The 57,671-nt window shown below is 62.1% G+C and carries 41 protein-coding genes and 1 pseudogene (1 of these 42 running past the window's edge); 24 read left to right on the top strand and 18 right to left on the bottom strand.

Annotated elements, in window-relative coordinates; translation table 11 throughout:
* The 6 genes and pseudogenes from LBK75_10855 to LBK75_10830 form a co-directional block, all read right to left on the bottom strand.
* Positions 1–755 (bottom strand): annotated as a pseudogene (locus LBK75_10855) (S8 family serine peptidase) (it extends 1,875 nt beyond the left edge of the window).
* 964 nt (positions 756–1,719) lie between these two features.
* Positions 1,720–4,224 carry an ATP-dependent Clp protease ATP-binding subunit gene (locus LBK75_10850; GenBank protein ID MDR1158779.1) on the bottom strand — a complete coding sequence of 835 codons (2,505 nt, stop codon included), beginning with the start codon at positions 4,222–4,224 and terminating at the stop codon, positions 1,720–1,722.
* A complete protein-coding gene (locus tag LBK75_10845) occupies positions 4,217–5,284 on the bottom strand; it encodes a protein arginine kinase (GenBank protein ID MDR1158778.1) in 1,068 nt (355 codons plus the stop codon). Before LBK75_10845 ends, LBK75_10850 begins: the two co-directional genes overlap by 8 nt.
* A 3-nt stretch (positions 5,285–5,287) precedes the next feature.
* Positions 5,288–5,794: a UvrB/UvrC motif-containing protein gene (locus LBK75_10840; protein MDR1158777.1), complete on the bottom strand. Its 507-nt coding sequence runs from the start codon at positions 5,792–5,794 to the stop codon at positions 5,288–5,290.
* Between the two features lie 136 nt (positions 5,795–5,930).
* Positions 5,931–6,389 carry a CtsR family transcriptional regulator gene (locus tag LBK75_10835; protein MDR1158776.1) on the bottom strand — a complete coding sequence of 153 codons (459 nt, stop codon included), beginning with the start codon at positions 6,387–6,389 and terminating at the stop codon, positions 5,931–5,933.
* Between the two features lie 123 nt (positions 6,390–6,512).
* Positions 6,513–6,689, bottom strand: a complete 177-nt coding sequence (locus tag LBK75_10830) for a hypothetical protein (protein MDR1158775.1) — start codon at positions 6,687–6,689, stop codon at positions 6,513–6,515.
* Positions 6,690–6,891: 202 nt separating this feature from the next.
* On the opposite strand from LBK75_10830, the gene lepA reads away from it, so the two are divergent.
* The 6 genes from lepA (at position 6,892) to LBK75_10800 (ending at position 13,073) form a co-directional block, all read left to right on the top strand.
* The gene (lepA, locus tag LBK75_10825) at positions 6,892–8,685 is read left to right on the top strand and encodes a translation elongation factor 4 (GenBank protein MDR1158774.1); all 1,794 of its coding nucleotides are present in this window, start codon (positions 6,892–6,894) and stop codon (positions 8,683–8,685) included.
* A 38-nt stretch (positions 8,686–8,723) separates the two neighbouring features.
* A complete protein-coding gene (hemW, locus tag LBK75_10820) occupies positions 8,724–9,875 on the top strand; it encodes a radical SAM family heme chaperone HemW (protein ID MDR1158773.1) in 1,152 nt (383 codons plus the stop codon).
* Between the two features lie 166 nt (positions 9,876–10,041).
* Positions 10,042–10,356: a hypothetical protein gene (locus LBK75_10815; protein ID MDR1158772.1), complete on the top strand. Its 315-nt coding sequence runs from the start codon at positions 10,042–10,044 to the stop codon at positions 10,354–10,356.
* A 120-nt stretch (positions 10,357–10,476) separates the two neighbouring features.
* Complete coding sequence (locus tag LBK75_10810) at positions 10,477–11,478, top strand: metal ABC transporter substrate-binding protein (protein ID MDR1158771.1); 1,002 nt, start codon at positions 10,477–10,479, stop codon at positions 11,476–11,478.
* Position 11,479: 1 nt separating this feature from the next.
* Positions 11,480–12,253: a metal ABC transporter ATP-binding protein gene (locus LBK75_10805; GenBank protein MDR1158770.1), complete on the top strand. Its 774-nt coding sequence runs from the start codon at positions 11,480–11,482 to the stop codon at positions 12,251–12,253.
* Complete coding sequence (locus tag LBK75_10800; protein MDR1158769.1) at positions 12,246–13,073, top strand: metal ABC transporter permease; 828 nt, start codon at positions 12,246–12,248, stop codon at positions 13,071–13,073. The genes LBK75_10805 and LBK75_10800 overlap by 8 nt, the downstream gene beginning before the upstream one ends.
* 88 nt (positions 13,074–13,161) lie before the next feature.
* On the opposite strand, the gene LBK75_10795 is transcribed toward LBK75_10800, so the two are convergent.
* From LBK75_10795 to LBK75_10745, 11 genes are all read right to left on the bottom strand, one after another.
* The gene (locus LBK75_10795; GenBank protein ID MDR1158768.1) at positions 13,162–21,945 is read right to left on the bottom strand and encodes a bacterial Ig-like domain-containing protein; all 8,784 of its coding nucleotides are present in this window, start codon (positions 21,943–21,945) and stop codon (positions 13,162–13,164) included.
* 331 nt (positions 21,946–22,276) lie between these two features.
* The gene (locus tag LBK75_10790; protein MDR1158767.1) at positions 22,277–23,791 is read right to left on the bottom strand and encodes a catalase; all 1,515 of its coding nucleotides are present in this window, start codon (positions 23,789–23,791) and stop codon (positions 22,277–22,279) included.
* Positions 23,792–23,882: 91 nt separating this feature from the next.
* Positions 23,883–26,942 carry a S8 family serine peptidase gene (locus LBK75_10785; protein ID MDR1158766.1) on the bottom strand — a complete coding sequence of 1,020 codons (3,060 nt, stop codon included), beginning with the start codon at positions 26,940–26,942 and terminating at the stop codon, positions 23,883–23,885.
* Between the two features lie 481 nt (positions 26,943–27,423).
* Positions 27,424–29,262 (bottom strand): ATP-dependent zinc metalloprotease FtsH, encoded by a 1,839-nt coding sequence (gene ftsH / locus LBK75_10780; protein MDR1158765.1) that lies wholly within the window; start codon positions 29,260–29,262, stop codon positions 27,424–27,426.
* 63 nt (positions 29,263–29,325) lie between these two features.
* Positions 29,326–29,862 carry a hypoxanthine phosphoribosyltransferase gene (gene hpt / locus LBK75_10775; GenBank protein ID MDR1158764.1) on the bottom strand — a complete coding sequence of 179 codons (537 nt, stop codon included), beginning with the start codon at positions 29,860–29,862 and terminating at the stop codon, positions 29,326–29,328.
* A gap of 118 nt (positions 29,863–29,980) precedes the next feature.
* Complete coding sequence (gene tilS, locus LBK75_10770; protein ID MDR1158763.1) at positions 29,981–31,612, bottom strand: tRNA lysidine(34) synthetase TilS; 1,632 nt, start codon at positions 31,610–31,612, stop codon at positions 29,981–29,983.
* Positions 31,602–32,945 (bottom strand): replicative DNA helicase, encoded by a 1,344-nt coding sequence (dnaB, locus tag LBK75_10765; GenBank protein ID MDR1158762.1) that lies wholly within the window; start codon positions 32,943–32,945, stop codon positions 31,602–31,604. The genes tilS and dnaB overlap by 11 nt, the downstream gene beginning before the upstream one ends.
* Positions 32,946–32,979: 34 nt before the next feature.
* Positions 32,980–33,423, bottom strand: coding sequence for a 50S ribosomal protein L9 (rplI, locus tag LBK75_10760; GenBank protein ID MDR1158761.1), 444 nt, complete (start codon positions 33,421–33,423; stop codon positions 32,980–32,982).
* A gap of 43 nt (positions 33,424–33,466) precedes the next feature.
* Positions 33,467–35,485, bottom strand: a complete 2,019-nt coding sequence (locus LBK75_10755) for a DHH family phosphoesterase (GenBank protein ID MDR1158760.1) — start codon at positions 35,483–35,485, stop codon at positions 33,467–33,469.
* Between the two features lie 519 nt (positions 35,486–36,004).
* Complete coding sequence (locus tag LBK75_10750; GenBank protein MDR1158759.1) at positions 36,005–37,726, bottom strand: M56 family metallopeptidase; 1,722 nt, start codon at positions 37,724–37,726, stop codon at positions 36,005–36,007.
* The gene (locus LBK75_10745; GenBank protein MDR1158758.1) at positions 37,723–38,124 is read right to left on the bottom strand and encodes a BlaI/MecI/CopY family transcriptional regulator; all 402 of its coding nucleotides are present in this window, start codon (positions 38,122–38,124) and stop codon (positions 37,723–37,725) included. The genes LBK75_10750 and LBK75_10745 overlap by 4 nt, the downstream gene beginning before the upstream one ends.
* 191 nt (positions 38,125–38,315) lie before the next feature.
* On the opposite strand from LBK75_10745, the gene LBK75_10740 reads away from it, so the two are divergent.
* Complete coding sequence (locus tag LBK75_10740; protein ID MDR1158757.1) at positions 38,316–39,512, top strand: ATP-binding protein; 1,197 nt, start codon at positions 38,316–38,318, stop codon at positions 39,510–39,512.
* Between the two features lie 92 nt (positions 39,513–39,604).
* Here LBK75_10740 and LBK75_10735 read toward each other — a convergent pair whose 3' ends face one another.
* Positions 39,605–41,731: a methyl-accepting chemotaxis protein gene (locus LBK75_10735; protein MDR1158756.1), complete on the bottom strand. Its 2,127-nt coding sequence runs from the start codon at positions 41,729–41,731 to the stop codon at positions 39,605–39,607.
* Between the two features lie 446 nt (positions 41,732–42,177).
* Here LBK75_10735 and LBK75_10730 point away from each other — a divergent pair, with 446 nt between their 5' ends.
* The 17 genes from LBK75_10730 to LBK75_10650 form a co-directional block, all read left to right on the top strand.
* A complete protein-coding gene (locus LBK75_10730) occupies positions 42,178–42,447 on the top strand; it encodes a hypothetical protein (GenBank protein ID MDR1158755.1) in 270 nt (89 codons plus the stop codon).
* Between the two features lie 21 nt (positions 42,448–42,468).
* Entirely contained in the window at positions 42,469–43,014 is a 546-nt protein-coding gene (locus tag LBK75_10725; protein ID MDR1158754.1) for a hypothetical protein, read from the top strand.
* Positions 43,015–43,331: 317 nt separating this feature from the next.
* A complete protein-coding gene (locus LBK75_10720; GenBank protein MDR1158753.1) occupies positions 43,332–44,534 on the top strand; it encodes an aminotransferase class V-fold PLP-dependent enzyme in 1,203 nt (400 codons plus the stop codon).
* A gap of 61 nt (positions 44,535–44,595) precedes the next feature.
* The gene (nifU, locus tag LBK75_10715) at positions 44,596–45,015 is read left to right on the top strand and encodes a Fe-S cluster assembly scaffold protein NifU (GenBank protein MDR1158752.1); all 420 of its coding nucleotides are present in this window, start codon (positions 44,596–44,598) and stop codon (positions 45,013–45,015) included.
* A gap of 19 nt (positions 45,016–45,034) precedes the next feature.
* Positions 45,035–46,558, top strand: coding sequence for a M20/M25/M40 family metallo-hydrolase (locus tag LBK75_10710; protein MDR1158751.1), 1,524 nt, complete (start codon positions 45,035–45,037; stop codon positions 46,556–46,558).
* An 80-nt stretch (positions 46,559–46,638) separates the two neighbouring features.
* Entirely contained in the window at positions 46,639–48,105 is a 1,467-nt protein-coding gene (locus LBK75_10705; GenBank protein ID MDR1158750.1) for a hypothetical protein, read from the top strand.
* A 156-nt stretch (positions 48,106–48,261) separates the two neighbouring features.
* Positions 48,262–48,942 carry a TIGR00266 family protein gene (locus LBK75_10700; GenBank protein ID MDR1158749.1) on the top strand — a complete coding sequence of 227 codons (681 nt, stop codon included), beginning with the start codon at positions 48,262–48,264 and terminating at the stop codon, positions 48,940–48,942.
* Positions 48,943–49,462: 520 nt separating this feature from the next.
* A complete protein-coding gene (locus LBK75_10695) occupies positions 49,463–50,641 on the top strand; it encodes a DnaJ domain-containing protein (protein MDR1158748.1) in 1,179 nt (392 codons plus the stop codon).
* 166 nt (positions 50,642–50,807) lie between these two features.
* The gene (locus LBK75_10690; protein ID MDR1158747.1) at positions 50,808–51,578 is read left to right on the top strand and encodes a ParA family protein; all 771 of its coding nucleotides are present in this window, start codon (positions 50,808–50,810) and stop codon (positions 51,576–51,578) included.
* Between the two features lie 76 nt (positions 51,579–51,654).
* The gene (gene serS / locus LBK75_10685) at positions 51,655–52,938 is read left to right on the top strand and encodes a serine--tRNA ligase (GenBank protein MDR1158746.1); all 1,284 of its coding nucleotides are present in this window, start codon (positions 51,655–51,657) and stop codon (positions 52,936–52,938) included.
* A complete protein-coding gene (gene mscL / locus LBK75_10680) occupies positions 52,935–53,369 on the top strand; it encodes a large-conductance mechanosensitive channel protein MscL (protein ID MDR1158745.1) in 435 nt (144 codons plus the stop codon). Before serS ends, mscL begins: the two co-directional genes overlap by 4 nt.
* Before the next feature lie 50 nt (positions 53,370–53,419).
* Positions 53,420–54,370, top strand: coding sequence for a hypothetical protein (locus LBK75_10675; GenBank protein ID MDR1158744.1), 951 nt, complete (start codon positions 53,420–53,422; stop codon positions 54,368–54,370).
* 151 nt (positions 54,371–54,521) lie between these two features.
* Complete coding sequence (locus LBK75_10670) at positions 54,522–54,950, top strand: hypothetical protein (GenBank protein MDR1158743.1); 429 nt, start codon at positions 54,522–54,524, stop codon at positions 54,948–54,950.
* A gap of 371 nt (positions 54,951–55,321) precedes the next feature.
* Positions 55,322–55,699, top strand: coding sequence for a desulfoferrodoxin (locus LBK75_10665; protein ID MDR1158742.1), 378 nt, complete (start codon positions 55,322–55,324; stop codon positions 55,697–55,699).
* Positions 55,700–55,749: 50 nt separating this feature from the next.
* Positions 55,750–56,295, top strand: a complete 546-nt coding sequence (locus tag LBK75_10660; GenBank protein MDR1158741.1) for a rubrerythrin family protein — start codon at positions 55,750–55,752, stop codon at positions 56,293–56,295.
* A gap of 553 nt (positions 56,296–56,848) precedes the next feature.
* The gene (locus LBK75_10655) at positions 56,849–57,085 is read left to right on the top strand and encodes a hypothetical protein (protein MDR1158740.1); all 237 of its coding nucleotides are present in this window, start codon (positions 56,849–56,851) and stop codon (positions 57,083–57,085) included.
* Positions 57,086–57,265: 180 nt separating this feature from the next.
* The coding region (locus LBK75_10650; protein ID MDR1158739.1) for a hypothetical protein at positions 57,266–57,671 on the top strand (406 nt) is incomplete at its 3' end.

Raw genomic sequence — 57,671 nt, 5'->3', positions numbered from 1 at the left:
TCCCTCCAACGCGCAGGCCAAATTGAGCCGCCTGCCTTCAGATATATAATCCTGAAGATTGCTCAGCTGATCCGCCGTATCCAGCAATCGTAAGCGCAGAGACGCCAGATCGAAATCCGGGTCCTCTCCTTGCACCAGCGACAGCACCGCTGCCGCCGCGCCCGTCACGATACCGGCCGACATAGACGTGCCTGTCATCGGTCCTCTTCCGTTTTCAGGTATTGTGGACATGACACTTCGCCCCGGCGCGGTGATGTCCACAATGCCGGCCCCGTAGTTGGAAAAATAGCTGAGACCCCCGTCATTGTTGACTGAGGCGACGCCGATCACGTTGGGCAGATCGTAAGCCGCCGGGTACGACGGCGTCTCCGCCATGTCATGCCGGCTGTTGCCGGCCGCGCAGACAAACAGCATATTGCTGTCTCGAATCGTTTCAAACAGCGCCGGATTGTCAGACGTGCTCCCAAAACTGCAGTTCACAATAGATGCGCCCTGTTCCTCCGCATGGGCGATAGCGGCGAGTATGTCACTGGTGTATGCCACTGCGTTCCTGAATGCCTGAATGGGCAAAATCTTTACATTCGCATCCGTCTCTCTCGCCGTATCGGAATGAGTCCGGCAACATGTACGCCATGTGTGTATGCCGCCGGCAGATCAACGCCGTATATGAGATTCGTACCGTCCGTCGCGTTATAGCCCTCCACCAGAAAGTCCGCCAAGTCCTCGTGCGCTGTGTCTACGCCTGTGTCAATCATGGCCACCAAGACGGGCGCCGCCTGTTCGGAGCCCTCGGTCTGTTCAATTGACTCGAACGATGTTGTTCCTCCTCCAAACACAACTTCCGTTTCCTCTGTCAAAGTCGTCCCTGAGTCCGATGTCGTCTCCAATTCCAATGACAAGTCCTTCAGAGAAAGACAAAAGTCGGGTTGAATATATCTTATATGAGAGCCGACCCCCATATCTTCTAGTTGTTGAGACAACTCTGACGGAAGCAGCGGTTCCTGCAGCGTGAGTACCTCCAGCCGTTCCATGTCCACTGTCGCCAAGTCAGTGCGGGACGGCGTACCGCCCATTTCCGGGTTCACAAACGTAAGGGACGTCGATGCGGTTTCTTTGAATCTGTCCACTTTCTCTTGTACCGTCTGTGAGCTCGACACAAGAGGAGCGACCATTTCTCTGGCCTGCGCTTCCTCGCCCTCTTTATACTTGACGATGTATCTCTGCACCGGCACAGCCACGCTTTGCGGGGTTTGCACCCATTCGTCTTGCAGCGAATCTCCTAGCCCATATTCATTTTTCATGAATGCAAACGGATCCCCTTCTTGTAATACCGCCTGCATATCGAGCGGCTCTGAGGCTGTCGCGACAGAAGATATCTGCGCTGTCCAAACGCCAATGGCTGTCACCGTTAGCAACATGACAAAGGCCAGCACAAAACTCATCGCTCTTGTTCTTGTCTTCACATTCCATTCCTCCTGTTACATCTTCGAAGTGGATGGTGCTTTCTTACGATATATCGTAGATTTTCCCATAGAAATAACAGGAAGTATTTGCAAGCACTCTTACAAATACTTCCTGTTATTGGTCGATTTTCTCTTGTTTATTGCAGTTTCTTCTATTTTTTATGAAAAAGCTTATCTTTTCCCATATTTTTATTCACTCAAACCTGCATCCAAAAATGTGAAAATTTTTGATGTGCTTTCGATGGCGGGGCGCTGATTATATGACGGGCGCCGGCACCGGGGCAGGGGGCGGGATAACGGGGGCCGCGAGGGCGAGGGAGAATTCGCCGCCTTGGGCGCTGACACGGAGGGTGTCCCCGGGCTTCGCGCGACCGTCCAGCATGCGCTCCGCCACGGCGTCCTCGATGGCCGATTGGATCGCGCGCCGCAGCGGGCGGGCGCCGTAGACGGGGTCGAAACCCCGCTCGGCCAGCAGATCGAGCGCCGTGTCGTCCGTCTCCAGCGTGACGCCGAGGGACGCCACACGCTGCGCCACCTGGCGGATCATCCGCGCGGCCACCTGACGAATGTCCTCCCGCGTGAGCTGGTGGAACACGATGATCTCGTCGATGCGGTTCAAAAACTCCGGCCTGAAAGCGCGCCGCAGGTCGGTCATCACCGCCGAACGCAGCTCCGCGGTACTCAAGGTCTCCCGCTCGGAGGTGGCAAAACCCATCCGCCCGCGCTCCGTGATGCTGCGCGCGCCCACGTTGGAAGTCATAACCACAATGCTGTTCTTGAAATCCACGCGGCGGCCTTGGCTGTCCGTCAGGATGCCGTCCTCCAAAATCTGGAGCAGGATGTTGAACACGTCGGGGTGCGCCTTTTCAACCTCGTCGAACAAGATGACGCTGTACGGCCGGCGGCGCACCTTCTCGGTGAGCTGACCGCCCTCGTCGAAACCGACGTACCCGGGCGGCGAGCCGATCAGCTTGCTCACCGTGTGCTTTTCCATAAACTCCGACATGTCAACGCGCAACATCGCGTTCTCGTCGCCAAACAGCGCCTCGGCCAGCGCGCGGCACAGCTCCGTCTTGCCCACGCCGGTGGGCCCGAGGAAGATAAACGAGCCGATCGGCCGCTTCGGGTCCCCCAACCCCACGCGCCCGCGCCGGATCGCGCGGGAGACGGCGCTCACCGCCTCGTTTTGCCCGATGACGCGGCCGTGCAGCGTCTCCTCCATCTTGAGCAGCCGCTCGGACTCACACTCGGTCAGGCGGGTGACCGGAATGCCGGTCCAGCCGGACACCACGGCGGCCACCTCGGTCTCGCCCACCTCGCCGGACTGCCGGGACTGCGCGTCCTGCCACGACGTGCGTTCGGCCTCAATCTCGGTGCGCAGGGCCTTTTCCTGGTCGCGCAGACGCGCGGCCCGCTCGAAGTCCTGCATGTGGACGGCCTCCTCTTTTTCCTGCGCCAGCTTCTGCACCTTCTCCTCGCGCTCCTTGAGGTCGAGCGGCGCCGTGAGACTCTGCAAACGCAGCCGGCTGGCCGCCTCGTCGATGACGTCGATGGCCTTGTCCGGCAGCTGCCGGTCGGAGATGTAGCGCGTGGACATTACAACCGCCGCCTCGATGGCCGCGTCGGAGATCTTCACCTTGTGGTGGGCCTCATAGCGGTCGCGCAGACCCTTCAAAATGGCGACGGTCTCCTCCTGGGAGGGCTCACCCACCGTAACCGGCTGGAAGCGGCGCTCAAACGCGGCGTCCTTTTCGATGTGTTTGCGGTACTCGTTCAGCGTCGTCGCGCCGATCACCTGAATCTCCCCGCGCGAGAGCGCCGGCTTTAAGATATTGGCCGCGTCGATTGCGCCCTCGGCGGCGCCGGCGCCAATGACCGTATGGATCTCGTCGATGAACAAGATCACATTGCCGGCCCGGCGGATCTCCTCCATCGCGGCCTTGATGCGCTCCTCGAATTCGCCGCGGTACTTCGTGCCCGCCACCATGCCAGAAAGATCCAGTGTCACGACGCGCTTGTCGCGCAGGTTCTCCGGCACCTCGCTGGCCACGATCTTCTGCGCCAGCCCCTCGGCGACGGCCGTCTTGCCCACACCCGGCTCCCCTATCAGCACCGGGTTGTTCTTTGTCCGGCGCGAGAGGATCTGGATGATGCGCTGGATCTCGGCGTCCCGCCCGATGATCGGGTCCAGCCGCCCCTCCCGCGCGTAGTCGGTGAGGTCGCGCCCGAACTGGTCGAGCGTCTTTGTCTCCCCGCGCCGGCCGCGGGACTGGCCCCGCCCGCCGCCAACGTCGGGGCCGACGCCGGCGCCCTGGCGGGACGGCTCCGCGCCCAGCGTACCCACGATGTCCTGATACACCCGGCGGATATCCATCCCCATCGCGGTCAGCAGCCGCGCGGCAACGGAGTCGGATTCGTGCAAGATGCCCAGCAGCAGGTGCTCGGTGCCCACATAACTGTGTCCCATGCGCCCCGCCTCGGCAAACGCCAGCTCAATGATCCGCTTGGACCGGGGCGTGAGCCCTTGCACCGGCGTCTGGTTGGGCTCTCCCTGGCCCACGGCTTCTATCACCTGTTTGCGCACCGCGTCCGCCGTGATCTCCACACCCCGGAGCGCGTGGGCCGCCACGCCCTCCTCCTCTAACAAAAGTCCCAGCAGCAGGTGCTCGCTGCCCACATAGCCATGCCCCAGCTCGGCCGCGGCCTGGTGCGACAGCCGGATCGCGGCCTGCGCCCGATCGGTGAATCTATTCTCATACATCGTTTCGTTTCCACTCCTTTGCATTTACCGCCGCCAGAGCGGCGCGGACCGCGTCGGCCCGCGCCGCGTCGCGCGCACCGGCGTCCAGCATCCGGCCGGCCGCGTTCGCCAGCACACCGGGCTGGATGTCGCGCAGCAAATCGTTCAGCCGCGCCATCGGTACCGGGGGCAGTTCCCCTTCGGCCACGCCCCAGCGCAGGTCGGACAACAGCCGCATCGTCTCCTCGCCGGGGAGAAGCCGCGCGTAGGCGAGCAGACCCCAGGCGCGCCAGACCCTGTCCCCAAACCGCACCGGCCGCTGGGACTTAAACCGAGCCCGCAGGGCCCTCTCCTGCTCGACAATGCGCTCCACCACAATCGTCACACGGCTGATGATCTCCGATTCGGCAAGGCCCATCGTGGCTTGGTTCGACACCTGGTACAGCGCCCCCTGGACCTGGGAGCCCTCTCCGTAGAGACCGCGCACAGCCAGCCCCATCTTGCCGACGGCCGCGATGATCTCCCGGATCGCGCCGCTCTCCGTGAGCGCCGGCAGATGCAGCATCACACTGGCGCGCAGGGCGGTGCCGAGGTTCGTCGGGCAGGAGGTGAGATAGCCGAAATCCCCGTCAAAAGCATACGGCAGCCCGCCGTCGATGACCTCGTCCACGCGCTGCGCCTCCTGCATGCGCTCCTCCAGACAGAGCCCGGGTCCGATGGTCTGGATGCGGATGTGGTCCTCTTCTCCGACCATCACGCTGACGCCGCGCTCCTCCGAGAGGATCACGCCGTGCGGCCGGTCCGAACCGGCAAATTCGGGGGAGATCAGATGTTTTTCGACCAATACCCGCGCTTCCAACCGGTTCTCCTTCGTCAGGCGCACCGTGTGAAACCGCGCGCCGTCGGCCAGCGGCCGGAACAGGCCGGAGACTTTCTCCAAAATCTCTTCGGCCTGTTCGTCGCTCATCCGGCCCGGGAAGGGGATGTCGGCGAGGTTGCGGGCCAGCCGAATGCGCGTGCTCACCGCGATGTCGTCGTACACATCACGGCGCGCCTCCTCCTTTTTTTTGTCAGCCGCCACGTCTCACACCTCCTTCTCCAGCCGTTTGATCTCGTCACGCAGCTCGGCGGCGCGTTCGAACGCCTGCGCGCCGATCGCCTCTTGCAGCTGCGCTTCCAGCTGGGTCCGTTCGCTCCGGCGGCGCAGCTCCGCGCGCTGCCCGCGGGGGGCCCGGCCGGTGTGAACCGCATTGCCGTGCATCTTGCGGATGTAGGGCAGGAGCACCGCCTGAAAATGGGTGTAGCAGGCCGCGCAGCCGGCTTTGCCCGTCCGTGAAATCTCCTGCAGGTTGGCGCCGCAGGACGGACAGACCCCCCGCACCTGCCGGCCCGCCGGGGCCCGCAAGCCCATCATGTCGGACAGGATGGCCGGCATGTCGCCCAAGAAAACGGGGAAATTTTGCGGAAACTCGCCCTCCAGCCCGGCCGCGGCCGCGCATGCCTGGCAGAGGCAGAGTTCCTGGGTTTTGCCGTTTGCCGTCGTGCGGTAAAACCGGGTGGCCTCATGCTGTCCGCAATGTTGACACAACATACAATCCCTCCCTTTTGACACTTCGCGTCCGGCGCGGCGCCGGCACTTTGGCTGTCCAAATTATAATATCGATGCAAACGGCCTCTCAGATACCCCGCGCGTTCCATTTTTTGCAAATTTCCGCTCTGGCGGGGTGTCACAGACTGTAGTACGTGTGTACCAGACACTGTTTGAGAATGCCGGCCCGCACGGCGTCCCGGCGCTCCCGCGGGACAGCGCGCAGCGCGGCGTCGCCCAGCGCGGCCCCGATCAGACGCGCCGCCCCGAGCGACAGCACGCCCGCCTGCAGCAGGTTCTTTAAAAAGGCGGCGGCGCTCGGGCCGTCAATCGCCTCCCCGACGGCGTTGATCGCATGCATCAGCAGCGCCGTCGGCTCCGGGGAGACACGGGTGATGCGGATATACCCGCCGCCGCCCCGCCGGCTCTCCACAAGGAACCCGTGCTCGGGGCTGAAGCGCGTCATCAGCACATAGTTTATCTGGCTGGGCACACAGGAAAACCGCTCGGCCAATTCGCCGCGCTGCAGTTCGGCGACGCCGCCCAGCTCCTCAAGCATCTGGAGCAGGAATTTCTCGATCAGATCGCTCATCGCCATGGGCCTCGTCCCCCTGCTTGACATTCCCTGACCTTTATTTTTATCGTACCCGTTTCGCTCCCAAATGGCAATTTCTATTTTGACCTTTCCTGACCATAGGGGGCCGCTGTATCCTTACCTGGCCTACTTGTCTCCCGCATTCTCCTTGTTTGGCGGTTTTTCTTCTGATTTCACATGTTTTTGCTGTTTCGCCGGTCCGCTTACCGCGCGGGCGGCGTGCGGCCGGCTGGCCGGCCCGCTGTGCAGTACCGGGAACCCATCGGCGGTCTCCACGGCAAACGGGTCTCTCACTCTCGTCATATACGCGCCTCCTTTCACCGCCCCTCCCGTTTCAGTATCGCCCGATCGCCGCGGGCCCATACCTTTGAAACGGCGCTGCGCGGGACTTGCCTCGGTGCGGCTTGACACACGCGCGAACATAGGCTACACTTTGAGGTACAAAGGCGCGAGAGGCCGCGGCTTCCGCGCGGTGGGAAGGAGACTTCCGGTGATAAAGCAAGACATGCTGCGCAATTTTTGCATCATCGCTCACATCGACCACGGGAAATCTACGCTGGCCGACCGGTTGATTGAGTCCACCCACGCGGTGGCTCAGCGTGAGATGGCCGACCAGATCCTGGACAACATGGAGCTGGAACGCGAGCGGGGCATTACGATTAAGGCGCGCGCCGTGCGGCTCGACTACACGGCGGCCGACGGGCAGGCGTATGTGCTGAATCTCATCGACACGCCGGGCCATGTGGATTTCAACTACGAGGTGTCCCGCAGCCTGGCCGCCTGCGAAGGCGCGCTGCTGGTGGTGGACGCCGCGCAGGGTATCGAGGCGCAGACCCTGGCCAACACCTACCTGGCGCTCGAACACGACCTTGAGGTCCTGCCGATCCTCAACAAGATCGACCTGCCCTCCGCCGACCCGGAGCGGGCCATTCAGGAGATCGAACATGTCATCGGTCTGCCCGCTCTGGACGCGCCCCGCGTTTCGGCCAAGCTGGGGCAGGGCATCGACGCGGTGCTGGAAGCCATTGTGTCCGGCATCCCCGCGCCCTCGGGCGACGCGGACGCACCGCTGCGCGCGCTGATCTTCGACAGCCAATACGACTCTTACCGGGGCGTCATCGTCTACATCCGGCTGATGGAGGGGCGGCTGCAGCCGGGGCAGGTCATTCGCATGATGGCGACCGGCGCGGTGTTCGAGGTCGTGGAGACCGGCGTGCTGCGCCCGCTCGGGATGGAACCGTGCGCCGACGGGCTCACGGCCGGCGAGGTGGGCTACTTCACCGCCTCGATCAAAACCGTGCGCGACACCCAGGTGGGCGATACGGTCACCGACGACGCCCGGCCCGCCGCGCAGCCGCTGCCCGGCTACCGCCGCGCGCAGCCGATGGTTTTTTCCGGCGTCTACCCGGCCGACGGCGCCAAGTACCCGGACCTGCGCGACGCGCTGGACAAGCTGAAGCTGAACGACGCCTCCCTGACCTTCGAACCGGAGACCTCGGTGGCGCTGGGCTACGGCTTTCGCTGCGGCTTTTTGGGTCTTTTGCACATGGAGATCATCCAGGAACGTCTGGAGCGGGAATATAACCTGGACCTCATCACGACCGCGCCCAGCGTCATCTACAAGATCCACCGGACAAACGGCGAGACCGTGCTGATCGACAACCCGCTCAACTACCCGAACCCCACGGAGCTCGACTACCCGGAGGAACCCTTTGTCAAGGCGAACGTCCTGACGCCCTCCGAGTACGTCGGGAGTATCATGGACCTGTGTCAGGAACGGCGCGGGACGTTTCGCGACATGAAATATCTCGACGCCGACCGGGTGGAGATGCATTACGATCTGCCGCTTGGCGAGATCATCTATGAGTTCTGCGACGCGCTCAAATCCCGTACGCGCGGGTACGCATCACTCGACTACGAATTTTCCGAGTACCGCAAAAGCGATCTTGTCAAGCTGGACGTTCTTTTGAACGGCGACTCGGTGGACGCGCTGAGCTTCATCGTCCACGCCGAAAAGGCCTACCCGCGCGCGCGGCGCATCGCAGAGAAGCTGAAGGACAACATCCCCCGGCAGATGTTCGAGGTGCCGGTGCAGGTGGCGATCGGCGGGAAGATCATCGCCCGCGAGACCGTCAAGGCCCTGCGCAAGGACGTGCTGGCCAAATGCTACGGCGGCGACATCACCCGGAAGAAGAAGCTGCTCGAAAAACAGAAAGAGGGCAAGAAGCGCATGCGCAGCCTCGGCAGCGTCGAAGTGCCGCAGGAGGCCTTTATGGCCGTATTGAAACTGGACGAGTAGCGGCGCGCTACAGAGATATCAGAATGGGGGCGTGCGCGATGGGGCAGACCGTGGGGCTGTATTTCCACATTCCGTTTTGCCAAAAAAAATGCGACTACTGCGACTTCTATTCGGTGCCGGACGGGGACGAGCGCGCCAAACAGACTTACGCCAAGGCGCTGTCCGCCCACCTGACGGAGACGGCGCCCGCCCTCACGCGTCACACGGTGGACACAGTCTATTTTGGCGGCGGCACGCCGCCGGTACTGGGTTTCAAACCGCTGCACGCGCTGATGGATCTTATCCGGCGGCGCCTCCCGCTGGCCGCCGGCGCGGAGATCACGCTGGAGGCAAACCCCGGCACTGTGGATGGCAAATTGCTGGCAAAGCTCCGGCGGGCGGGTTTCAACCGTCTCTCTCTCGGCGTGCAGTCGCTGGACGACGACACGCTCGCCCTGCTGGGGCGGGTCCACAACGCGCGCCAGGCCCGGGCCGCCTTCGATGAGGCGCGGGCGGCCGGTTTTGACAACATCGGCGTCGATCTGCTCTACGGCCTGCCTGGGCAGACAACGCAGGAGTGGCGCGCGACGCTGCTTGAGACCGTCGCATGGGCGCCAGAACACATCTCCTGCTACGGCCTCAAACTGGAGGAGGGCACGCCGCTCTGGCGCGACCGGGCCGACTACGTCTTCCCCGACGACGACACACAGGCCGATCAATATCTGGCCGCCGTCGCCGCATTGGAAGAAAATGGATATCTCCAATATGAGATCTCGAATTTTGCCAAACCCGGGCGCGTCTCGCGCCACAATTTAAAGTACTGGACACTGGCGCCCTACATCGGTCTCGGTCCGTCGGCCTGTTCGGACTTTGGCGGTCGGCGCTGGTCGTATGTCCGCGACTTCACGGGTTACGTGCGCGGCGTGCTGGACGGCGGCGACATCCTGCGCGAGCTGGAGGAGATCCCCATCGAGGCGCGGGCGGCGGAGTACCTGATGCTGCGCCTGCGCACGGCGGACGGCGTGTCGGGCAACGAGTATGTCCGTCTTTACAAGCAGAGTTTCGAACCCATCGAGCGCGCCCTGGAGGCCCAAGCCGCCCGCGGTCTCGCCCGCAGCGAAGGGGACCGCTGGCGTCTGACGCCGCAAGGATTTTTGCTCTCCAACCGGATCATCGCGGACGTACTGGACGCACGGTCGGAGGGGATGTGAACGGAGGGACTCGGGGTCCATTGACTTTCCCGGGCGTCCCTGCTACAATGAAAGCGATTTTCGATGGGCGCCGCAGACGAGGCGAACCCGGACGCCGTCGGAAGGCGATGCTGCCCGGGCGCGGGACATCCGGAGCAGGCGATCGGTTTGGAGAGGGGGCGCGGCGATGAACAGCAGCGTACGGCGGTACACGCCGCGCGCCAAGGCCCTTGCGCTGTTGCTGTGCCTCTGCGTGGCGGCCGCCGCCGTCTCCTCGGCGGTCTTTGTGCTGACGCACAACCACGACCACGAGGGCCCCGGCGGGTGCTGCGCGGTCTGCGCGCAGGTGTTGGGGCAGTGGCTGAAACAATGCAGCCAGACGGCGATCGCCGTCTGGCTGGTCGTCGTCTGGCTGCGCACCGTCCACACCGTCTGGAAAACGCTTGCAGCCCTCGGGGGCTGCGTCAGCCCCGTGCGCCTGAAAGTCAGGTGCAATAACTGAGAGAATCTCCCTAAGGGATTGCCGCGCCCGCAGCCAACGGTGTGACGCCGTCCGGCCGCCCGGCGCGGGCGTTCCCTGTTTTTTTGCACCCAATGACAGAACAAGGGAGGTTTTTTCTCAATGAAACGATGGATCGCCTGTGCCCTCGCGGGTCTCATTCTGGCCACGGGGGCGGCCGGTTGCAGCCCGACCGGGGCACTGAACACCGGCGATAAAAACGAGAACGACGGCCGGCTGAGCGTGGTCGCCACGACGTTCGCGCCCTTCGACTTCGCGCGCGTGATCGCGGGCGACAAGGCCGACGTGTCCATGCTCCTGCCGCCCGCCGCCGAAAGTCACTCCTTCGAGCCGACGCCGCAGGATACCATCCAGGTGCAAAACTGCGACGTGTTTCTCTATGTCGGCGGCGACTCCGACGCCTGGGTGGACGATGTGCTCTCATCGATGGACGTAAGCCACATGAAGATCATCACGCTGATGGACTGCGTGGAGGTGGTGGAGGAAGAGATCGTCGAGGGCATGGAAGACGACGAACACGACCACGAGGAAGAAGAAGAGGAAGAGGAGCACGAAGACCCTGAAGAGGAGGGGCCTGAGTACGATGAACATGTCTGGACGTCTCCGCGGAACGCCAAATTGATCGTACAAAAGATCTCCGACACGCTCTGCGAGGCGGACGCCGCGAACGCCGATACCTACCGGCAAAACGCGACGTCGTACCAAGCCGAGCTCGACAAGCTCGACGCCGCCTTCCAGGAAGTGGTAAGCGGCGCGCGGCGCAAGACGATCGTCCTCGGCGACCGGTTCCCATTTCGCTATTTCGCGGACGCTTACGGTCTCGATTACTTTGCCGCTTTCCCCGGCTGCTCCACCGAGACGGAGCCGAGCGCGGCGACCGTGGCCTTTTTGATCGACAAGATCAACGCGGAACAGATCCCGGTCGTCTTTCACATCGAGCTCTCGAATGAAAAGATGGCGGACGCCATCAGCGAGGCCACCGGCGCGCAGGTGCGCCTTCTCCACGCGGCGCACAACATCTCTAAGACGGACTTTACAAACGGCGTCGGATATCTGGACGTGATGTGGGAAAATGTGGATACTTTGAAGGAGGCCTTGGGATAAGATGGCGCTGATCACCTGTCAGGACGCCTCGTTTGGCTATGAGGGCAAGACCGCCGTCAGCGGCCTGCGTTTTGCCGTCCACCGCGGGGACTACCTCTGCGTGGTCGGGGAAAACGGCTCCGGCAAAAGCACGCTCATACAGGGGCTCCTGCGGCTAAAGGCCCCGCAGGCCGGGGGCGTCCTGATGGGTGACGGCCTTCGGCTGGACGAGATCGGCTACCTGCCGCAGCAGACTGCTGTACAAAAGGACTTCCCGGCCAGCGTATACGAGGTCATTCTCTCCGGCTGTCTGTCCCACCGCGGCCTGCGCCCGTTTTACACCCGGCGGGACAAGGCGGACGCGGAGACCAACATGGAGCGGCTCGGGCTCACGGCGCTGCGCAGCCACTGTTACCGCGAACTCTCCGGCGGCCAGCAGCAGAGGGTGCGGCTGGCCCGCGCCCTCTGCGCCACAAGGACGCTGCTGCTGCTCGACGAACCGGTCGCCGGGCTGGATCCGGTGATGACCGGAGAGCTCTACCGGCTGATCAAAGACTTAAACGGCGCGGGTCTCACCATCATTATGGTCTCCCACGACGTCCGCAGCGCGGTGCGAGACGCGAGCCACATCTTACAGCTCCGGCACACGCAGGTGTTTTTCGGCCTGACGAAAGAGTATATGACCTCCCGCGCGGGGATCGAATTTCTGGGCCTCCCCCCGCAGGCCACGGGGGACGCGCACGCCGAAGGAGCCGGTGCAAGCGGCGAAGGCGAAGGAGGAACGCGGCATGTTTGAGATCCTCATGGAGATGTTTTCGTATACTTTTCTGATCCGCGCGGTGGTGGTGGGTCTGCTGGTCTCGCTCTGTGCGGCGCTGCTCGGCGTGAGCCTGGTGTTGAAGCGCTACTCCATGATCGGCGACGGGCTTTCGCACGTCGGGTTCGGGACTCTCGCCATCGCCACGGCGCTGAACATGGCGCCGCTCACGGTGTCCATCCCCATTGTGGTGCTGGCGGCGTTTTTGCTGCTGCGCATCAGTGAAAACAGCAAGATCAAGGGCGACGCGGCCATCGCGCTGATCACCACCGGGTCCCTGGCGGTGGGCGTCGTGGTCATCTCGATGACGACAGGCATGAACACGGACGTCTGCAACTACATGTTCGGCAGCATCCTGGCCCTGCGCCACGACGACGTCACGCTGAGCGTCGTCCTGGCCGTCGTGGTGCTGACGTTGTTTGTCCTGTTTTACAACAAGCTCTTTGCGGTCACTTTCGACGAGACCTTCGCGCGGGCCACGGGAATCAAGGTTGGGCTGTACAACATGCTGATCGCCTTTTTGACGGCGGTCACTATCGTGCTTGGCATGCGGATGATGGGCGCACTGCTGATCTCCAGCCTCATCATCTTCCCCGCTCTCACGTCCATGCGGGTGTGCAAACGATTCCGGAGCGTGACAGTGTGCGCCGCCTGCGTCTCGGTCCTCTGCTTCTCTCTCGGCGTGGTCGGCTCCTATCTCTACAACACCCCCACGGGGGCCAGCGTGGTCCTCGTCAACATCGCAGCCTTCCTCCTCTTCTGGGCCGCCGGCGCCCTGCGCGCCCGCGCGAGACAGTGAAGGCGTCAAAACCAATGGAATCACTTCAAAGCCCGGCGGCCGCGCCCCGAGGGGATACGGCCGCCGGGCTTTGTCTGCAGGCGCCGCCTTACGGCTGCGGTTCGTCTGAAGCGATGCGCTCAAAGAACGGATACTCGCCTTCGCGTATGTGCCAGATGTTCTCAAAATCCCAGCCGGCGAATGTGGACCGTTTCATCATATTGGCCGTCGTCTGGCTCTGCGGGTACGCGGACGGCGCTCCGGCGGGCGAGCCGCTCGTCCCCTGGCCGCGCGAAACCCCCGCCTTGTCGCCGTCATAGTGGTTCGTCCCCAAATATTTCACCCCAGAACGGCCGTTGAACGCACCGTATTCCGTTGTGCCTGTGCCGCTTACTTTCCCCGATGAATAACAGTTTTCAACCGATTTGTCGCCGCCGGTGCCCGACCCTGAAAAGTACCCGACCAATCCGCCGACGCCCGTCGTGCCTTTCACGTCACCCTGGGCATAGCAATTGCTGATGACGGCGGCAATCGCTTCTCCGACCAGTCCGCCGGCTATGTAATTCTTTGTGGTAACGTCGCCGTAAGCGCACGATTTGAACAGCGTCGAACGGCCGTACAATGTTCCGACAAGTCCGCCGGCGTAATGCGACGCGCTGACGTCCACGACAGCGTACCCGCCGCTGATAGAAGACGCCTCATATACCGCCCCCGCCAGACCGCCCGCATAGGAAGCCGCCGCCTTGACCGTTCCGCTTGCGTACGCCGCCTCGATCGACGCGCCGCCGTGCAGCGCCCCCGCCAGGCCGCCGACATAGGAACCGCCTTCGGAGACGGTGTCGATGGTCTGGCACCGAATGATCTGTGTTTTGCCGAGCGCGCAGCCGACAAGCCCGCCCGAATAGTTGCCGCTGGTTTTGGTGTATGTGCCGGCGACCGTGCAATCCTTGAAAACGACCGGAGGGCTCCCGTATGCGCGCCCGACAAGGCCGCCGGCGTATCCTCCGCCCGTGACGACAATCTGGCCGCCCGACACCGTGCAGTTCTCAATCACCGTGCCGTTTCTGGCGTCCCCGGTGACCCCGCCGACTTCATACCCGCCGGTGATACCCCTCTCGTCGAGCTCAATGTGCACGTTTTTGATCACGGCGCCCATCGTGACCGAAAACAGACCCTTGTAAGATATGCCCCATCCTTTGCCGCTCCACAGCCCGCTGATCGTATGGCCCTGTCCGTCGAGTTCGCCGCTGAAATAGGGGGCGCCATACCCAATCGGATACCAGCCCTTTTCGGCTGTGCAGTTCGATGAGATATAGTCCGTCAAATCGATGTCGGCGTACAGTCTGTATTTCCCCGCCGGGTTGCTGCGAATGGCGTCAAGCTCCGACGCCGTCGTGACGATCAGGTATCCGTCTTCGTCGGTGATAGACAACGGATTGCTCGGTATCAACACAGGGAAGCTTTGTTCGGCGACGGCTCCGTTCTCTGTGTACGTGATGTACATCAAATAGTTCTTGCTCTTTGTCAGGCCCTTTATGACGAGACCAGTCTTTTGATAGCTCACGTTGGTATACGGTGCAAACCGCCAGTCTTCCGGCTGTCCCCCCGCCAATTCTTCCGGCATCTCGGCCAAATGGACCGCATATCCCTTGCCGGCTGCGGAATGAATGCCGAAATACACCGTCGTCTGTTTGCTGCCCACCTCTACGCCGTTGATATGGATCTCTTTCACAACGGTGACGTCGAAGCTGTCCGTAACGGTGACCGAGCCCTCGGAATGGCTGACTGTCACCTTGTTGCGATCGAGCGTCAGCGGATCGTCGAGGCCGAGGTCCATTGTATAGTCGTCGATCGGCCGGCTGCCGTTTGTGTAGTGCGCGGTCACGACAAGCCCCTCGGGGTCCAAACGGCTGCCCTCGACATAAAATGTTGTGTCGGGCGCCGTGACGGCGATGGATTGCAGCTGCGGTTCTTTCACGGTGATCTCAAAGCGCGCCGTCTTGGTGACGCCGCCCTCCGTATAACTGACGGTTACGCTCTCCATATCCCGCGTGAGCGGGGTTCCGGGCTCTGGATCGACGGCATACCCGGAGAGGCCGAACCCATCGCCCTCGTCAAAATTGCCCAGGACAGAAATCCCAGATATATCCAATTGCTCGCCCTCGTAATATTCGGTTCTGGGCGGCGGGTTCAGAGAGAGAGACCACAGCACGCGATTTTTCCCGGAGAGCTTGAACAGCGGCTGAACCGTCGCGTCCTCATCCGGCATCGTGAGCACGGCCGGATTCGACATCTCGTCGTCTAGGCAGTCGGACGGGACGCTGACCCAGCGTACAAACCTGTACCCCGCGAAGGGCGCCGCCTCTATCGACACCTGGTCTCCGCCCTCTCTCTCGACGCTTTCCGCCTCACCGGCCCTCGCGCCGTCGACTGTCACATATCCGCCCACGGTTTCCCCGACCGTCAATGTATGGCGGGCGTCTTTGACCGTCACTTCCAAACTGTCCCTGTGGGCGCCGTCCTTCGTGACGACCGTGATCACGGTCTGGCCCGGCGCTCTCAGGGTGAGCTGTCCGCTGTCGTCCACATGCGCGACGCGCGCGTCGGAAGAGAGCCATACTACGTCTCGGTTGCTCGCGTCTTCGGGATACACGCGCGCCGTGAACTTGGCTTCTTCGGGTGTCTCGTTCTCTTCCTGTCTGTAAAACAGGCTTTCTCCGCTGAGCGAAACCCCTTCGGCCGGGACCCACCGAATCTCCTGCGCCGGATCCATCGTCAGATCCGCCGCCGGCGGCGTCGGGCGTTCCCTGTAAAGGGGCGCCGTCACGCGGTTGTTGTCCGGATAGGCGTCGGGTTTTGCGGTTTCCGCCTCAAAGTAAAGCTTGTCTGCCGCGGTGCGCAGCACATCCACATCGAAGAACACCTCGATGGTTTTCCGGCTGTCCGCAACGAGTCGCTTTTCACTTAAAAGCCTGCCGTTTGCGTCGTTTTCGCGGACGGTGAGCGTCGTTTCCGTCGCGATATCCGCATCGTTGGACAGCGCGGCCGTCAGGAAGATCCGATCGCCCACCCGCTGCTGCGTCACGCTGACGGCCACGTCCGTCAAGCCTACCGTCGTCTCGTACACATTGTTGTCCGAATCACTGTCCCCTTCGCAGGAAACCTCGGCGCGCAGGCGCCCGTCAGCCGGAAGTTTGTGCAAGTCCACGGTTTCACTGACCGTCGCCGTCTGCCCCGGGGCCAGTGTCAGGGGCTTCGTCAGCGCTTCGTGACCTGTCAGGGTGACGTACAGCTGCTCGACGGCCGTTTCGCCCAGGTTCCTCACCACCAGGTCTATCGGCTGCACGCCATGGGCCACATCGGCGGCCGAGGCGTACACATAGTCGAGGGCGATGTCCGTCTTGGGTTCCACCTCGGCATACCAGAGCGCGTGTTCTGGCTCTTCCTCGCCCCCTTCCGCAGCTTGGTACGTGTTCAGGACAAACTGCCAGCCGCCCTCCTCGGTCAGCGCCGCGTCAAAATGGGCCAGCTCGCCGCCGACGGTTTTCAGCGTGACCGGCGGGCCATATCCGTCGGCCTGCGCAAAGGACGCCCTGATCACATACCTTTCCGCCTCCGGGTCGGTATCGACGTTTGGCTCCGCCCAGACAATGGCCTTTTTGCCCGCGCCCTCCATCACTCGGTATGAACCGGATATCAGCCCACCGCCGGCCGTGACGGGCGGGAGCGCCTCATTGGCGGCGGCGTCATAGCTGTAAATGCTGCCCGCTTCCTGCCAGAAGAACCGTCCGTCATAAAATCGCAGTCCGGAGGCCCCTTGGGCATGGGAGATCGGCGCGCTGATCGCCCCGTGCCATATCCATATCGCGGGCGTGTCCTCATCGCCAAATGTGCCGTACGCGATTGTCAGCTCGCCGCCGGCATACCCGGCCGCCAGTTCGTTGATGTACGTACTCGTCTCAAACAGCGTTTTGGGTTCGCTCCACGCGCCGTCGCTAAGCACGCTGCCGACCGCCGCATACAGACCTTCGCCGCCCCCAAAGAGGTCTCCCTCGCGGACTTCCGTCCACAACGCGGTGAGTCCGCCTTCGCCGGCGACAAGCGTCGGCGTCATCTCGGCCGCGTCGTTGTCGGTTATGTATGCCGGCTCCGCAAATTGCAGGGCGTCCGCATCCCATTTCGCGAAACACAGCTCCATGTTGGGCAGGGTCTGATCCAGCAGCGCTTGGGGGTCCTCCTCTTCCGCCAGGACCGCCTTGGATTTTTGCCAGAGCACGTACAGATCGTCGCCCACCGTCAGGGTTTTCGCGAAGAAATCCGAGGTTCCGTTGTCCCAGACCGGTTCAGGCTCGCTCCAACCGTCGTCTTGCAGAACCGTGTACATCAGCCTGATGTGATTGCCGGTCGGGCTGACGCCGTCGTCCGCCTGGAAGAGCATGACGGTCTGATCCCCCGCTTTGGCAAACTGGGGAACGGACCCCGGCAGAACGCCGTCTTGCAGCGGGATATCCGCCGCGGCGCTTCTTCTCAGCGCGGCGGCGCCGTCTGCGCGCCAGCGGCCGTTCCACGGTGTGGTGTGGCTCAGGTACTCTCTGGACGACAGCGCAAAGCCGCCGTCTTCATACGCGTAGTAAGCTTCCTCATCTTCAAAGGCAAACGCCCCGAAGGCCGCCCGCGCCGTCCGCGCGCGCCCCCAAAGCTGTTTTTCGTAGCGCCCCAACGTCCAGCTTTTTTTGATGAAAAACAACAGCTCGGCTTCTATGCCCGCGGATGCGGTGAGTCTGCCGGACGTGGACGGCTTATTGTTGTTGCTGGCGAACACTTCGATATACAAACCCGCGTCGCCCCTAACGCCGCAATACGCCAAGTTCCTGACCCCTACGCCCGCCGAAAGCCACATGTACGGATTGATGCCGACGACGACCTCGCCGTTGAACATCACGCCGCCGCCGCTGGCGCCGACCACAGTCTTGACAGCGGCGCCCAACCCCAAACCGCCGCCGATCTCTACGGACACCGGGATGAAGCCAAGCACAAACGTAAATGTTTTTTTGCCCTCGGCGTATCCGCTGACCATGACCTCGCCCGTGCTGGACAGCTGCCTGCCGTACATGTCAAACGTCACTTCGAAATAGCCGATCCCGCCAATGCCGCCGGCGACAAGGCCGGGCACGACGGTAAACGTCTTTTCGGTGATGCCGTATTTGTCTTTCAGCGTATCCAGACATCCTCTTGCCCCCACATTGTTTTTGGCGGCCTGGAAATCGCTTTTGAACGCCTTCCACGCCCGTTCGGCGGCGGCAAGATTCTCAAGCTGCAGGACGTTTACGAGTTTATCAAAGGCAAAATCAAGGGCGGTATCCATTTTTTTACACAAAGCCGCCATGTGCCCGTCCAGTACGTCAAACAATTCATCGAAACTCTCCACAAGGCCAGCCACCTCTGGCCGCGCCAATTCTTTCTCAATGCACTCCGTGACGCGTTTCTCGACGATGTCCGCGACGCGAGCCCGGGCAGATTGGGGCACGTCAATGTCCGCCAGCATCTCATCCAGCTCTTTTCTGGAGATTTCTTTCCCTTCGTCCGCTTTCTTTTCGAGGACTTTGGACCATTCATCCTTCAGTCTCTCGTATTCGTCCTCCGTTTTCATCTGATCTTTCGCGTCCTTGAGCAATTCAAATGCGTCACTCAGTCCGCCCACCGAGAAACCAAATTTCGGGCCGTCTTTAAAGTCTCCGACGTAGCCGTGGAACGTGATGGTTCCGTCCAAGGCCTGCGCGGCGGACGACAGCGTGGCCATGGCGGTCATGGGCAGTTTGACATTCTCCGGATACACTCTGGTCGCCTCTCCGTCCACAAGGCCGCTTTCTTTGGGCGTGGCTGTGAAGTTCGGCGATCTGTCCACCGACTTCATCGTTTTTTCAAAGTCCGAGTCGCTCCGGATAACCCTGACATACACCGGGACGAAGTCCGACGTCGGTTTGCTTTCGTCGTCGGGCTCCATCCTCAGCCACAGCGGTTCCTCCGGACTGAATGTCAGACCGGGCGCGAGGCTGATGACTCCGTCCGCATCGCTGTAAATATACTTGCCGCCGCTCTGGTACAGCATGAACCGGCCGCCACCGCCGCCGGCCCACTCGCCGGCGCACAGCAGACGCAGCATATCACCTTTGTACTGCATAAAAAAGACGCTGGCCGCGCGGACATCCGCGAATGTCTCGGTGTCCGCCGCCATGGTCACGTACGGCTTTCCGTCGTCTTGCCAGGCTTCCAGAAACAGCGTCCGGCTCTTCCCCGGGGTCAACGCATAGTACGCCTCGCCTCTGCGGCAACTCTTCTCGGGGGTCGGAGTCACGTACACTCTGTTGACGCCAAACAGCGTTTCGTCCCATACCGTCACCATACCGAATCTGTCCGTTGTGTAAACGCCCTCGCCAATGCGCACCTTCGCGTTTTCCACGAACTGCCCGCTGTCATGTTTGACGACAATGGTGTGGCTGGCGGCGGCGGCCGCGACGCGATCCTCCCGAACCTCACCGCTGAATACGACGGGGGGAACGCCGCTTCCGCGGTTTTTCTCCCAGTCAAATCTCAGACCGTGCCATTCGGCGCATGTGTTCAGCGCTCTCAGCAGTTCTTCTCCGTACTCTGTCTCCGTACCGTCGGAGCCCACGATGGCGCCCGTATCGTCGAAACGTCCGACGCATGTGAGTACACCTTTTGTCTCCGCGCCGACGGCGCTTTCGGGTCCTTCGGCGCCGTATGAATAGTATGCGCTCTCGATCCCGTCGCCGCGGTTGACACCGGCGATGCCGCCGCTGCCGGCGCCTGTGAGCGCGCCGTAGAAATATCCATTCAGGATCTTGCCGTAATTGCTGCCCACAAGTCCGCCGGCGCTGTCCGCGGCGACGCTTCCGGACACGACGCAGTTTTCAATGGCGGCTTCCCCGCCAAACTGTTCGTCCCCATTGACGGCGGCAATGCCGCCCGACTCCCAGCCGCCTTCTATTTGCAGCTCGACGACGCCCGTGTCGCTGATACTGCCGCAGTTCCAGCCAAACAGGCCCTGACGCCCCGCCGCATTGTTGACAAACTTGAGCCCGCTGATGGTGTGCGCCTCTCCGAGGAACCTTCCTTTGAAAGGATGGTCCTGCGTGCCAATCGGAACCCACGGGAGTTCGGACAGGTCGATGTCGGCGGTTAAAATCACCGTCTTGCCGGCAAACTCGTCACAAAGCCCGTCTTTGCCGCTCACAATCCGCGCGAGACTCGCCAACTGCCCGGCGTTTTTGATGTAGAGGGTTTGCTCTGTCTCTGTGTACCAATCCGCGTCGGCGCGATCGTCCCACGACAGTGTGGGCACGTTTATATCAAACGTTATCTCGTCGCTGAAGCTGCCCAGCTGGATCTTCGCCGTCAGTTGTACCTTTTTGTCGTCCTCGGGGTATGCCGGACGGGTCACCCGGCCGTCCGGCGAGATGGCCTCCGGCTCGCTCGACGTCCATTCAATCACGGCGCCTTTCTCGTCGCTCGTAAACAGATTGAGGTCGGTCTTCACGGCGTCTTGCCTTGTGTTGCCGGCCCTGATGTCATCCCACAAAACCGCCGTGCGCACCTGGATTTTTACATATCTGTACGCGTTGTCGTTTGTAAACGCGTCGTCCGGATATGTCGTCCCGGGGCCGCCCGGATCCTGATTGGCTCCTTTGGCCGCCCACCAGGTATGGTTGTGCACCCGATTGACCTCGCAGCTGCCCACTCCGCCCTGCGCGCCGGCCGCGCCCGCGCTGCCGCTTGAGCCGTTTTTACCCCATTTGCCTCCACTCCCACCGCCGCCGCCGCGCCCACCGCCGCCGCCGCTGCCGCCGCCAATGCCTGCGGCGTTGGCGCTGGCGGCCTTAACGGCGCCGCCGTTGAGCCTGACCGTCGCGCCCGCGCCGCCGCGCCCGCCTTGGCCGCCGGAGCCGCCTTTGTAGCCGCGCGCCCAGATCACCCAAGCGTCACCGCCGCTGCCGCCGCTGCCGCCGTCTCCGCCACGGCCGCCGCCGATGCCCGCGCCATATTCGCTGCCAGCGGTGACGGCGCCGCCATTGATGGTCACGGCGGCGCCGCCGCCGCCGCCGCCGCCTGTTTGGCCGCTGCCGCCTGTTCTTCCAAACTTGATAAATGCGGCGTCGCCGCCGTTGTATCCGCTGCTGCCCGCGCTACCCCTCCCGCCGCCGATGCCCGCGCCTTGTTTGCTTGTTGCCGTGACGATGCCGCCGTTGACGGTCACGACACCGCCGTCACCGCCAGCGCCGCCGCCGATGCCCGCGCCGTAAACACTGTCCGCGGTGACAATGCCGCCGTTGATGGTCACGGTACCGCCGTGACCGCCAGCGCCGCCGCCGATGCCCGCGGCGTTGTCGCCGCCTGTGACCTCCAACTCGCCCGTGTCCTTGCCGGCCTCAATGGTCAAATAGGCGCCGGTGGTTCGAATGCCCGGGTTGTTTTCGTTTTCGTCGTAGGTAGACAGCCAGGAACTGCCGTCCAGCGTCAGCACTGCGTGCGTACCTGTTTTTAATTCGATGGGCGCGCCTGCCTGAAGCGCCGCGATCGTCAGGCTCTGCAGGGTGACCTGCAAGGGTTTGTCCGCCGTGCCGCCGCTGATGACGACGCGTTTGACAATGCCATTGTTCGTTTTCCCTTTGAGGGTCACATCCCCCGTAACGGTAAACACGTTGTCGCTGTACGACCAGCCCGTGCCTGTGTCGCCGTCGGACCTTCCGCTGCTCCCCACGTCGATGGTCCTGCCGATGTCGTCGCCCGCGGCCGCCAGAACCTGTGCCGGAAGCAGTCCGGCGATCATCATCAGCACAAGAAAGAGTGCGGCCGTCTTTTGTGTGGTTTTCAAATTTGGTACCTCCCTACCGTATTGTTAGACCCCGGCCGCGCCGGGTTTGTCTTCCTAATGTTTCCAATGACGCCAGTTAATCACAAACCCTTTAAAAAGTCAATGCTTTTTGTGTAATATTGGCAAAAACAAGTGCGACATAAAACATCAAATTACAAAGGCGCCTCCATCCGTCTACGAACTGGCGGCCGCGCCCTACTTTTGCTTGCCCTTTTTACAAGCGCCGCTCAAACAACGTTCCGTATCGTGGGGCCGCCGGCGGGACAGCAAAACGGACGCCGTGCACGGCGTCCGTTTTGCTGTCCCGATGCGATTTTTAGCCCAGCGCGGCTCACGGATGCAGCGTCGCGGCGACCAGGCCCTGTTGATCCAGTTTGGCCAGGTCCTTCACCTTCTCAAGGCTGAGGCCCAGCGCCGCGGCGATGCGCTCGCCGTACTCCGTGTCCGCCAAGTAGCAGTGGGTCGCGTGGCGGTACTTGACGTTCTCCGTCACCGGCGCGATGTCCCGCGCGGTGTTTTCGATGAGCAGCGCCCGTTTGTCCTCCGCCATGACGCGGTAGAGGTCGCCGCCGGCCCGGAAGTTGTCGTCCGTCGGATCATCCTTCGGGTCGAAGCGGTACATGGCGCCCTCCAGATCGAGCGGCGGCTCCGCCGCCTCCGGCTGCGCGGACCAGACGCCGTCGCTGTTCGGCGTATAGGCCGGCGTCGCGCCGTAGTTGCCGTCGACGCGCATCGCGCCGTCGCGGTGGTACTCGTTCACCTCACACCGCGCGCGGTTGACCGGGATGTGATTGTAGTTGACGCCGAGCCGATAACGCTGCGCGTCACCGTAGGCAAACAGACGCCCCTGAAGGAACTTGTCGGGCGAGAACCCAATGCCGGGCACGACGTGCGCCGGCGTGAAGGCGGCCTGCTCCACCTCCGCGTAGTAGTTTTCCGGGTTGCGGTTCAGCGCCAGCACGCCCACCTCGATCAGCGGGAACTCCTTGTGCCGCCAAATCTTGGTGATGTCAAAGGGATTCTCGTAGTGCTGCTTCGCCTGCTCCTCGGTCATGACCTGGATATACATCGTCCACTTGGGGAAATCCCCCCGCTCGATGGCCTCGAACAGATCGCGCCCATGGCTCTCGCGGTCCTGGCCGCAGAGTTTGGCGGCCTGCTCGTCGGTCAGATTTTTGACGCCCTGCTGCGTGTGAAAATGGAATTTGCACCACACGCGCCGGTTTTCCGCATTGTACAGCGAGAACGTGTGCTCGCCGTAGAAATGCATGTGACGGAAGCTGGCGGGGATCCCGCGGTCCGACAGGACGATCGTACGCTGGTGGAACGTCTCGGGCAGCAGCGTCCAAAAGTCCCAGTTGTTCTGGGCCGACCGCATCCCGGAGCGCGGGTCGCGCTTGACGGCGCGGTTTAGGTCCGAAAAATTGTGCACGTCGCGAATGAAGAATGTGGGCGTGTTGTTGCCGACCAGGTCCCAGTTGCCCTCTTCGGTGTAGAATTTGCACGCGACGCCCCGGATGTCCCGCTCGGCGTCCGCCGCGCCGCGCTCACCGGCCACCGTTGAGAAGCGGACGAACAGATCCGTCTCCTGGCCCGGCCTTAGCACTTTGGCCTTCGTGTAGCGTGAGATGTCGCCGGTCACCGTCAGACGCCCATGGGCGCCCCAGCCTTTCGCGTGCATCCGGCGCTCGGGGATGACCTCGCGGTTGAAGTGCGCCATCTTCTCCATCAGCCATACGTCCTGCATGACCACAGGGCCCCGGGGCCCCGCCGTGACGGCGTGCTCATTGTCCGCCACCGGCGCGCCGACTTCGTTTGTCAGTTTGCCGTGCAACTTGTCTTCCATGCCTTTACACCTCCATCATCATCTATACGTTTATACATCTATACGTTTATACGTTTTTCACGCGTAAAATTTTTGTCGCAACGGGGGATTTTCAGCGAGCCTCGGTCATTGTACAGAGCCTGTGCAGCATGGCGGCGACTTCCGCGCGGGTGGCGGTGCCGCCCGGGTCGAACCGGGGACCTGGCCTACCGGTGATCACGCCGCCGGCGATGAGCGCCGCAACGGCTTCCCGCGCGTATCCGGCGATGCGGGCCTCATCCGTGAACGGACCGGGCGCCGCCGTCTCCGGCAGGCGCAAGCCGGCAAACTGCAGGTACCGCAGCAGAATCACCGCCGCCTCCTGACGTGTGACGGCCCGGTCCGGCACAAACCGGGCACCGCCGACGCCGAGAACTATGCCGACGGCCCGCGCCCACTCGATGTAGGGCGCGTCGTAGCGCCCGTCCGACACGTCGTCGAAATGATTTTCCCCGTGACGCGCGGCGTCCGCGCCGGCCAACCGGCCGAGCACCGTGACCAACATGCCGCGCGTCATCGACGCGTGCGGCGTGAACCGCCCGGCGGCGGTGCCCACCATCAGGCCGCGCTCGTACAGATAGCGCACGTCGTCGCAGAACCAGTCGCCCACCGTGACGTCGCCGAACGGCGGCGGCGCATCGGACGTGCCGGCCGTCTCGTCCGCTTCGGATTCGTCGGGCGGCGCGGACGCGTCTTCCTCGCTCTCTTCCGCTATGACAGCGGGCGCCGGCCGCGTCAGGGAGGGCCGGTCCGCAGGGCCGCCGGGCGGCGCTTTGGTCCCCTCGGACGGATTCTCCCCTCCGCGCACCGTGAGGACAAACGGAACCGACCGGGCCGCCTCCGTGCGTCCGCCGCTGAACCAAAACACCAGCGTATGCACACCATCGGGCAGGCCTCGCAAAAACGCATCCGTGAGCGTCACCGGTCGAATCTCCCCAATCGTAGGCTCCTCCCGGTAATCCGCGCCGGAGACGAGCGCCGTGCCCGCGCGTTCTACGGCCACCAGTCGGTGGCCGTAGAACGCGGCGAGAACTGTCATCCCGGCCGCCCCCGACGCCGCCCTGTCATAGACGCCCTCCGTCGGGCTGAGCATTGCGTCACTCACAGGCAGCGCGCCCACCGTGACCGTGACGCGCAGGTCGCTTCGCGCGGCAAACGATCCCGTCTGCGCCCGGACAAGCAGCGTAACCGTCCGACCCGCCTCCAAAGGCGCCGGTGTGTAGATGAGCTTTGTCCCGTCGATCCGCGCCGCGCCCGCGCCGTCGGAGCCGGTCACTTCATATACCGTGCCGCCGGTCACGCCGCGAAACGCTCCGGTCAATTCGCACTGAAAGGGCGCCGCCGGCGTCTTTTCATCCAGCGAGGCCGGCGCCGCCGCGCCCGTCACATCGGGTCCGGCCTCGGGCCGGGGTACGTCGGAGAGGCCGACCGTCAGCGTGTAGTGCGTGCCGCCGCCGGACGGCAGGCTGCCCGAAAACGTCCAAGTGACACCGCCGTCCGCCGTCTCGGGCACGGAGAACGTGGTCTGCGCGTTCGCCGGTTCTATTTCGATCTCCTGCGCCGTGAGACCGGCCAGGTCCGTCCCCGCGGGCAGGACGGCGTGAAAGGCCGTCTCCCCTGTCCGCTCTGCGGACACGCCGTCGACGCGCAGCCGCGCCACTACCGCGTCGAACTCATCGGACACATCGACCCACCGCGCGTAGTAGGTGACATCGCTCACCGTGCCCGGCGGCACGGCGGTCAGCGGCGCGCCCGCGCCGTCCGGGTTGTCGTACCAGCCGGCGAACAGGCTGCCTGCCCGCGTCACCGACGCCGGCAGCCGGGCGTCGGCGTCGCGGGCGACGGTATACACCGTGCTGTAATCCGCACCCGCTGTCCCCTCGATGCGGCCGCCGTCCGTCTCGTAGCGGATCGCCCGCGCCCGCTCCAGCGCGGCCAGCAGGCGCGCGCCGACGACGACCCCCCAACCGTAACCCTCATCGTAACCGGGGGCGCCCCTGTCCTCGGCGCTCTCTTTGAGAAGCGCCAAAAAATCCTCGCCGTCGAGACCCGCGTCCGCTTGGCGCGCCAGCGCCGCCAGCGCCGCGACCACGGGCGCCGCATACGACGTGCCGCTGCCCGTGATGTAGTGATTCGGCGCCTCGGTCCCGAGGCCTGCCATCCCGAGACCGGGGGCCGTGACGTCCACCGTGCGGTTTTGCGTGGACTGCCCCGATACACGGCCCTGCGCATCCACCATGCCGACGCCGATCACGCCGTCACTGCCGGCCGGGTATTGGACCTCGCCGCCGACGCCGTCGTTGCCGGCGGCCGCGACCAAGATGATCCCCTTGCGCCGCGCCTCCTCCAACAGCACGCGCATGAGAGCCGCCACACTCGAACCCGCCCCGCCGAAACTCATGTTGATAACGTCCGCGTTCTGCGCCACCGCGTAGCCGATGGCCGCCAAGACCTCGCTCGTCTGTATGCCTTTCTCCGGGAAACACCGCGCGATGAGCAGACGCGCTCCGCCGGCGAGGCCGTCCACACCGACGCCGTTGTCTCGGACCGCCGAGATGACGCCGCTCACAAAGGTGCCGTGGCCCGTCGCGTCGACGCCGTAGTCTCTCGCGGGCGACGCACCCGCCTGGTATCCGATGAAGTTGGCGCCGTCAAAACGTCCGGCGTCCAGGTCCTCGTGTCCGGCGTATACGCCCGAGTCCACCACCGCCACCGTGACGCCCGTCCCGTCATACCCCGCGTCCCACAGCGCATCTATGCCGACCGCCCGCCGGTACTGCCCCGCGCCGGTCTCGATCCCTTCCAGCAGCCGAAGCGGTTCGTCCTTCGCAAAGAACTCGACAAGACCCGCGCGCACCAGGGCGATCACCTGCGCCCAGGTGTCCGCCACATACAAATCGTCCGTATACGGGATAAGCGCCGGCGCGCCGCCCGGTCCGTCAAACAGGTCCGCCGGCCAAACCGCGCCCGCCTGAAGCTTGAGGACATACCGCTCGGCACTCTCCCCGGGCGCCGCCGCGGAGACGTTCTCGGCCTCCGCCGCCGCCGCGCCCGGCGCGGCCGGCCAGAGACCGAGGGTCAGGATCTGAACCAGCGCAAGAAGCGCGATCGTCAGGGTTCGTATCTGTCTCATGCTGCCTCCCGACACCCAGCCCCCCGACACAGACGGAGGGTTGGAATTATATGGAAATCTCCAGTTGTCTCGATTCTCCGCAGGGCGCCGCCCTGCATCATAGACATCCCTTTATATCGAGTGACAGACGCACGTCTGTCACTCGAACCATATATCGATCTTTTCGCCGGGCGCATAAATGGTTCAGGTGTCAAAGACGCTGGCCCCCAATGGATTCTTTATTTTGAGAAGGGTTTCTCTTTTGGAGAAACCCTTCCGTCCATACGTCGCTGATGGGTGATTTTTCTTCTTCCTGTTTTTGTACATTTTGCCATGATATACTATATCTTGTTTGCAAATACCAGTCCTTGTGTTTGTCGTCTATATCTTGTGTGTATTGATCTACATCTTGTATGTCCGATGTTTTTGCCGCTATTTTGCCGAAAGGGCTGTCGCTTGGCGGTTCTTATGAACCGTTTGCGACAGCCCTCAGGTATCTTTGTTACGCCGGCGTGGGGTCGGCTTCTTCGAAACAGGCGCGGAAGGTGTCTCCGTCCATGGTCTCGTGCTCCAATAAATAAGTGGCGATCTTGTGGAGCATCGACAGGTTGGCTTTCAGAATCTCCTCGCACTTCTCGTACGCGGCGGCGATGAACGACTTGATCTCCTCGTCGATCTGAGCCGCCACCTGTTCGGAATAGTTGCGGGTGTGCGCAAAGTCGCGGCCGAGAAAGACCTCCTCGTGCTCGGAGGCGAAGCTGATCGGTCCTATCTTGTCGCTCATGCCGTACTTGACCACCATGCTGCGCGCGAGCTTCGTCGCACGCTCGATGTCGTTCGAGGCACCTGTCGAAATGTCGTCCAGCACGAGATGTTCGGCCGCCCGGCCGCCCATGAAAACGATGATGTCCTCGCTCATCTCGCTCTTCGAAGCATAGGATCTGTCCTCCTGGGGCAGGGAAATCGTCATGCCGCCCGCCCGGCCCCGGGGGATGATCGTGATGTGGTGGATCGGATCTTGCGTCTTTAGGTTGCGGCTCACCACCGCGTGCCCGGCCTCGTGGTACGCGGTCAGCCGGCGCTCCTTCTCCGAGATGACCTTGGATTTCTTTTCCGGGCCCGCGATCACTTTGATCATCGCATCTTGCAACTCGCCGTTCCCAATGACTTTCTTCGAGCGGCGGGCCGCCAGCAGCGCCGCCTCATTCAGCAGATTCTCAAGATCGGCGCCCGTGAACCCGGGCGTCGTCTTGGCCAGGTTCTCAAGGCTTACATCCCGGTCCAGCGGCTTGCCGCGCGCGTGGACCTTTAAGATGGCTTCGCGGCCCCTGATGTCCGGCATCCCGACAAACACCTGGCGATCGAAGCGCCCGGGGCGCAGCAGCGCCGGGTCCAGGATATCCGGGCGGTTCGTGGCGGCGATCACGATGACGCCCTCGTTGTTTCCAAAACCGTCCATCTCGACGAGAAGCTGGTTTAGCGTCTGTTCGCGCTCGTCGTGCCCGCCGCCCATGCCGGCGCCGCGGTGCCGGCCCACCGCGTCGATCTCGTCAATGAACACGATGGACGGGGACGTCTTCTTCGCCTGCTCAAACAGGTCGCGCACGCGCGACGCGCCCACGCCGACATAGAGTTCCACAAAGTCGGAGCCGGAGATGGAGAGAAACGGCACGCCGGCCTCCCCCGCCACCGCGCGGGCGATCAACGTCTTGCCGGTGCCCGGCGGGCCCACCAGCAGCACCCCCTTCGGGATGCGCGCGCCGATGTCGATGAAGCGCTTGGGGTGGCTCAAAAACTCGACAATCTCTTTGAGCTCCTCCTTTTCCTCGTCGGCGCCGGCCACGTCGGCAAATGTGATCTTTTTCTTCTCGTCGCTGCCGAGCCGCGTGCGTGCGCGCCCAAAGCGCATGGCCTTGTTGTCGCCGCCGGCTCCCCGGTTGAACATGAAATACCACAGCACAAAAAAGACCCCGATGACAAGTACATAGGGCAAAATCATCAGCCACCAGGGCGGCACAAAGCCCTTGTCGAGATTGTAGTCCTTAAAAACACCCTTCTCATCCTGCTCCTGGATGAGGTCCCACAGGTCCTCCCGGAAATACTCCACGCTGTAGAGGTCGCACACCACTTCGCCGGGAATTCCATTGTCTGCCAGCAACAGATGGAGCGTGTCGCCCTCGATGGAAAACTCCCGCACTTTTTCCTGTCGGAAATACTGGATGATGCTCCGATAGCTGATCTTCGCGGGCTGCGTCAGCTCCATGATCAGCCAGATACTGCCCAGCACCAGCAGGATGACGACCACATAGAATCCGAGATCTTTCACGCCTTCTTTTTTCAACAGGACACTTCCTCACTCAGCGGCGGCGCGCCCCGGACGCGCCCGCCCTATCCGCTCTTGCGCTCACAGATACACGGACCGCTTCAGCACCCCGACATAGGGGAGATTGCGAAAGCGGTTCGCGTAATCGAGACCGTACCCCACGACGAACTCGTCCGGGACACAAAATCCGGTGTACCGCGCCTCGACCGGGACTTTCCGGCGGTCTGGCTTATCCAGCAGCGTACAGATGGAGACAGAGGCCGGTTTTCTGGCCTTCATCAGACTTATAATATAACTTAACGTGAGGCCACTGTCAAGAATGTCCTCCACAATCACCACGTCACGGCCTCCGATGTCGCTGTCCACGTCTTTGATGATGCGGACGGCGCCCGCCGTAACGGCCTGCCGCCCGTAGGAGGACACCGCCAAAAAATCGATATCGCAGGACAGCGTCACATGCCGCACGAGGTCGCCCAGAAAGATGAAGGCGCCCTTCAACACACCGATGAACAGCGGCCGACGGCCGGCAAAGTCCACGGAAATCTTCTCCGCCAGCGCCCGCACCCGCATCGCCAGCGTCTCCTCACTCAGCAAAATTTTTTCGATGTCCGAATGCATGGGTGCCTCCTTTTGCGCGTCCGCACACGGTTTTCCCTATAAAATATCGTAACTTCCGGCGCCGCTCCGCACCGTTTTCGCGCCGCGGCGGCACATTTCCCGGGGAATTCCCCCGCGCTCATCCGTCCGGCCGGCACCAGACGCGCCACCGGTCCGCCAGCGCGCTGTCCGGCAGGGGATGCACGGTGACGAGCAGGGCCGGGGCGTCCGGCGCCGCGGCGTGGGCTCTGTCCACGCCGAAGAAGGGCGCGGCCACCGCACCGTCGGCGTCGGCCAGCACCGGGAGCGCCTCGCGCAGCGGACGGGGGACCCGCCGGTCGATCATCAGCCGTTTCAGCGTCCGGCCGCCGGGCCGGCCGGGCAGAGAGAGCGTGTCTCCCTCGCGGCGCGGCCGCAGGACCGGCGCGCCCGCCAGCGTCTCGGCGCGGAGCCGCAGCGCGCCGGGCGGCGCCGGCGTATGCGGCGGTATGGTCCGGCAGACAAAGAGCAGCCCGACCTCGGGTACGGGCGTCTCGCCCGCCGACCGCAGGGTGTGCGTGAAGGCGCGCGGCGCGGGCGGCGGCGGGCCGACGATCAGCGCACCGTACTCCCGACGCGCGGTCAGGCCGTCCGGCAGATGGTGGGCGGCGGAGGGAGACGCCCCGACGCACAGCGCCAAGACGGATTCCACATGGTGCAGCGGCAGCGGCGCGTCGCGCCCCAGCGCCCGCGCCCAGAGGAGCCGGACCGCGCGGGTGCGCAGCGCCGGCGGCAGCGCCCACAGCGCGCCAACGTCCACCGAGAGACCCGCCGGCGTCGGCCGGATCTCTGGGAGCGCGCGGGCCGCCTGCTCCGCCAAAAACGCCTCGTCGGCGCGCAGCAGCGCGGTCATCTTCGACACGGCCGCCTCCAGCTTCGGGTTCACAGTGCGCAGCGCCGGCACGGCCTCGTGCCGCACCCGGTTGCGGGCCGGCGTGCGGTCGCCGTTTGACAGGTCCTCCCGGTGCGGCAGCGCCCGAGCCCGCAAAAACGCCTCGACCTCCGCCCGCGTCACCGTGAGCAGCGGCCGCACCACCAAAAGCGGCTGCCGGCCGGAGCGCCCGCCGGCCTCAGACAACGCGAGCTCCTCTTCCGCCGCCAACGTCCGTTTGGCGGGGATCCCCCTGTTGTCCTCTGACAACATAAACTCTTCCTCTTCCGCCGCCAACGTCCGTTTAGCGGGAATCCCCATGTTGTCCTCTGACAACATAAATTCTTCCTCTTCCGCCGCCAACGTCCGTTTGGCGGGGATCCCCGTCAAGCCGGGGAGGCCGGCGCCGCGGGCGAGGTGGAGAAGAACGGTTTCCGCATTGTCGCCGGCCGTGTGTCCGGTGGCGATCCATCCAAATCCGCCGGCCCGGGCCGCTCCGGCCAAAAACGCATACCGCAGCGCTCGGGCGGTTTCTTCTATCCCCATCCGGCACGCGGCCGCGGCGGTCCGCACGGCGGCCCGCCCCACCGTGAGCGAGATGCCGTGGGCGGCGCACAGCGACCGGACAAACGCCTCGTCTTCATCGGCGTCGGCGCCGCGCAGGCCGTGGTGGAAGTGGGCGGCGGCCACCTGCTCAAGACCCAGAACCCGGCGGCTCTCCCACAGAAAGAACAGCAGCGCCACCGAGTCGGCGCCGCCGGAAAGCGCGCAGAGCACGCGCGCGCCCGGCGCAAACAGCGCCTCGTCCGCGGCCAGACGGCGCGCGGACGCGACGAGCCGCGGACGCGCGTCACGCCCCATCGTGCTTCCACTCCCGCGACGAAAAGGCCGTATACTGCGGCAGCCACTGCAGCCGTACGGTGCCCGTGGCGCCGTGGCGATTCTTTGCCACAATGCACTCGGCCACATTCCGGTCCTCCGTGTCCTCGTTGTAGTATTCGTCCCGATACAGGAACATGACGACGTCGGCGTCCTGTTCGATAGCGCCCGACTCGCGCAGGTCGGAGAGCATGGGGCGTTTGTTTTTCTCCGAGCGCGTCTCGGCGGCGCGGGAGAGCTGCGACAGGCAGAGCACCGGCACATTCAGCTCCTTGGCCATGATTTTGAGGTTGCGGGAGATGTCGGCCACCTCCTGCACGCGGTTTTCCTGACGGCGGCTGCCCTGCATGAGCTGCAAGTAATCGATGACAATGAGCCCCAGATTGTCGAGACGGCGGCACTTGGCCTTCATCTCGGTCACCCCGACGGCGGAGTTGTCGTCAAAGCGGAAGTCGAGGCGCGTCAGCGCGCGGGAGGCGTCGATCAGACGGTTCCACTCCTCCATCGAGAGATCCCCCGTCAGGAGTTTGCGTGAATCGATGAACGCCTCGCTGGAGAGCAGGCGCATGACAAGCTGTTCTCGGGACATCTCAAGCGAGAAAAAAACGATCGTTTTGCCGCTCTGTTTGACCGCGTTCAGCGCGATGTTCAGCGCGATGCTGGTCTTGCCCATGCCGGGCCGGGAGGCGATCAAGATCAAATTGGAGCGACCCAGACCGCCGATGTAGTCATCCACCTCAGCGAGACCCGTGGGCAACCCCGGCAGCCCGCCCTTGTTGCGCGACAGCTCGTCGAGCCGTGCAAACACCTCCTGCAGCACGGCCGACACCGTGTGCAGCGACTGGTCCGCCCGCCCCTGACGGATGTCGTAGACACGCCGCTCCGCACTGTCCAGCACGGTCTCCGCCTCGTCCTGCCCCCCTTGGGCCAGCACGGAGATGTCGGCGGCGGCCTCGGCGATCTGCCGCAGCAGCGCCCTATCGCGGACGATGCCCGCATACTCCCGCACGTGGGCGGCCGTGGGCGTCACCTGCATGAGACTCATGAGGAAGGAGCGCGCCGCGTTCTCGTCGGCGCACAGGCCCCGCGTGCGCATCCCGTCCAGCACCGTGACCGGGTCAACGGTCTGCGACAGCGTGAACATCGAATGAATGGTCTCGAAGATGTCCCGGTTTTGGGAGATGAAGAAGTCCTCGGCGTGCAGGAGTCCGACGACGTCCGGCACGCAGCGCGCGTCGATGAGCATGGCGCCGAGCACCGCCTGCTCCGCCTCCACACTGTGCGGCAGCTGGTGCCGCGTCAGCAGATCATCCACTGGGCGCACCCCCTCCTCCCGTCACACCGCGCGTTCACTCCCCGACTTCCACTTGGAGGCGGGCGGAGATTTCGGAGCCCAGTTTGACTTTGATCTCGTGGCGGCCGTAATGTTTGATAGGCTCTTCCAGAACCAATTTGTGCTTGTCAATCTCCAGCCGGTACTGTGCCTTCAGCGCGTCCGCCACGTGGGCGGCCGTCACCGCACCAAACAGACGGCCCTGCGAACCGGCTTTCGCGTGGACATGCACCACCATGTCCTTCATCCGCTCCGCCAGATCCTGCGCGCGTTCTTTCGCGCGCACCGCACCGTCCTGGCGCGCCCTCTCCTGCAGCTTGTAGGCGTTTAGCGCGTCGGGCGTCGCCTTTGTCGCCAGGTTCCTCGGCAGCAGATAGTTGCGGGCATACCCCTCGGACACCTCCACCAGGTCTCCTCTCTTCCCCTGCCCGGTCACATCCTGCTGCAATATCACTTTCATCCCGACACACTCCTTCCGATGCGCGCTCCGGCGGCCCGCCGCCTCACACGCGTTCCGCGTTCGTCGGATTTTCTTCCAAATATTGGTCTATCGCGTGCAGCAGCCGCGTCAGCACGGTCTGGACCGAACGGCCCGGCACCTGGGCGCCGGCGATGGTCTGGTGCCCGCCGCCGCCGAGCTTCTCCATGACGACCTGCACGTTGATCCGCCCCAAAGACCGCGCCGACAGCATGACTTGCTCTCCCTCCGGGAAGAGGACGATAGAGGCGTCCACCCCGGCGATGCCGAGCAGTTCGTCGGCGGCCTGGGCCGCCACCGTCCGGTCGACCGGCGCCTCCACCGCCGCCAGCGCCACTTGCCCCTTGTACATCCGGGCGTTGCGCACCACGTCGTAGCGCGCGACGGCCGCCGCAAGGTCGCTCTGGAAGAGTTTTTTGATCTCCACGGTGTCGGCCCCCGCGCCGCGCAGGAAGGCCGCCGCCTCGAAGGTGCGTACGCCGGTGTGCATCGTGAAATTTTTCGTGTCGAGCGCGATGCCGGCGAGCAACGCCACGGCCTCCAGTCGGTGCAGGTCGCCCTGGTCCAGCATGTACTGGAGCAGCTCCGTGACAAGTTCGCTGGCCGACGAGGCATACGGCTCGTGGAACCCCAGCGCCACGCGCTCTATGTAGTTCGACGCGCGGCGGTGGTGGTCTACCAGGGCGATGCGGGTGCATGCCTGAAGGAGATTCGGGGACTCGACGAGTTCCGGCCGGTTCGTGTCGACCACGATGAGCAAGGTGTCGCGGCCCGCGAGCAGCATGGCGGTCTGTGCGGTCACAAAGAGGTCGTCGGCGCCCGGCAGGTCCTCCATCTTCCGCAGCAGTCGCTCGGCCGCGGTGTGCGTCCGGTCGATGACGATGTACGGCTTGCGCCCGCGTTTGCGCACGGCGGCGGCCACGCCGACGGCCGCGCCCACGCTGTCGATGTCCGCGTTCTGGTGGCCCATGATGAGCACGTTGGACGAGTCGGAGATGAGCCGGGCCAGCGTGTTGGCCATGACGCGGGACTTGACCTTCGTGCGCTTTTCGAACTCCTTTGAACGGCCGCCGTAGAATTCAAACGAGAGCCGGTTTTTGATGATGGCCTGGTCCCCCCCGCGGGAGAGCGCCATGTCGATGGCGAGCGCCGCGTAGCCGAAGTCCTCCCGCAGCGTGGCGCCGTCTTTTCCAATGCCGATGCTGAGCGTCACCGGGATACCGCCCGGGCTCACGATGGCGCGCGCCGCGTCGAGCAGCGAAAATTTCCCCTCGATGAAGGCGGCCAAGTGGCGTTCCTCGAAGAGGAACAGGAAGCGGTCTCTGTCAAATTTACGCAAAACGCCCTCGGCGGGCGCGGCCCAGGCGGCGACGCGGTCGTCGATGGCGGCCAGCATCCCCGACTTTTGCGAGTCGTTCAGATTTTTCACGATCTCCTCGTAGTTGTCCAGCACCACAAGGGCTGTCACCGGGCGCGACAGCGCATACTCCCGGCGCAACGCGGAGGCCTCGGTCACGTCGATCCAGTAGAGGGTACCGAGCAGGCTCCGCGCCTGGGTCGGGTCGGCGCCGACGCTGGCCACGCTGCCGAACACATTGTACTGCCGCCCCCGCAAAGAGATCTCCAGCGGGTGTTCGCGCTTGCCCTCCAGCAGGAACTTCGTATGAAACCCGGGCGCCACGTCGCCGATCTTCACCTCAAAGAGGTGTTCCCGTTCCCCGGCGATCTCGAAAAATCGCTCGTTCGACCAGAGGATCTCGCCGTTGTCGAGCTTCAGGATGACCATTGGCAGCGGGAAGTTCACAAGTGAGTCGCCCATCGCGGCGCCCACGTCCTGCGTCAGCCCCTCCAGGTAGCGGACGATCTCCCGCCGGCGCGCGGCAAGAAATCGGCGGTAGATGAGGTACAGAAGGACGACGGCCGCGCCTTCTCCGACGGCCAACCAAGTGTTCACAAAGGCGGAGGCCGCCGCGAAGAGGAGCATAGCCAAGAAGGATAGCCGCGCCCCCGGCTCCAGCACCCGCAACAGTTTGCGATTGTTCACACGGCCACCCCCGTCCGACGCCCGGCGGTCCGTCTCCCCGCCCGCCGGTGATAAAATATTATATCAGAAAAATCCGTCGTCGGCAATAGCGAATCCTCAATTTGCTTGACACGGCGGTCAATCCGTGTCAGACTATATGCAAGACGACACTTCCCGGGAGGCGCGTATGAAAACCTTATTTAATAACTTGTATCGTCGGTTTTTAAATGCATCGTATTCGGTACAGGAGTTGATTGTCTGTTTGCTGATCTTACTGCCGCTTGTTTGTTTCATACTCCTGTATAGACTGCTAATTTACTGAGTCCGCATTGGCAGAGGTTTTTTTGGACGCACAATTTGTTTTCCCTCCATCGTCACTCGCTTATCGTGTTTGACATTAAAAGTCCCCGCCGGGCACAGTCAGGCGCCCGGCGGGGACTTTGCGTCGCTGAGAACAACGATTTTGGCCCATAAAGGGGACGGCTCATTCATGTTCGAACACCCACTCGGTTTGTATATCGCCCGGCGGCCCGCTTCCCGCTATAAAACCACCGAGTCCCTCGCGAGATGCGCCTCCAATTCGTTGGCGTCTGAGAAAAACCGATAGCACAGAGGCGACAGGTCGTCTATCGAAACTTCTACATAGAAGAGATCGTCAGGGAACACCACGCGAACAAAATAATAGTCAAGGATCTCCTTGTCTCTGCCCGTCGGCAAATAGCAGACGGCCTTTGTACTGTCCGGCGAGAGGGACAGTTTGTCTCGGGCGATCGCGGCGGCGGCGGCGATGTAGTCCTCGGATTTGAATGCGTCCGCTACGGTCTTGGCTCTGTGGTCCAGCGAGTCCAGCTCTATGAGCGTCTGTGTCCCTATCTCAATGGTGGCGTCATAGAGCAAAGATTGCTCCTCAGAGAAAAAGGTGACAAGTCTCTTCGGTGTGCCTTCGTTGCTGAACTCGTCTACTTCATTGACGAACACAGGGATCCCCTCAAGGCTGATGTCCCAAAAGTCTTCCATGTCCTTCCTGACCGTTTCTATCACGACGGCTTCGTCGAGACTGGCCAGTTTCCTGGGAAATTCACTCTGTTCTGCCGTTACGGGCGGTTCGACATCAATCATGACGTCGGACAGCGGCGGCGCGGGCGGCGCCGCTGTGCTGAGTTCTGAGTTCTGAATGTTGAGTTCTCCCATGGGCGCCGGCGGTACCGGCTGGCAGGCGGCCAGCGTGCCCGTCACGCCCACCAACAGCAAGAAGGCGCAAAAGGGGATGACGCCCGATTTTTTCTGGCCCGCAAGAAGGTTCTCCAGCCGCCGCCGAAGTATTTTCGCCGTGCTCGGAAACGAAGTGGACATGGCCGAATGAACGCGCTTTTCTGATGCCGTTTTCAAAATAACCCCTCCATATTCCTGTTTTTCCGCGAAGGTCTGGCTCTTGGTCGTCTCCCTGTCGCAAACCAGTTCCAGATCTTCCTCCGCCTCCCGGCGCATCAGGTACACAAGCGGATTGTACCAGTGCAGCACATTGACCGTGAGCAGCAGCAGTTTGTACCACACGTCGCGCCGCTTGCTGTGCGTGAGTTCGTGCCGCAGAATCAGGCGCAGCTCCGCCTCGCTGTCACTGCCGTGCGGCAGCACGATGATGGGCTTCACAAGCCCGGTGAGCAGCGGGCCCGCCGCACGGCGGCTGATGTACAGGCGGGGCGGCTTTTGTATGTCCATCTCCTGTGCGAGCCACGCGTAGACCGCGCCCGCCGCGCTCTCCCCGGCCGGCACGCTCCACCGGAGGAGCCGCCTGCGGCCGAGACCGTACCCGAGGATGTGATAGACCGCCATGCAGACGACGCCCAGCAGCCAGACGTGGGCCGCGCTTGCGCGCGGAGTGCTGAGTTTTGAGTGCTGAGTGCTGAGTTCCTCTGTAAGGGCGTTTTGGGCCGGGACCGGGGCCGGCGCCTGCGGCGCCGGAGTGCTGAGTGCTGAGTTTTGAGTGCTGAGTGCTCCCGTGAGGGCGGGTGCGGCTGGGTCCGCTGCCGGGAGGGGGCGTTCGATGCGCAGCGCGGGTATGGGGATCTGGATTGGCGCGCGGGGCGCCGCCGCGGCGATGGGGATCAGCAGGCGCAGGGAGAGCGCCAGCCACGCCCAATATTTCCATTTGGGCGTATAGCGTTTCCCGAGATACCCGGTGAGCAGCTTCAACGGCAGCACCAGAAGGCTGGTGGTCAGAGACGTGAGCAGCAACCCTGCCACAAATGCGTTGTCCGTCATGTCTCCTCCCCCTCCTCCTCCTCTTCGGCGCTTTCGAGAAAGGCCCGCAGTTTCGATAGGTCTTCCTTTGAGATCACCTGCCCGCGGTAAAAGGAGGCCACCAGGTTCTCAAACGAATTGCCGTACAGCTTTCCAAACATCGCCCGGCCCTCGCTCTGCCGGTATGTCTCCAGCTCCACGCGCGCGCTGTACAGATTGTTGCGGTACTGCTTCTGGCAGAACAAAAAGCCCTTCTCCGTCAGCCGCGCGAGCACGGTCAGGAGCGTGCCCCGCTGCCAGGACCGCCGCCGGCCGATCCGCTCCAAAACATACTGAGAGTTCACCGGCCCGTCGGCCTCCCAGATCACCAGCATGACCTCCAGCTCCGCATCGGGCAGCCGTCTGATCGTCTCACCCATCGTCTCACCCTTTCGTTATACAATTGTCTCTTAACGCTCTTATTATACGCCCGTCTAATCACCTTGTCAAGAAATATTTCCAAAAATTTTCCGCGTATTGAAAGCAAGTGTTTGCAGTACTCTTGCAAACACTTGACGCTTGAAGAAGGTTGTGGTACACTAATTGCAAATTGTGAATTGGAGGCGGCTATATGATAGCGCGCAAAGCGCACCTCGATAACCTTATCCGTTTTCGGGACAAACAACTCATCAAGGTCGTTACGGGGATACGCAGGTGCGGCAAATCCACGCTGCTCGAACTGTACCAGAATTACCTGCGCGGAGACGGCGTTACGGACGAGCAGATTATCTCTATCAACCTTGAAGAAGGGGAATACGACGAGATAGAAACATATAAGCAGCTATACAGCTTTGTATTGGCGCACATTGTGCCGGACAAAAAGATGTACATCTTTTTAGATGAAGTCCAGCGGGTAACAGAGTTTCAAAAATGCGTTGACAGCCTGTATGTCAAGAAAAACTGTGACGTATACATCACAGGCTCAAACGTTTACTTGCTTTCGGGGGAGCTGGCCACCCTACTTTCGGGGCGGTATGTGGAAATCAAAATGCTGCCGCTGTCTTTCAAGGAGTACGTTTCTGCGTTTCCTGAGAACACGAATCTTGAACGGCTGTACGCCGACTATATCCAAAACAGCGCGTTCCCTTACGCCTTAGAAATCTCAAACCAAAAGGATAGGCGGCAGTATCTGCAAGGAATATATGACACGATTGTTTTGAAGGACGTCGTTGCCCGCAAAAAATTTCCCGACATCGCCATGCTCAAAAGTGTCGTCCGCTTTATGTTTGATAACATCGGCAATCTTTGCTCTACAAAAAGCCTTGCGGATACAATGACCTCTGCAGGACGAAAAATCGCCGTCCATACGGTAGAAAGCTATCTGACTGCGCTGACCGACAGCTTTATCCTGTATCAGACAGGGCGGTATGACATAAAGGGCAAGCAGCATCTGAAAACAGGCCATAAATATTATGCCGCCGACATCGGTTTGCGCTATGCTCTGCTTGGAACTAAAAAAGCGGATTTAGGGCATATTCTTGAAAATATCATATTCCTTGAATTGATGCGCCGGGGTTATGAAGTCTATATCGGCAAGATCGGAAATGCGGAGGTTGACTTTATCGCTGTCGGTGAGGAGGGTGAGGAATACTATCAAGTGGCGCACACCGTGATTGACCCGAGCGGCGCAACCTTGCGCCGTGAGCTTGCCTCATTGGACTCCATCAATGATCATAACCCGAAATTCCTTTTGACAATGGACAACACACCGCTCACCTCACATAACGGCATAAAACAAATTAACGCGCTGGACTGGCTCTTGAAATAACTGGCAATTTTCAATATTTATCATTTCATGCGCAGAGAGAGGCGACCCATTCGGCGGGCCGCCTCTCTTGCACAAAGGAAAAACGAACAGGCTTACGCGTCGAGAGAAAGCCTGTTATGCGCCGCTAGGCGAGCGGGGCCGCGGCGGAGCTGGAACTGTGACACGAGACCGCTCAGCGTCGCCGACTGGCCGCTCAGTTCCTCCGACGCGGCGGCGCTCTCCCCGGCCGTGGCGCTGTTTTGCCGCACCACTTGCGTCACCTGCTCGATCCCCAAGTTGAGATCCTCGACGGCGGCGCTCTGCTCGTCCGCCCGGGCGGTGATCTCCCCGATGATCCGGTTGGAATCGACGATGCCGTCCACTATTTCCCGCAGCGATTCATTCGTCTCCCCGGCGATCTGGACGCCGAGGTCGGCCTTGGCGATGGAGTTCTCGATCAGCAGTTCCGTGTCCTTCGCCGCCTTTGCGCTCTTCGCGGCCAGGCTGCGCACCTCCTCGGCCACCACGGCAAAGCCCTTGCCGTGCTGCCCCGCCCGCGCCGCCTCCACCGCGGCGTTCAACGCCAGAATGTTCGTCTGGAATGCGATGTCGTCGATGACCCGGATCACCTTGCTGATACTCTGCGACGCGCCGCTGATCTCCTGCACCGCATCCACCATCGCGTGCATCCGCTCCGAGCCCTCCTCGGCTTTCTCTCGTATAGCGCCGGTCATCCGCGCAGCGTCCCGCGCGTATGAAACGGCGTCCTGGATGGAATTCGACATCTCCGAGATGGCGCCGGAGAGCCGCTCGATGGCCGCGTCCTGCTCGTCCGCGCCCTGTGCCAGAAGCTGTGCCCCGTCCGCAATCTGCTGGGACCCGGCGGCCACCTGGCCGGCCGAGGCGTTGATCTCACCAAACATTTCGTTTAACTTCTCTACCATCTCACCCAGCGCCACGCCGATCGTGTCCTTCTCGCCCAACCGCTCCACCTCGATCGCCAAGTCGCGCCGCGCCACGGCCTGGAGCGTGCGGCCGCAGCTCGCGAGATGCGCCATCATGCCGCCAAAGGCGGCGAACGACCGGCTTATCTCGTCTTGGCCCCGCGCCATTTCCTCGATATCCGTCCGCTCCCCGTCCGTGAGCGTCAGATCGCCGGTCTCGCCGACCCGTTTGAGGAAACCCATCATCCGGTTCAGCGGGCGGATGATCCGTCCCGTCGCCGACCGGAGCACGAGAATGATCGCCAGACACACGAGGAGCGCCAAACCGAACGTCAGCAGCAGCAGCCGTTCGTAGACCGCGTTCGCCTCGCTCTCCGGCGCGATCACCGTCACATAGAACCGGCTGTCCGCCGCATCCAGGGCGACGGGAATCGTGACGGCCAGGCTGGGCTTGCCGTTTACCGCGGAGTTCACGCGCGTGTAACGCGCCGTCTCCCCGGCGGCGGGGCGTTCATACGCGAGCCCGACGGACTCGGCGGGTTCCCCTACGTCGTCCAACACCGGGCCGTACAGCAGCCGGCCACCCTCGGTGGTCACCGCGATGTAGCCGGTGTCATATACTTTCTCCTTCGACAGCGCCTCGTGGATGCTGTCCAGATACAAGTCGACCGTCATCACGCCCAGCACCTCTTTGGCGTCGCTCATGAGCGGGTACGACGCCGTGATCATATACGCCGTGCTGCCGCCGACGGTGTAGAGATACGGCTCGGAAAACGTGGGCGCTTTGCGCGCCTTGGGTTCTGTGTAATAGGGCTGGACAAATTCCTGTTCGTCGTCCTCTGTCTGCGGCAGGTACTGTGTTTGGCCGCCCTCCCGGTAATAATAATAGGAGACGCGCCCGCTTATCTTGGTGCCGTAGTCCGTGCCGACGTATTGGCTGTCGAGCCCATCGTACACATTGGGCTCCAGCATGAAGGCCGTGCCCTCGGAGATTGTGTATTTCTCAAACGCGTGGAAGAGGAACTGCTGCAGGGCGACCCTGTCTGTGCCGCCCGTCTCCATCTGCGCCTCTATTACGCTGCTGACGCCGGAGAGGAAAGAGACCGGGCTTTCAAATTGACTCTGGATCAGATGGGCGTATTTCTCTCCCTGCTCCCTGACTGCGCTCTCGGTCAACTGTCCAAACGCGGAACGCAAATACAAAAACAGCGTCAGCAAGATCGCCAGCATGCCCACCAAAAAACAGACCGTGGAGGCCGCCGTGATTCGGAATCGAACGCCATGCCGATTCTTCATGCCGTCATCCCCTTATTAGTACCTTGTTGCCGCGAAGCGGCAACAAAAAACAAGAATTTGGGTTGTGGGTTGCAGGTGCAACCCACGTTAGATAGGTAGCGCTTGTCTTCGATATACTTATATATTATCGAACGTTTCTCGCACGCGCTGTAGGCGGGGTCTTTGTACGGACCCCGCGCCCCGGCGGCGGTCCGTCTTCAGACCTGTCTGCGTTCTCACGATATAATAAGTGGGAGTATGGCAGGAAAACGCCGTGTTTTCGCAAATTTTTCTTGCAAGTGGCCTGGGGCTGTGATAAACTACTGTCATTCGTTGGAGAACTACACACCGCTCCGCCCCCTTTCTCCCCGTACGTCTGGTCTGCCGGCCGGCGTTATGTACATAGACTGTCTTGTGGGGAGGAATGACACATGGGCGGACGCCGTAAGAAAAGAGGCGACAACGCTGTGGATCTCGTGCGTGAACAGGAGCAAGCCCTTCTTTCCGGCGCAACCGCGCCAGCCAGGCCCGCGCCGGTCGCACGGCGCGCTCCTCTTTTGTCCGAGGCGCTATTTGCGCGTGACCAAAAGCGGTATCTGCGGCACTTGAAACATGTCCTGACGCTGCCGGAAAATCACCCGGATCGCCTCGCTGCCGCAGATGTCGCACGGGAGAGAATGATTTTGGCGGGCATTCTCGGCCCCGACGGCAACTTAACGGAACTCTATAGAGAATAACCTGGTGGAGGGGATGCCGTTATGTCATCCGTGGTGGTCGGCTTCGAGAAGACGGGATACCACGGATGCGATGGGTTCGTCGCGGACAAGGTGCTTTTGTGGGGTGAGTCCCTGCATATGAGCACCAACGATTACGATTGGCTCGGCCATGGGATCTACTTCTGGGAAAACAACCCGATCCGGGCCTGGGATTGGGCGCAGCGCCACCCGAACCCGGCCGTACTCGGCGCCCGCATCAAGCTCGGGCGCTGTCTTGATTTGTTGCAGCCGAAGTGTGTGGATACTTTGCGGCGGCACTATGAGATCTTTCTGGCCGAAATGACCCTGCTTCGGGCGCCCCTTCCGAAAAATACGTCCGGAGGCAGGCATCTCGACTGTGCCGTGATTGAACATTTGCACAGATACCGCTTGCATTACGGGAAGCCTCCCTTTGACTCCTTGCGCTGCGCTTTTGAGGATGGGGAGCCGATCTTCCCGGGCTCCTTGCTCCGGACATTGACGCATGTGCAGCTCTGCGTCCGCAACCATGACTGTATCCTTTCGTATTTCCTGGTGGACCGGCCGTGACCGATTCCGGCGGTACCGTGTCTCTGTCAGCGCGCCCTGCCGCCGGGGCGCTTTTTCGTTTTGTGTACAAAGACTGTTTTGTACACATTTTGTAGGGAGGACAGGTGTCAGAAGTGCGTCTGCCGAAGGCGGGGCGCTTTTTTCATTTCCCAGTACAGCCTCCCACGCAGGCAGGCCCTTCTTCTGGGCGGACAGGCACCGGCGCGGGCGGCGGAATCATAAAATATTACCAAAACACCAAAAGACTTTTCTTGACTTGCGGCGGCACCGGGCATATCATGAGAATAGTTTGGGTATCCAGCGAAGGAGAATGAAACATGTTTGTGTATTCCGACAACGCGGCCACCATGCCGCTGTCCAAAGAGGCTTTCGAGGCGATGCTCCCCTTCCTGCGCGACAATTTCGGCAATGCCTCCTCGGTCTACGGCGTCGCGCGGGAGGCGGCCCGGGCTCTGTACGGCGCGCGGGAGGATGTGGCCCGCGCTCTCGGCGCCAAGCCGGAGGAAATCTACTTCACCGGCGGCGGCACCGAGGCCGACAACTGGGCTCTCAAAGGCGCGGCCGAGGCGCGCTGCGCGCGGGGCCGCCACATCGTCACCACCGCCATCGAGCACCACGCCGTGCTGCACACGGCGGAGTACCTGGCCAAACAGGGCTATGAGATCACCCTGCTGCCGGTGGACGAACAGGGCCGCGTAAGCCCCGAGCAGGTGCGCGCCGCGCTCCGCCCGGACACCATCCTCGTCTCCGTCATGACGGCCAACAACGAAATCGGCACGATCGAGCCCGTCCGCGAGATCGCTTCCGTCACGCGCGCCCACGGCGCGCTCTTTCACACGGACGCCGTACAGGCGGTCGGGCACATTCCGGTGGACGTGACCGATTTGGGCGTCGACCTGCTCTCGCTGGCCGGGCACAAGTTCGGCGGCCCCAAGGGCGTAGGTGCCCTGTACATCCGCAAGGGGGTGCGTATCGCGCCGCTGCTGCATGGCGGCGGGCACGAGCGGGGCCAGCGCTCGGGCACGGAGAACGTGGCCGGCGCCGTGGGGCTCGCGGCCGCGCTGACGCACGCCGTGCGGACCCTGCCGGAGACAAAAGCCCTCGTCACCGCCCGCCGCGCGCGCGTCATTGAGAATCTTTCCTTGATCCCCTTCTCCCGCCTGACCGGGGACCCCGTACACCGGCTGCCGGGGAACATCTCGTTTGTGTTTGAAGCGGTCGAGGGCGAATCTCTCGTCCTCGGGCTCGACATGGCGGGCGTGTGCGCTTCGTCGGGCTCGGCCTGCTCCTCCGGCTCGCTGGACCCTTCGCACGTGCTGCTCGCCATCGGGCTGCCCCACGAGGTCGCCCACGGCTCGCTGCGCCTCACGATCAGCGAAAACAACACCGAGGAGGAGATCGACTACCTCATCGAGCAAGTCACAAACACCGTGACCCGGAGCCGCCGGATGTCGCCCCTGTGGAACGAGGAGACCTTGTCTCCCACGGAGCGTTTCTGGACCCCGGGCGCCCCCGCCTGAATCCAATTCTCTGAGGGGCTGTCCGACAGTTCTTCAGACGGAAAGAGGACTGATTGTAACCATGTATTCTGACAAGGTCATGGATCATTTTTCAAATCCCCGCAACGTGGGCGAACTGATGGACGCTAACGCCGTGGGCAAGGTGGGCAATCCCAAGTGCGGCGACATCATGAAGATGATGATGCGCATTGAAAACGACGTCATCTCGGACGTCAAGTTCAAAACCTTCGGCTGCGGCGCCGCCGTGGCCACCTCCAGCATGGCGACGGAACTCGTTAAGGGGCGGACCGTCGCAGAGGCGCTGGCGCTGACCAACAAAGCCGTGGCCGAGGCGCTTGACGGCCTGCCGCCCATCAAGATGCACTGCAGCGTGCTGGCCGAAGAGGCCATCAAATCCGCGATCTCCGACTATTACCGCCGACAGGGTATCGATCCTGTGCCCATCGTGGGCTGCAACGTCGACTGCGAACACTGCCACTGATATGCCGTCGGGTGTTTGGTTGGCCCTTGCCCTGCTGGCGGCTGCACTCGCGCTGACGGCCGCGCGGATGCTTGTCCGCACCGGCCGGCTCGGCCGGGCGCGGGTGGTTCCGGTCCTCGGCCGCGCGGCGGATCCGGAGACCGCACAGCGCGTCGCCGAGACCCTGGGCGCGCTCATCCGATACAAAACCGTCTCCCACGACGCGCCCCAAGAGCACGCCGAGTGGGTGCGTCTGCACGACGACTTGAAGCGCCGCTATCCCTTTGTCCATGCGACGATGGAACGGGAGAGCGTCGGATCATTCAGTTTGCTCTACCGCTGGAAAGCATCGGATCCGCAGGGAGATCCGCTGCTTTTTTGTGCGCATCTCGATGTGGTGCCCGCCGATGGCGGGGCCTGGCACTGCCCGCCTTTCGAGGGCCGCATCGAGGACGACCACGTGTGGGGGCGCGGCGCGCTGGACTGCAAGCACCTCGTCGCCTGTCTGCTGGAGACCGCCGAAGGCCTGCTTCGGCAGGGGTTTTCGCCCACGCGTGACATCTACTTTGCGTTCGGGCACGACGAGGAGACCGGCGGCGCGGAGGGCGCCGGCGCGCTGGCCGCGCTGTTTGCCAAGCGAAATCTCCGCTTCGCATTGGTCCTCGACGAGGGCGGTGCACTGAGCCGCGGCGCCCTCTCGCTTCGCCGCCCGGTGGCCGAGATCGGCGTGAGCGAAAAAGGCATGATGAACGTGCGCCTCACCGCCCGGAGCACGGGCGGTCACGCCGCGCATCCGCCGCGGCACACGGCGCTCGGCCGGATCGCCGAGGCCGTCTGTCGGGTGGAATTTCGGCCCGGCCCAGCCCGCCTCACCCCGCTGATCACCGATCTTCTGGCGGCGCTCGCGCCGTATCTCTCCTTCTCGTGGCGTTTTTTGATCGCCAACCGCCGCCTGTTGCGTCGGTTCCTGCTGCGCCGGCTGGTGCGTTGCGGCGAGACCGCCTGGGTGCGTACGACCTTCGCGCCCACGACGGCACAGGCGGGTTCGGCCCCGAACGTCCTGCCGGACGCTGCCGAGGCCGTGCTGAACGTCCGGCTGCTGCACGGGGAACGGGGTGAGGACACTCTCGCCTACTTGCGGGACCTGCTCTCCGGACTGGACATCGAGACTTCCACCCTTTTTTTGCAGGAGGCCTCCCAGATCTCCGACTATCGGGGCGTGCCCTTCGCGCGGCTCGGCGAGAGCGTGCGGGCCGTCTTTGGGGCCGTGCCAGTCGTACCCGTCCTGCTGGCTTCGGCCACCGATGCGCGGCGCTACGAATCCTTCTCCGCCCATGTGTTTCGTTTCTGCCCCTTCGTGCTCGCGCCGGACGAGAGCGCGCGCATGCACGCCGCCGACGAGCGCGTGAGTCTGGAGGGCCTGGGCTTGGCGGTCGCCTTCTACGAGGACCTGCTGCACCGCTTCGCCGGCCCGGAACCCGAGTCCGGCGGCAGCCCTTTCACCGAACCGGCGGATCCCGCAGACCCGCCGGCCTCCGCGAAGACATGCCCGCCCAAAGGGTAAAACGCAACAAAATTAGCGCCGGAGCAAATCAACGCCGGAGCACTGTGTGTTGGCAAATTCTGGCAAGGAGCGATCGTCAGATGATCAAAAAGATAGGCAAATGTCTCGTTTTGTTGGCGCTGTGCACTTCGTTTCTCACGGCCTGTGGAGATCCGGGGGCGCAAACCGTCTATGAAGTCTCTCCCACGCCCCCTCCGGAGAGCTCCCCCGCGTCCTCTCCGCCGCCTCCTCCGGAGAGCGCTCCGTCTCAGGGTGTTGAACTGTCCCCTGCGGCCGATCTCACGACGGTTTCCCTCCGGCCATGGGCTGTCGATTCTCTGGCCGCGATCCGCGCGCGCGACGACGTGGCCCTGTATGTGAGAAGCGATGGTCTTTATGCCGCCGACTTGCTCACCGGCGAGGAGATCTGTCTGGATGCCAGTTCGCTTGTCGCCACGGGTATCCCGCGGGTGACCCAGTTCAGCTTCTCTTTGGAACTGTCGGCCGATCACAAACTGGCCGCCTATACAAAGGGCGCGGCCCTGTTTCTTGTTCCCGTCGACTTCGACGGCCCGCCCTGCGAGCCGCGGCTGCTCTGCGAAGAGGTCGGACAGGCGGGATACGTGTTTGCGGCCGGCGCGTTTCTGTACGCCCCGGCCAGCGGAGGATTGTACACATACGATCTGTCCGACGGCCACGGCGACCTCTTCCTTGACGGCAGCTGCGCTTACACCGAGCTGGTCGCGGCACCGGAAAAACTCTATGCCGTGCGGCGCGGGGACGATGCCGAGGGTGTTGTTGAAATCGATCTTTCTGACCGCAGCGCGTCGATGATCGTCCTCAATGAGCTTGTCGAACCGGGCGTCGGCACCCTTCACCCACCCATCGGTGTCTCCGCCGACGGCAGGTATTTCTATCTGATCGGCAGGACACGTTCCGGATCCATCTCGACCGACGGCGTTTCCGTGGCCGTCTATGACAGTCATGCCCAAACGTATACGCCCCTTGACTTCCCCTCCCTGCAAAGATCGGAGAATTTCTCGATCCATCCCACAGACGGGACGCTTGCTTTTATGCATGGCGTCGGCAGGGAGATGACGAATGAAAACAAGACGCTCCGCCTGTGGGATCCGGCTGCGAAGAAGATGACAAGCGTGAGCGATGAAGACAGCGGCGGTGCGATGAACCCCTGTTTTTCACATGACGGCCAAAAACTTGTCTATTCGGCGGGCAAATCCTTTGCCGATTATGATTATGTCGCCGCATCTGTGGCATTGGAAAGAAACGGAGAATACTATGAGCAGCACGGCATCTGGGAGTACTCTCTGACGACCGGCCGGAACACACGCATCACGGACACGGGCTTCGCCATGTGGCCGCGCTACATCGACCAAGATCGGGCCCTCTGTTATGTGCGGCTAAACGGCGACGCATATGATCTGTATGTATACGAAGACGGAGTCGAACGGCTGGCTGTCGCGGGCATCCCCGATTACGACTATTCGGACAACCACGGATTCTTCAATCTGACGCCTATCTTGAGAATCTCATCGTCATGGAACGGTTAAACAATCCCTTGCGAACGGATTGTGCGGGATTTTTCTCTTTCTTTTTGACGCAAAACGGCGTATAATAAGCCCCAAAGAGGTGCACTGGCCGCCGCCGGCGGGCAAAGCACTCTGCGGGGCGTTTGTTTTGCCGCGCCCCGGGAAGGAGGAAAACAAATGGAGTACAACATTTTGGGAGAACCGATGCCGGTGGTCGTCTGTACGCTGCAGCCCGGCGAGTCCATGCTCACGGAGCGCGGGTCCATGGCGTGGATGACCCCCAATATGCAGATGGACACCAACGCGGGAGGGTCCATTGGCAAGGCCTTTGGGCGCATGTTCTCGGGCGAATCGATGTTCCAGAACGTCTACACGGCGCAGGGCGGCGTCGGGATGATCGCCTTTGCCTCCAGTTTCCCCGGCGCGATCCGTCCGGTCCAGATCACCCCGGACCACCCGATCATCTGCCAAAAATCCGCGTTTCTCGCCTCTCAGCCCAGCGTCGAACTGTCCATCCACTTGCAGAAGAAATTGGGCGTAGGCTTTTTCGGCGGCGAGGGATTCATCATGCAGCGCCTCTCGGGCCACGGCCTCGCTTTTTTGGAAATCGACGGCTTTGCCGTCGAGTATACGCTGCAGCCCGGCCAGAGTCTGATCGTCGACACCGGCAACCTCGCCATGGCCGACGCCACTTGTTCAATAGACATCCAGCAGGTGCCCGGTCTGAAAAACAAGCTGCTGGGCGGCGAAGGTCTCTTCAACACACGGGTCACGGGCCCCGGGCAGGTGGTGCTGCAGACCATGCCCATGAGTGGCTTCGCCGCGGCGCTGTCCCCCTTCTTTTCCAGCAAAGGCTGAGGGTCTGTCGAAAAATAACCTGTACATTTGACTTGCTCTTTTGCGCCCTGGCCGCGTTGCCGGAACACAAAATTGCTGCGCCAACTGCACACTTTATTCCCCGACAGACCCTGAGAGAACGTTCAACGCTCGCCCGCGCATCTTTTCCTGTCTTTTTGCCGCAATCCTTCGCCGTTTTTCGTCTCTTGCGTCAAAAGTTCGACACAAGTATTTCGCGTCTGAGCACTCTATAATGACTGTGGCTCGGTGCCAACCACAAGATATAGTGGTACTTGTCCATTTCTACAGACTAACGTGGGTTGCACCTGCAACCCACAACCCAAATTCTTGTTTTTTGTTGCCGCTTCGCGGCAACAAGGGTACTTCTTATCGGAGCTCGGCTCACCGGGGACGCCGCCTGCGCCCATGGCGCGGGCGCGAGCGTTTGGAGATTGTTGACAAGGCCTGTGCGAAAAGCTACAATGGAGACATGGGGAAAGCATTGTCGAACAGTTCCTCAGATACGAAAGGCGGTGGCCCGTTGGGCAGTTTTGTCGACCATTACAGCGTGCTGCAGGTCCACCCGGAGGCCGAGCAAGAGGTCGTCCAGGGCGCTTATAAGCGACTGTGCAAAAAATACCACCCGGATCTGAACAACTCCCCGCAGGCGCAGACCCGGATCGCGGCGATCAACGCCGCCTATGAGGTGCTCGGCGACGCGGACCGGCGCGCCGTCTATCACGTCGAATGGCTGCGCCGCCGCGTCGCCGTGCCGGTGAAACCCCCGGCTTCGGAGCCGTCTGCGACCCAGATGGGTACGCCTCAGGCGCGCCAACTGGTCCACGACTACTTCTCTCACCTCTCGGCCGGCCGCCATCAGGAGGCCTTCGCGCTGGTCAGCGAGACGGATAAGTCGCATTTCTCTTTCGGCGATTTCGTCGAGTGGCAAACTTCTGTCTCCGCCACCTATGAGATTGGCCCCTTCTCGCTGTCGCTCTATAAAATTCATCCCGGTTTCCGTATGGAGGACCGCACCCGTTTCCTCGCAGAGGAATACCGGGTGACGGTACAGGAGAAGAATCGGAAGACAGGTGTCGTGACCGAGTACGCCTTTACCAAGTATGCCGTGCTGGAGCGGGGCGCCTGGCGCCTCTACCTGGGGTACCGGGATCTCACCCCGCTGATGGCGCACTTCAAGGTGGATTCTCTGACACAGGAGGAATCTCTGCTGCTTGGCCGCTGGGAGCGTTACTTAAAGACCACAAACACATTGTTGGGGCTGCCGAACCGGCAAGGTTTTGAGGAGATGCTGGCCCCGGAGATTTACCGCTACAAGCGATACGCCCGGCCCTTCACGCTGGCCGCTTTTCAGGTGGCGCTGCCAGATCGGGCGGCGGGCGCCGGCCAGGCCGCGCGGCTGCTCAAATACGTCGGCTACCTGCTCTCCCATTACGTGCGCTCGATCGATCGCGTCGGCTATCTTGAGGAGCGCCTCTTCGGTGTTCTCTTCGCCGAGACCTCCTGGCGCGCCGCGGAGTCCGCCGCACGCCGGATCCTGCGCGCGGTTCGCAAGGATCTCTCCTCCTGCTTCGATTTCGACGTACACATTCAATTCGGACTCGCAACCTACGAGGGGCAGTCCCTTGACAATATGCTCCGGGCCTGTCTTCGCAACCGCCGCGCCGACATCGCCGGCCGCGTCGTCCACTCTTTCGACTGACGGCCATTGTTGGTGCAGGTGAAACCGTGGGCCGCTCCTCTCGACAGGTCCACAACTGTGTCTTCGGGCTCGATGCACATCGACAGAAAACAATGATTGTTTCACGTGAAACAATTTCGCGCTCCCGTCCCCTTCGGGGGAGTCCTCTTTGGGAAGGAACGTGGTCATGGGCAAAATCATCGCAATCGCCAACCAAAAGGGCGGCGTGGGCAAGACCACCACCTGCGTCAACCTGACCTGTGCGCTGCATGACGCAAATCTGAAGGCCCTGCTGGTCGACTTTGACCCGCAGGGCAATTCGACATCCGGCATGGGGGTCGACAAAAATCGGGCGCCCTCCATCTACGATGTGGTGCTGGGCAGCGTGGAGGCGTCCCGCGCGCTCGTCTCCACCCACTATGGGGACGTACTGCCGGCCAACAAGGCCCTCTCCGGCGCCGAGATCGATTTTGTCGAGATGGAAAAGCGGGAATACCTGCTGGCGACCGCACTGGCGGCGCTGCGGCTCCGCTACGACTTCCTGCTGATCGACTGCCCGCCCTCGCTGGGGCTGCTCACGCTCAACGCTTTCTGCGCCGCCGACACCGTATTGGTGCCTGTTCAGTGCGAATACTATGCACTGGAGGGCCTCTCCGACTTGATGTACACGATTCGGGCCGTGCGGACCCGGCTCAATCCGACGCTGGATGTGGAGGGAATTTTGCTGACCATGTTTGACGGGCGCACCAACCTCTCGCTGCAGGTGGCGGCCGAGGTCAAGCGGTTTTTCCCCGGCAAATTGTATGCCTCCGTCATCCCGCGCAACGTCCGCCTCTCCGAAGCTCCCAGCCACGGCGTCCCCGTCCACCGTTACGACCGCGCCTCCCGCGGCGCGGACGCCTACACGCAGTTGGCGGCCGAATTGATTCGCAAAAATCAGCCGTCCGAAGGAAAATGACGACTTTTAACCGTTGACAGCATTGACAGCGCGCATTGTCGATGCGCATCATTTCAGTAAAAAAGGAGCGGAAACCATGCTGGACATTCGGCAGATCCGCGAAGACCCGCAGGCGGTGATCGACCGACTCTCCTTGCGGGAGAAGGACTTCGGCGAGGAGGTGCGCCGGGTGGCCGCGCTGGACGCCGCCCGCCGGCAGATCCTCTCGCAGACGGAGTCGCTCAAGGCCGAACAAAACGCCGCCTCCAAACAGATCCCCGCTCTCAAAAAGAGCGGGTCCGACACCTCGGACCTGATGGCGCGCATGAAGGAGATCTCCGCCCAGGCCGGCGCCCTTGAGGAGACGCTGCGCGAGACGGAACAGTCTTTGCAGGCGGCCTTGCTCGGTCTGCCCAACCTGCCCCGGTCGGACACGCCCCGAGGCGCAAACAGTGACCAAAACGCGGAAGTGCGCCGCTTCGGCGTACCGTCTGTCTTTCCGTTTCCGCCCCGGCCCCATTGGGAGATCGGCGAGGCGCTGGGCCTCCTCGATCCGGCCACGGCCGCCAAGGTCACCGGCGCGCGGTTCCACTTCTACCGCGGCCTTGGCGCGCGCCTCGAACGGGCCATCGCCAACTTCTTCCTCGACACCCATACGGCCCGGGGCTACACGGAGATCTTTCCGCCCTTTCTCGTGAACCGGAGCGCAATGACCGGTACCGGGCAGCTCCCCAAATTCGAAGAGGACGCCTTCAAGGTGCAAGACACCGACTACTTCCTCATCCCCACCGCCGAGGTGCCGGTGACCAACATGCACCGAGAGGAGATTCTCCCGGAAAATCGACTGCCCCTCTCCTACTGTGCCTACTCGGCCTGCTTCCGCGCCGAGGCCGGCAGCGCCGGGCGCGACACGCGCGGCCTCATCCGCCAGCACCAGTTTAACAAGGTGGAACTCGTCAAATTCACCCGCCCGGAGGATTCCGCCGCGGCGCTCGAGACGCTCACCGCCGACGCGGAGGAGGTCTTGGCGCGCCTGGGTCTACCCTACCGGGTGGTACGTCTCTGCGGCGGGGATCTCTCGGCCGCCTCCGCCATGACCTACGACATCGAGGTCTGGATGCCCTCGTACAGACGCTATGTGGAGATCTCCTCCTGTTCGAACTTCGAAAGCTACCAGGCTCGCCGGGCCGGGATCCGCTTCCGGCGGGAGGGAGACAAACCGGAATTCGTCCATACGTTAAACGGCTCGGGCGTGGCCGTCGGCCGGACCACCGCCGCCATCTTGGAGCTTTATCAGTGTGAAGACGGCGGCGTCACCATCCCGGAGGCCCTGCGGCCCTACATGAACGGGCTCACACGCCTTGAGGCGCCGGCCCGATGAAGCGAACGGATCGATTTGCCCGTCTGCGGGCGGAATTCCGGGAGCTCGCGCTGCGCGGCAGCTTTGTCGACCTGGCGGTCGGCGTCATTGTCGGCGGCGCGTTTGGGAAGATTTCCACCTCCCTGGCTGGCGACGTCATCATGCCGGCCATCGGCGTGCTGCTCGGCGGCGTGGACTTTTCGACCTTCAACATCACCCTGCCCGCCCTCTGGACAGGCGGCGCCCCCGTACAACTCGGCCTCGGCAATTTTCTAAGGACCGTCGTCGATTTCTTTCTCATCGCGCTGTGCGTCTTCTTCCTCGTCAAATGCATCAATGCCCTGCGCCGCCGGGAGGCCGCCGAGGAACCGCCGCCCCCGCCGGCGCCCGACTCCACTGCTCTTCTCACCGAGATCCGAGACCTGTTGAAACAATTGACAGTGGACACGTGAGCGTGAACTATGTAATGGGGATGCATTGAAAGATGAAGGATGCGAAGAACATGAGAAAAACATTTCTGACAGTCATAGCGATCTCACTCTTCACGGCACTGATGGTAGGCGTAACATCTTGCGGCAGGGCCTTGCCAAATGAGCGCGCGCAAGATGGAAGCGCCGAATTTTTGGCGCAAGACAGAGAGGACGACACAGGAGCGTCTCAGCAAGACGGGCAAGAGTCCGCCAGCGACAGCGTAACAGCGCCTCAGACGACGTCAAACGGACTTATGAACGGCGCGTCTCCCATCACGAGCGCGTTGGCGTTTTACCGCTTTGACGGAGAAGAGACTTCTCTTTCCTATTCTTACGACAGCAATACAACCAAAAGTATCCTCAGCGCGTTGGACGCCGTCTGCGCCGTCGCGGCCAAAAACTGGTCTTTGGACGACATAACCCTACCCATCTATGGATTTGAGATAACCGCGACGGACGGTTCGGGGCTATTTGCCGCTTGGTCCAATGGATACTGGATTTCGCAGGACGGGACTGTATATCGTTTTGATTTCAGTTTTGCCGAGCTGGAGACACAATACCCTTGGTCTGACCAGCAAGGAGATTTTTCTTTCACCTATTTCCCCTGTGCGCACTTCCTCACACAGGATGAAAACGGCTGGAACCGCACGCTGTTGACTCCTGTCGCAGAATTGGAACCGCCCGACGGTGTTACGATGACTTTGGAATCATGGGACAAAGACATGGTAACCGTAACGATCGCGGCAAACAGCGGCACAAGCTGGCACTATGGAGAATACTATGCCCTGCAAGTGTTCTTGGAGGACGTGTGGTATGAGATTCCCGTCATGCCGAAACATTGGGGCTTTCACGACATTGCCCTGCTCCTGCAAGCCGGCGAGAAGAAAAACCAGACGTATTACTTAAAGATGTATGGCGACTTACCCGCTGGAACATACCGCATCGCGGCCTACGGCCTTTCCGTTGAAAATACCCTCTCATGATTTTTACGGTTTATACGCGCAAACAGAAAAGATTGTCTCCCCCGGAATATACTATATATAGTGGTTATATACTATATATAGCAGTTGTGACGGAGGAGACAATCTTTTTCAACGACGGTGCGCGCAGTGGGATGCGACTCAGTGCGCCGGCGTGGACGTCGTCGCGAGAGATGGCAGGACGTCCGACGCGGCGCCGGGGCTGGATCGGGCCCCGCCGGGCGACGCGTTAGGGCTGGGGGACGTGCTGGCGCTGGGTGATGCGCTGGGGCTGGGCGATGCGCTGGGACTGGGCTGCAACTGCGGGCTGGCGTCCGGCGTCAGACTGGGCGCGGCACCTGGACTGGGGGAGACCGCGGGCTGGGTGGGCGGCGTAGGGGTCGGCCGACGCGGCGCGCGTCCGTTGCAAGTGGTCAGCGTGGCGGCCAGCAACAGCGTGGAGCCGGCCCACGCAAGCGGTTTTGGCAGGATCATATCGACATCCTCTCCAGCAATCGTGGTTGGGCGCCTCCCTACATGTCCGCCGGACACGGCGCGGCGCCGCGTACGGGGTTGTGGGGAGCGCCCTGTTGTAAATTTTTAGCTGTCTCGGGCATGCTATTGTGCGCCCGCCTTAGTATGCGCCGCCGCGGTGGATTTATGTTTGAAAAAGAAGCATAAATTTTTACCTTGCGTTTTGTATTCTTTCGAGATAGGATATCGATATATATAATGTGGGTTGCACCTGCCTCCCACAACCCACATTCTTGTTTTTTTGTTACCGCTTCGCGGCAACAAGGTACTAAACAAGGTACTAATGGTAGGCTTTCCCGCGCGCCTTCGGCGCGCCCTGCCCTCTCCGTCGGTCCGCGCACAGGCCCGTGCGCGCCCATGGGCAGCCGGTCCCCCGCGGCGGGTCCGGAACGGAACCATTTTCCGGAATGGAATCATTTTATTGCATAGGAGGCGATTCTTTTGACAACACCCCTTGTCTTCTTCCGCTGCGCCCACTGCAACACGGTGGCCTGGAAGCTGTACGACGGGCGCGCACCCCTGGTCTGCTGCGGCGAACCCATGTCCGAACTGGCTCCAAACACCACCGACGCGGCGCAGGAGAAGCATGTCCCCGTGGTGACGCGCGCGGACGGCCGGCTGACCGTGACGGTCGGCTCGGTCACACACCCCATGGAGGAGAAGCACTTCATCGGTTTCGTCGCGGTGCTAAGCGGCGCACAGGTCTCCCTTCGTTTCCTCTCGCCCGGGGACACGCCCAGCTTCACGCTCTCCGACGAACACTGCGACGCCGTTTACGCCTGGTGCAATCTGCATGGCCTCTGGAAGGCGCAGCTCTGAAAACGCGTGGACTGAATTTGACGAGATTTGCTTAGAAAGGATGTGTGTATATGCCTGAACTGAAGGGGTCCAACACCGAAAAAAACTTGGAGACTGCGTTTGCCGGCGAGAGCCAGGCCCGCAACAAATACACGTATTATGCTTCGCAGGCCAAAAAAGACGGTTTTGAGCAGATCGCGGCGCTCTTTTTGGAGACTGCGGAGAACGAGAAAGAACACGCGAAACTCTGGTTCAAGCTGTTGCACGGCGGCCATGTCCCCGGCACGGCGGAAAACCTCAAGGACGCCGCGGCCGGCGAACACTACGAGTGGACCGACATGTACAAAAACTTCGCCGAAGAGGCCCGCCGGGAGGGTTTCACCGACATCGCTTTCCTCTTCGACAAGGTGGCCGCCATCGAGGCGGAGCATGAACAGCGCTACTTAACCCTCCTCTCCAACGTAGAAAACGACCTCGTCTTCCGGAAGGGCAAGAAAGTCTATTGGATCTGCCGCAACTGCGGCCACATCCACGAGGGCCTCTTCGCCCCCGAAAAGTGCCCGACTTGCAACCATCCCAAGGCCTATTTCGAACAGCGCAGCCTCAACTGGCGCTGAGGGTCTGTCGAAAAATAACCTATACATTTGACTTGCCCTTTTGCGCCCCGGCCGCGTTGCCGGAACCCTTGAATACTACAAGTATTCGCGGAACCCGGCGCCTTGCCGGAACACAAAATTGCTGCGCCAACTGCACACTTTATTTCCCGACAGACCCTTACGAGCAGCTGGGGCAGCCCCGTCACATCCGCCACAGCGCGGGAGAGGTATCCCACGCAAGATGAACAAAGACACGCCCACACAGGCTGAGGAAGATCCGGCCTGTGTGGGCGTGTTGTTTTTTGGGGTCAGCCGCGAGAATATAGCTCCAGCGCGGCGTTTCCCCGGCGCGCATCAAAAAATGTGAAATTTTTTTTGGCGCACACCGGGCAAACAAAAATATGACAAAACAGTAAATTTTTTGTGAAGTTCAAAGGGGATGACAACAATCCGAGGAGATTGACAAGGATATAATTGGAACTTGTGTGGTTTTTACAAATTTTTCTATTTACTTTTGTAAATTATGAACTATAATGGATTCAATTGGAACCCAACAATGCAGGGGGCAAATAACATGAAGCGACATGTAACCAGTCTTTTCCTGGCGTTTTCCGTACTATTCGTAACCACCGTGGCCGCCATGGCGGCGCTGCTTCCGGCGCAGGCGCAGGACGCGCAAGTACAATGGGAAGTGGGCAGCCCATTCAGATACATGGTAGATGAACAGCGACTGGAAAGCCCACCGCCGTCACAGGAAATACCCGGTACACCGGGCAGTTTCCGGGCGGCGGTTTTTTTGCGTCTGAACTGACGATGCCCGTCTTGTCTCCGGGGACCGATCTGCAGGAGATGCTGGCGCGGTAGCCGAGAGAAGTCGCCGTGCCGGAGGACCGCTCCATTAATACGTTGTCACAGACAAAGATGTAAGCGGTGCAGCTTCCATGATGAGGATATCAATTCGGTGAAAGTATTTTAACAGGGGGAATGGGATATGAAGACAAGAACAAGAGTGATGAGTTTTGTGCTGGCCTTTGCCGTACTGCTGACAGTGACAGCCGTTGGCGTTTGGACAGCGCAGATATCTTCTGTCGCGACAGCTTCGGGGCCGCTCGACATGCAGGTAACATTACAAGAGGGAGATCCGTTCGTGTTCATGAAAAATGAATACAAAGCGACAAGTGAGAGTTCTTGGCAGACGGAATCTACGGGTGGCGACACAGCCATGAATTTTTCGAATGTATCCGAAAGTTCACTGCTGAGTGGGACGACGTGGGGGGGTTCGCTGCAGGACGAATGGGAGCAAATCCCGCAAAGAGTGGCTGTGCCGGTGCAGAGATACATCGTCAAGTACAAAGAGGGAGAGGAAGCGCAGGCCAGAGAAATGGTCGCGCCTCTTG

It is taken from the genome of Oscillospiraceae bacterium, assembly GCA_031265355.1.
Taxonomy (GTDB): domain Bacteria; phylum Bacillota; class Clostridia; order Oscillospirales; family UBA929; genus JAIRTA01.
This window is presented reverse-complemented; position numbering and strand designations above follow the sequence as displayed.

Bases quoted from the DNA above. Each gene is read 5' to 3' on its own strand.
- LBK75_10655 (MDR1158740.1), top strand. From the start codon at position 56,849: ATGAAGCGACATGTAACCAGTCTTTTCCTGGCGTTTTCCGTACTATTC.
- tilS (MDR1158763.1), bottom strand. From the start codon at position 31,612: ATGGGGCGTGACGCGCGTCCGCGGCTCGTCGCGTCCGCGCGCCGTCTG.
- LBK75_10700 (MDR1158749.1), top strand. From the start codon at position 48,262: ATGGAGTACAACATTTTGGGAGAACCGATGCCGGTGGTCGTCTGTACG.
- LBK75_10725 (MDR1158754.1), top strand. From the start codon at position 42,469: ATGTCATCCGTGGTGGTCGGCTTCGAGAAGACGGGATACCACGGATGC.
- LBK75_10810 (MDR1158771.1), top strand. From the start codon at position 10,477: ATGAAACGATGGATCGCCTGTGCCCTCGCGGGTCTCATTCTGGCCACG.
- LBK75_10750 (MDR1158759.1), bottom strand. From the start codon at position 37,726: ATGACGGACAACGCATTTGTGGCAGGGTTGCTGCTCACGTCTCTGACC.
- LBK75_10835 (MDR1158776.1), bottom strand. From the start codon at position 6,389: ATGGCGATGAGCGATCTGATCGAGAAATTCCTGCTCCAGATGCTTGAG.
- LBK75_10740 (MDR1158757.1), top strand. From the start codon at position 38,316: ATGATAGCGCGCAAAGCGCACCTCGATAACCTTATCCGTTTTCGGGAC.
- mscL (MDR1158745.1), top strand. From the start codon at position 52,935: ATGAAGCGAACGGATCGATTTGCCCGTCTGCGGGCGGAATTCCGGGAG.
- LBK75_10785 (MDR1158766.1), bottom strand. From the start codon at position 26,942: ATGAGACAGATACGAACCCTGACGATCGCGCTTCTTGCGCTGGTTCAG.
- LBK75_10660 (MDR1158741.1), top strand. From the start codon at position 55,750: ATGCCTGAACTGAAGGGGTCCAACACCGAAAAAAACTTGGAGACTGCG.
- LBK75_10675 (MDR1158744.1), top strand. From the start codon at position 53,420: ATGAGAAAAACATTTCTGACAGTCATAGCGATCTCACTCTTCACGGCA.
- lepA (MDR1158774.1), top strand. From the start codon at position 6,892: ATGCTGCGCAATTTTTGCATCATCGCTCACATCGACCACGGGAAATCT.
- LBK75_10815 (MDR1158772.1), top strand. From the start codon at position 10,042: ATGAACAGCAGCGTACGGCGGTACACGCCGCGCGCCAAGGCCCTTGCG.
- LBK75_10735 (MDR1158756.1), bottom strand. From the start codon at position 41,731: ATGAAGAATCGGCATGGCGTTCGATTCCGAATCACGGCGGCCTCCACG.
- LBK75_10830 (MDR1158775.1), bottom strand. From the start codon at position 6,689: ATGACGAGAGTGAGAGACCCGTTTGCCGTGGAGACCGCCGATGGGTTC.
- rplI (MDR1158761.1), bottom strand. From the start codon at position 33,423: ATGAAAGTGATATTGCAGCAGGATGTGACCGGGCAGGGGAAGAGAGGA.
- LBK75_10720 (MDR1158753.1), top strand. From the start codon at position 43,332: ATGTTTGTGTATTCCGACAACGCGGCCACCATGCCGCTGTCCAAAGAG.
- LBK75_10840 (MDR1158777.1), bottom strand. From the start codon at position 5,794: ATGTTGTGTCAACATTGCGGACAGCATGAGGCCACCCGGTTTTACCGC.
- LBK75_10800 (MDR1158769.1), top strand. From the start codon at position 12,246: ATGTTTGAGATCCTCATGGAGATGTTTTCGTATACTTTTCTGATCCGC.
- LBK75_10705 (MDR1158750.1), top strand. From the start codon at position 46,639: ATGATCAAAAAGATAGGCAAATGTCTCGTTTTGTTGGCGCTGTGCACT.
- serS (MDR1158746.1), top strand. From the start codon at position 51,655: ATGCTGGACATTCGGCAGATCCGCGAAGACCCGCAGGCGGTGATCGAC.
- LBK75_10790 (MDR1158767.1), bottom strand. From the start codon at position 23,791: ATGGAAGACAAGTTGCACGGCAAACTGACAAACGAAGTCGGCGCGCCG.
- LBK75_10690 (MDR1158747.1), top strand. From the start codon at position 50,808: ATGGGCAAAATCATCGCAATCGCCAACCAAAAGGGCGGCGTGGGCAAG.
- hemW (MDR1158773.1), top strand. From the start codon at position 8,724: ATGGGGCAGACCGTGGGGCTGTATTTCCACATTCCGTTTTGCCAAAAA.
- hpt (MDR1158764.1), bottom strand. From the start codon at position 29,862: ATGCATTCGGACATCGAAAAAATTTTGCTGAGTGAGGAGACGCTGGCG.
- nifU (MDR1158752.1), top strand. From the start codon at position 44,596: ATGTATTCTGACAAGGTCATGGATCATTTTTCAAATCCCCGCAACGTG.
- LBK75_10850 (MDR1158779.1), bottom strand. From the start codon at position 4,224: ATGTATGAGAATAGATTCACCGATCGGGCGCAGGCCGCGATCCGGCTG.
- LBK75_10745 (MDR1158758.1), bottom strand. From the start codon at position 38,124: ATGGGTGAGACGATCAGACGGCTGCCCGATGCGGAGCTGGAGGTCATG.
- LBK75_10805 (MDR1158770.1), top strand. From the start codon at position 11,480: ATGGCGCTGATCACCTGTCAGGACGCCTCGTTTGGCTATGAGGGCAAG.